The organism is Alkaliphilus peptidifermentans DSM 18978, assembly GCF_900101495.1.
GTDB lineage: Bacteria > Bacillota > Clostridia > Peptostreptococcales > Natronincolaceae > Alkaliphilus_C > Alkaliphilus_C peptidifermentans.
Window position 1 is genome coordinate 1 of sequence record NZ_FMUS01000033.1, and the last position, 52,321, is coordinate 52,321.

At 34.1% G+C, this 52,321-nt stretch carries 43 protein-coding genes and 1 riboswitch; of the genes, 37 read left to right on the forward strand and 6 right to left on the reverse strand.

Features of this window, described 5'->3' with window-relative positions:
• Together BLP68_RS18545 and fdhF are read left to right on the forward strand one after the other, a co-directional pair.
• A partial coding sequence (locus BLP68_RS18545; RefSeq protein WP_143003125.1) for an NADH-ubiquinone oxidoreductase-F iron-sulfur binding region domain-containing protein occupies positions 1–997 on the forward strand: 997 nt, incomplete at its 5' end.
• A gap of 43 nt (positions 998–1,040) precedes the next feature.
• Complete coding sequence (gene fdhF, locus BLP68_RS18550; protein ID WP_091546885.1) at positions 1,041–3,716, forward strand: formate dehydrogenase subunit alpha; 2,676 nt, start codon at positions 1,041–1,043, stop codon at positions 3,714–3,716.
• A 73-nt stretch (positions 3,717–3,789) separates the two neighbouring features.
• Here the strand turns inward: fdhF and BLP68_RS18555 are convergent, their stop codons facing one another.
• Positions 3,790–4,284, reverse strand: a complete 495-nt coding sequence (locus BLP68_RS18555) for a ferritin-like domain-containing protein (RefSeq protein WP_091546888.1) — start codon at positions 4,282–4,284, stop codon at positions 3,790–3,792.
• Between the two features lie 145 nt (positions 4,285–4,429).
• Between BLP68_RS18555 and fdhD the strand changes: the two genes are divergently transcribed.
• The 3 genes from fdhD to BLP68_RS18570 all read left to right on the forward strand — a co-directional run bounded on the left by fdhD (position 4,430) and on the right by BLP68_RS18570 (position 6,830).
• Entirely contained in the window at positions 4,430–5,221 is a 792-nt protein-coding gene (gene fdhD, locus BLP68_RS18560) for a formate dehydrogenase accessory sulfurtransferase FdhD (protein ID WP_091546890.1), read from the forward strand.
• A gap of 21 nt (positions 5,222–5,242) precedes the next feature.
• Positions 5,243–5,365, forward strand: a riboswitch (molybdenum cofactor riboswitch).
• A gap of 78 nt (positions 5,366–5,443) precedes the next feature.
• On the forward strand, positions 5,444–6,409 hold the full coding sequence (gene moaA / locus BLP68_RS18565) for a GTP 3',8-cyclase MoaA (protein ID WP_091546892.1): 966 nt from the start codon (positions 5,444–5,446) through the stop codon (positions 6,407–6,409).
• A 4-nt stretch (positions 6,410–6,413) separates the two neighbouring features.
• Positions 6,414–6,830, forward strand: coding sequence for a hypothetical protein (locus BLP68_RS18570; RefSeq protein WP_091546895.1), 417 nt, complete (start codon positions 6,414–6,416; stop codon positions 6,828–6,830).
• A 28-nt stretch (positions 6,831–6,858) separates the two neighbouring features.
• Here BLP68_RS18570 and BLP68_RS18575 read toward each other — a convergent pair whose 3' ends face one another.
• A complete protein-coding gene (locus BLP68_RS18575) occupies positions 6,859–7,800 on the reverse strand; it encodes a DUF5050 domain-containing protein (protein WP_176759106.1) in 942 nt (313 codons plus the stop codon).
• A 315-nt stretch (positions 7,801–8,115) separates the two neighbouring features.
• Between BLP68_RS18575 and BLP68_RS18580 the strand changes: the two genes are divergently transcribed.
• The 10 genes from BLP68_RS18580 (at position 8,116) to BLP68_RS18625 (ending at position 19,620) form a co-directional block, all read left to right on the forward strand.
• Positions 8,116–9,471 carry an extracellular solute-binding protein gene (locus BLP68_RS18580; RefSeq protein ID WP_091546899.1) on the forward strand — a complete coding sequence of 452 codons (1,356 nt, stop codon included), beginning with the start codon at positions 8,116–8,118 and terminating at the stop codon, positions 9,469–9,471.
• A 250-nt stretch (positions 9,472–9,721) separates the two neighbouring features.
• Complete coding sequence (murB, locus tag BLP68_RS18585; protein ID WP_091546900.1) at positions 9,722–10,636, forward strand: UDP-N-acetylmuramate dehydrogenase; 915 nt, start codon at positions 9,722–9,724, stop codon at positions 10,634–10,636.
• Between the two features lie 28 nt (positions 10,637–10,664).
• On the forward strand, positions 10,665–11,540 hold the full coding sequence (gene rapZ / locus BLP68_RS18590) for an RNase adapter RapZ (RefSeq protein ID WP_091546902.1): 876 nt from the start codon (positions 10,665–10,667) through the stop codon (positions 11,538–11,540).
• 19 nt (positions 11,541–11,559) lie between these two features.
• A complete protein-coding gene (locus BLP68_RS18595) occupies positions 11,560–12,873 on the forward strand; it encodes a gluconeogenesis factor YvcK family protein (protein ID WP_278278256.1) in 1,314 nt (437 codons plus the stop codon).
• A 239-nt stretch (positions 12,874–13,112) separates the two neighbouring features.
• Positions 13,113–13,559: an Lrp/AsnC family transcriptional regulator gene (locus BLP68_RS18600; RefSeq protein ID WP_091546907.1), complete on the forward strand. Its 447-nt coding sequence runs from the start codon at positions 13,113–13,115 to the stop codon at positions 13,557–13,559.
• Between the two features lie 100 nt (positions 13,560–13,659).
• Positions 13,660–14,874, forward strand: coding sequence for an ornithine--oxo-acid transaminase (gene rocD, locus BLP68_RS18605; protein WP_091546909.1), 1,215 nt, complete (start codon positions 13,660–13,662; stop codon positions 14,872–14,874).
• Between the two features lie 299 nt (positions 14,875–15,173).
• Complete coding sequence (locus tag BLP68_RS18610; protein WP_091546911.1) at positions 15,174–16,556, forward strand: tryptophanase; 1,383 nt, start codon at positions 15,174–15,176, stop codon at positions 16,554–16,556.
• A gap of 366 nt (positions 16,557–16,922) precedes the next feature.
• Positions 16,923–17,342, forward strand: coding sequence for an NUDIX hydrolase (locus BLP68_RS18615; protein ID WP_091546913.1), 420 nt, complete (start codon positions 16,923–16,925; stop codon positions 17,340–17,342).
• Between the two features lie 81 nt (positions 17,343–17,423).
• A complete protein-coding gene (whiA, locus tag BLP68_RS18620) occupies positions 17,424–18,386 on the forward strand; it encodes a DNA-binding protein WhiA (protein WP_091546915.1) in 963 nt (320 codons plus the stop codon).
• Positions 18,387–18,567: 181 nt separating this feature from the next.
• Entirely contained in the window at positions 18,568–19,620 is a 1,053-nt protein-coding gene (locus BLP68_RS18625; protein ID WP_091546917.1) for an HD-GYP domain-containing protein, read from the forward strand.
• A 222-nt stretch (positions 19,621–19,842) separates the two neighbouring features.
• Here the strand turns inward: BLP68_RS18625 and BLP68_RS18630 are convergent, their stop codons facing one another.
• Positions 19,843–20,343 (reverse strand): immunoglobulin-like domain-containing protein, encoded by a 501-nt coding sequence (locus BLP68_RS18630; protein ID WP_091546919.1) that lies wholly within the window; start codon positions 20,341–20,343, stop codon positions 19,843–19,845.
• A 102-nt stretch (positions 20,344–20,445) separates the two neighbouring features.
• Positions 20,446–21,759 carry a chymotrypsin family serine protease gene (locus BLP68_RS18635; RefSeq protein ID WP_091546921.1) on the reverse strand — a complete coding sequence of 438 codons (1,314 nt, stop codon included), beginning with the start codon at positions 21,757–21,759 and terminating at the stop codon, positions 20,446–20,448.
• Between the two features lie 1,156 nt (positions 21,760–22,915).
• Between BLP68_RS18635 and BLP68_RS18640 the strand changes: the two genes are divergently transcribed.
• The 17 genes from BLP68_RS18640 (at position 22,916) to BLP68_RS18720 (ending at position 44,169) form a co-directional block, all read left to right on the forward strand.
• Positions 22,916–24,595 (forward strand): formate--tetrahydrofolate ligase, encoded by a 1,680-nt coding sequence (locus tag BLP68_RS18640; protein ID WP_091546922.1) that lies wholly within the window; start codon positions 22,916–22,918, stop codon positions 24,593–24,595.
• Positions 24,596–24,620: 25 nt separating this feature from the next.
• Positions 24,621–26,651, forward strand: a complete 2,031-nt coding sequence (locus BLP68_RS18645; protein ID WP_091546924.1) for a urocanate hydratase — start codon at positions 24,621–24,623, stop codon at positions 26,649–26,651.
• Between the two features lie 55 nt (positions 26,652–26,706).
• The gene (gene ftcD, locus BLP68_RS18650; protein ID WP_091546926.1) at positions 26,707–27,603 is read left to right on the forward strand and encodes a glutamate formimidoyltransferase; all 897 of its coding nucleotides are present in this window, start codon (positions 26,707–26,709) and stop codon (positions 27,601–27,603) included.
• Positions 27,604–27,608: 5 nt separating this feature from the next.
• Positions 27,609–28,892 (forward strand): imidazolonepropionase, encoded by a 1,284-nt coding sequence (gene hutI / locus BLP68_RS18655; protein WP_091546928.1) that lies wholly within the window; start codon positions 27,609–27,611, stop codon positions 28,890–28,892.
• Positions 28,879–29,496 carry a cyclodeaminase/cyclohydrolase family protein gene (locus BLP68_RS18660; protein ID WP_091546929.1) on the forward strand — a complete coding sequence of 206 codons (618 nt, stop codon included), beginning with the start codon at positions 28,879–28,881 and terminating at the stop codon, positions 29,494–29,496. Before hutI ends, BLP68_RS18660 begins: the two co-directional genes overlap by 14 nt.
• 167 nt (positions 29,497–29,663) lie before the next feature.
• Positions 29,664–32,705, forward strand: a complete 3,042-nt coding sequence (locus BLP68_RS18665) for an ATP-binding protein (RefSeq protein ID WP_091546932.1) — start codon at positions 29,664–29,666, stop codon at positions 32,703–32,705.
• 136 nt (positions 32,706–32,841) lie between these two features.
• The gene (locus BLP68_RS18670; RefSeq protein ID WP_176759107.1) at positions 32,842–33,147 is read left to right on the forward strand and encodes a protease complex subunit PrcB family protein; all 306 of its coding nucleotides are present in this window, start codon (positions 32,842–32,844) and stop codon (positions 33,145–33,147) included.
• Positions 33,148–33,350: 203 nt separating this feature from the next.
• A complete protein-coding gene (locus BLP68_RS18675; protein WP_091546936.1) occupies positions 33,351–33,695 on the forward strand; it encodes a PilZ domain-containing protein in 345 nt (114 codons plus the stop codon).
• Positions 33,696–33,793: 98 nt separating this feature from the next.
• On the forward strand, positions 33,794–34,564 hold the full coding sequence (gene yqeC, locus BLP68_RS18680; RefSeq protein WP_176759108.1) for a selenium cofactor biosynthesis protein YqeC: 771 nt from the start codon (positions 33,794–33,796) through the stop codon (positions 34,562–34,564).
• A complete protein-coding gene (gene mocA / locus BLP68_RS18685; protein WP_091546941.1) occupies positions 34,561–35,199 on the forward strand; it encodes a molybdenum cofactor cytidylyltransferase in 639 nt (212 codons plus the stop codon). Before yqeC ends, mocA begins: the two co-directional genes overlap by 4 nt.
• Before the next feature lie 217 nt (positions 35,200–35,416).
• A complete protein-coding gene (locus BLP68_RS18690) occupies positions 35,417–38,875 on the forward strand; it encodes a DNA polymerase III subunit alpha (RefSeq protein ID WP_091546943.1) in 3,459 nt (1,152 codons plus the stop codon).
• A 209-nt stretch (positions 38,876–39,084) separates the two neighbouring features.
• The gene (locus BLP68_RS18695; RefSeq protein WP_091546946.1) at positions 39,085–39,276 is read left to right on the forward strand and encodes a hypothetical protein; all 192 of its coding nucleotides are present in this window, start codon (positions 39,085–39,087) and stop codon (positions 39,274–39,276) included.
• An 86-nt stretch (positions 39,277–39,362) separates the two neighbouring features.
• Positions 39,363–40,322, forward strand: coding sequence for a 6-phosphofructokinase (pfkA, locus tag BLP68_RS18700; RefSeq protein ID WP_091546949.1), 960 nt, complete (start codon positions 39,363–39,365; stop codon positions 40,320–40,322).
• Positions 40,323–40,337: 15 nt separating this feature from the next.
• A complete protein-coding gene (gene pyk, locus BLP68_RS18705; RefSeq protein ID WP_091546951.1) occupies positions 40,338–42,095 on the forward strand; it encodes a pyruvate kinase in 1,758 nt (585 codons plus the stop codon).
• A 216-nt stretch (positions 42,096–42,311) separates the two neighbouring features.
• A complete protein-coding gene (locus BLP68_RS18710) occupies positions 42,312–42,725 on the forward strand; it encodes an acyl-CoA thioesterase (protein WP_091546953.1) in 414 nt (137 codons plus the stop codon).
• Between the two features lie 10 nt (positions 42,726–42,735).
• Positions 42,736–43,131: an FxsA family protein gene (locus BLP68_RS18715; protein WP_091546956.1), complete on the forward strand. Its 396-nt coding sequence runs from the start codon at positions 42,736–42,738 to the stop codon at positions 43,129–43,131.
• Between the two features lie 21 nt (positions 43,132–43,152).
• The gene (locus BLP68_RS18720) at positions 43,153–44,169 is read left to right on the forward strand and encodes an aldo/keto reductase (protein ID WP_091546959.1); all 1,017 of its coding nucleotides are present in this window, start codon (positions 43,153–43,155) and stop codon (positions 44,167–44,169) included.
• A 140-nt stretch (positions 44,170–44,309) separates the two neighbouring features.
• On the opposite strand, the gene dapA is transcribed toward BLP68_RS18720, so the two are convergent.
• Positions 44,310–45,170 (reverse strand): 4-hydroxy-tetrahydrodipicolinate synthase, encoded by an 861-nt coding sequence (gene dapA / locus BLP68_RS18725; RefSeq protein ID WP_091546961.1) that lies wholly within the window; start codon positions 45,168–45,170, stop codon positions 44,310–44,312.
• A 146-nt stretch (positions 45,171–45,316) separates the two neighbouring features.
• Here dapA and BLP68_RS18730 point away from each other — a divergent pair, with 146 nt between their 5' ends.
• Positions 45,317–46,222 (forward strand): AraC family transcriptional regulator, encoded by a 906-nt coding sequence (locus tag BLP68_RS18730; RefSeq protein ID WP_207647948.1) that lies wholly within the window; start codon positions 45,317–45,319, stop codon positions 46,220–46,222.
• A gap of 68 nt (positions 46,223–46,290) precedes the next feature.
• Here the strand turns inward: BLP68_RS18730 and BLP68_RS18735 are convergent, their stop codons facing one another.
• Entirely contained in the window at positions 46,291–47,622 is a 1,332-nt protein-coding gene (locus BLP68_RS18735; RefSeq protein ID WP_091546964.1) for a GerMN domain-containing protein, read from the reverse strand.
• A gap of 171 nt (positions 47,623–47,793) precedes the next feature.
• Here BLP68_RS18735 and rlmD point away from each other — a divergent pair, with 171 nt between their 5' ends.
• From rlmD to BLP68_RS18755, 4 genes are all read left to right on the forward strand, one after another.
• Positions 47,794–49,146 carry a 23S rRNA (uracil(1939)-C(5))-methyltransferase RlmD gene (gene rlmD / locus BLP68_RS18740; protein WP_091546968.1) on the forward strand — a complete coding sequence of 451 codons (1,353 nt, stop codon included), beginning with the start codon at positions 47,794–47,796 and terminating at the stop codon, positions 49,144–49,146.
• A 390-nt stretch (positions 49,147–49,536) separates the two neighbouring features.
• Entirely contained in the window at positions 49,537–50,616 is a 1,080-nt protein-coding gene (locus tag BLP68_RS18745; RefSeq protein WP_091546977.1) for an acyltransferase family protein, read from the forward strand.
• Between the two features lie 728 nt (positions 50,617–51,344).
• Positions 51,345–51,620, forward strand: coding sequence for a hypothetical protein (locus BLP68_RS18750; RefSeq protein WP_330389235.1), 276 nt, complete (start codon positions 51,345–51,347; stop codon positions 51,618–51,620).
• Between the two features lie 444 nt (positions 51,621–52,064).
• On the forward strand, positions 52,065–52,321 hold a 257-nt coding region (locus tag BLP68_RS18755; protein WP_143003126.1), incomplete at its 3' end, for a transposase.

The window sequence follows — 52,321 nt, forward strand, 5'->3', positions numbered from 1 at the left end:
AGACTTTAATTTCGATTTAGAAATTAGATTAGGAGCAGGAGCCTTCGTATGTGGAGAAGAGACAGCACTAATCAATTCAATAGAAGGCAAGAGAGGAATGCCAAGACCAAGGCCTCCATTCCCAGCCCACAAAGGAATATGGGATAAGCCAACATTATTAAACAATGTAGAAACCTATGCCAACATACCACAAATCATACTAAATGGAGCCGATTGGTTTGCAGGAATAGGAACAGAAAAATCCAGAGGAACAAAGGTGTTTGCCCTAGGTGGAAAGATAAATAATACAGGACTATTGGAAATACCAATGGGAACAACCCTAAGAGAAGTAATCTACGAAGTAGGGGGCGGAATACCAAACGGTAAAGCCTTCAAAGCAGTACAAACAGGAGGACCATCAGGAGGATGTATTCCAGCTGCGCATCTAGATACACCAATAGACTATGACAATCTTATAGAACTTGGGTCGATGATGGGTTCAGGCGGAATGATTGTAATGGATGAGGATAACTGTATGGTAGACATTGCAAGATTCTTCTTAGACTTTACAGTAGATGAATCCTGTGGAAAGTGTACACCTTGTAGAGAAGGTACAAAAAGAATGCTGGAAATATTAGAAAAGATTGCAGATGGAAAAGGTCAGCCAGCTGACTTAGATAAGCTTGAAAGTCTAGCCAAGACTATTAAATCAGCTTCATTATGTGGTCTCGGACAAACAGCACCAAACCCAGTATTGTCAACACTTCATTACTTTAGACATGAATATGAAGCCCACGTAAATGACAAAAAATGTCCTGCAGGAGTGTGTCAAGCATTACTACAATATTTAGTTATACCAGAGCTATGTAAAAAATGTGGTATATGCGCCAACAAGTGTCCTGTAAACTGTATAGATGGTGTTAAGGGTAAGGAAGTATATGTTATCAGACAAGAAGATTGTATTAAGTGTGGAGCTTGTATGGAAGCATGTCCCTTCAAAGCCATCAAAAAGGGCTAAGGGTGAATAGTATTCATTAGAATTTTCAAAAGGAGGATGAAGTATGATCACCGTAAAAATAAATGGCTTTGAAGTACAAGTTGAAAACGGTTCAACAATACTTGAAGCTGCAAATAAAATTGGTATAAAAATTCCAACCTTTTGTCATGATCCAAGACTACGACCTCATGGGTCCTGTAGGATTTGTACAGTAGAGGTTAAAGGTGGTAGAAATCTACCAACGGCTTGTACAACACCAGTATATGAAGGTATGGAAGTAGAAACAGAAAGTGATTCGGTTGTAGAAGCAAGAAAAGAGATACTTGATTTACTGTTGGCAAACCATCCACTTGACTGTTTAACCTGTGAAAAGGCAGGAAGATGTACACTGCAAGATTTATGCTTTAAATACGACATCAAAGAAACCTCTTATGATGGAGCTAAAAAAGAATTTGAAATTGACAACTCAAATCCATTCTACTATAGCGATCAGAACAAGTGTATCCTATGTGGAAAGTGTGTTTATGTGTGTGGGCAACTACAGAGCACAGAGGCTATAGGCTTTGCTGAAAGGGGTTTCCCAACCCATATTGCAACACCATTTAATCAAGGACTAGAAGAGTCAACCTGTGTTTCCTGTGGAAACTGTGTTTCAGTTTGCCCAGTTGGAGCATTAATGCCTAAGAGCAAAGAAAAATTCAGATACTGGGAAACAAAGTCTGTTAGAACTACTTGCTCATACTGTGGAGTAGGCTGTCAAATGGATTTATTGGTTAAGGACAACAAGATTGTTGAAGTTGAGCCTGCTATGGGTCCATCTAACGAAGGATTACTATGTGTAAAGGGTAAGTTTGCCTATAATTTTGTAGGACATCCAGATAGATTAAAAACACCATTAATCCGTAAAAATGGTAAGCTGGAAGAAGCTACATGGGATGAAGCCTATGAGCTAATCGCTAGTAAAATTAAGGATGCTAAGGAAAACCATGGACCAAATTCCATTGCTGGACTTTCATCTGCCAGATGTGCAACAGAAGAAAACTATTTAATGCAAAAATTGATGAGGGCAGTAGTAGGTACCAATAGTGTAGACCACTGCGCACGCCTCTGACATTCCTCTACGGTTGCAGGTCTTGCAATCACATTAGGTAGTGGAGCTATGACTAACGGTATAACTGAAGTTAGAAAGGCAGATGCTATATTTTTAACTGGTTCCAATACAACTGAAAATCATCCAGTTATTGGTGCACAAATTAAACAGGCAATCAAGAATGGAACAAAATTAATTGTTGCTGACCCAAGAGAAATCGAATTGGCAAAGTATGCAGAAGTATTCTTAAAAATTAAGCCAGGAACCAGCATTGCCCTTTCTAATGCTATGATGAATGTAATCATTGGAGAAGGCCTTCATGATGAAGACTTCATAAAGGAAAGAACAGAGAACTTTGATGAAGTGGCTAATTTAGTTAAGGATTACACACCTGAAAAGGTTGCCGAAATATGCGGTGTTGATGCAGAAGATATACGAAAAGCTGCTAGAATTTATGCTGAAGCCGAAAGAGGAAGCATAGTATACTGTATGGGAATAACACAGCATCATAATGGAACAGAGAACGTAATGAGTTTATCTAACCTTGCATTAGCCACAGGTAACCTTGGAAAAGAAGGTACTGGAGTTAATCCATTAAGAGGACAAAATAACGTTCAAGGTGCTTGTGATATGGGAGCATTACCAAATGTATTCCCAGGATACCAACCAGTAAATAAGCCTGAGATAGTTGAAAAATTTGAAAAGGCTTGGGGTGTAACATTATCTAAAGAGGTAGGTTTAACAATTCCAGAAATCGTTCATGGTGCTGAACATGGAGATATCAAGGTGTTATATATTATGGGAGAAAACCCAATGGTATCTGATCCTGATACAGCCCACGTAGAAAAGGGATTGAAAAATACCTTCCTTGTTGTGCAGGATATTTTCCTAACAGAAACAGCTGAGCTGGCAGATGTAGTATTACCAGCAGCATCATTTGCTGAAAAGGATGGTACCTTTATAAATTCTGAAAGAAGAGTTCAGAGAATTAGAAAGGCTGTAGATGCTCCAGGTGTTGCTAAATCAGATTGGGAAATACTAATGGAGTTAATGAATAAGCTGGGCTATGATAAAAAGTACAATAGCGCAGAAGATATATTTGAAGAAATTAGAACAGTTACACCACAATATGCAGGTATAACCTATGGTAGAATTGAAGAGGTTGGAATCCAGTGGCCATGTCCAACTGAAGATCATCCAGGTACTCAATTCCTACACCAAGGAAAATGTGCCCGTGGAGCTGGGCTGTTCATGCCAGTAAGCTTCTCCCCATCAGGTGAGCTTAGCGACGAAGATTACCCACTTGTTATGACCACCGGTAGAGTATTATATCAATACCATACTAGAACAATGACAGGTAAGACAGAGGGTATTAATGAGAAGGCACCTGAGAGCTTCATAGAAATTCATCCAAGCCTTGCTGAAGAGTTAGGTATAGAAGATGGCGAAATGGTTAAGGTTTCTTCTAGACGTGGTGAAATCCAAACAAAAGCTAAATTAACAGATATAGTATCAGAAAAGGTTGTATTTATGCCATTCCACTGGGCAGAGGGTGCAGCTAACGTATTAACAAATGGTTCAGTATTAGATAAATATTCAAAGATACCTGAACTAAAGGTATGTGCAGTAAAAGTAAATAAAATTTCTTAAAGGATGTACAATTAGTATAACAACATAAAAATAGCCATTCATTTTAATGAATGGCTATTTTAAGTTATAAAATTTAACCCCATTGTCCGTTTATAAATTCCTCCATTCGCCGATCATACTCAGCTTTAAAAAGCTCCTCATGACCTTCTTCCCAGGTTGCTAAAACATAAAACAGCTTCTTAGCATTGGCCTCCGTAGCTCTATCGGACATACTTCTATAGAATTCTGCAAAATCCTTCTCTATCAAATAAGCCATTCTAAGTATAGTTAATTCAGGCGTTAAGGATTCCATCATTGTTTCGCCAAGCTGTTCTCTTTCGAAGCGGGTATTAAAAAGGTTATTCTCTTTATCTATATCTACTGTAACATCTTTAATCTCATTTTTTGACTCATAATAGGATAACTGCTCCTTTAAAAATTCATAATGCTCCATTTCAACAGCAGCAAGCTTTTCAAACAAATCTCTTGCAGTAGGCGAAGAGAATTTCACTGCATTTTCTTTATAAAATGTAAAGCCTTGTTTTTCCATCTCCATTGCATATTTCAGTATTCCTTTGTAATTTTCCATGCTACACCTCCAAGTTTGTTAATTCTATCACACTAATGATATCATAGATAAATAGGTAATAAAATGATAAACTGGAAAAATAGATATTAGATTTTAGTTAATGATATAATAAGAATAAGTAGAGATATTCATAGGAGGGACAATAATGACAAATGTAAAAAAGGTTGGCATACAGAAGGTTAGTGAAGGTTCTTGTGAAGAGGTAGAGGATCTACTAGTCGTTGAATATCCCTTTACTATTTTTGTTAATGATAGTGAATTTATAACTCTTTTATGCACTCCAGAGGGATTAGATTATTTGGCACTAGGATTTTTAGCTTCTGAAGGAGTTATTAAATCAATAGATCAAATTGATACCATCCGTATTGAGGAAGAAAAAGGGCAAGCATATATTAATACAAATGTCCCTTTAGGATTAAAAGAAAAGCTTTATGGAAAAAGGACAATAACCACAGGCTGTGGGAAAGGAACTGTCTTTTATAATGTACTCGACTCTCTTGGTACTCAACGGATAAATAGTACCACCAACATTACATCTGAAAGCATTTTTAACCTAGTTAACCAATTTAACAAAATGTCTAAACTATTCAAAGACACAGGGGGAGTTCACAGCTGTTGTCTATGTAATGATAAAGAAATCATATTGTTCCACGAAGATGTTGGAAGGCATAACGCGCTGGATAAAATCATAGGTGAGGCTATGATAAAGGACATAAGGCTAGATGATAAAATCTTAATTAGTAGTGGTAGAATTTCATCAGAAATGATAATTAAAACCAGTAAGAGAGGTATACCTATCATTATTTCTCGTTCTGCCCCCACCAATTTGTCCTATAATATAGCCAAGGATTTGGGTGTTACTTTAGTGGGATTTGTTAGAGGAAAGAGAATGAACATATATAATGATGAAAACAGAGTTTTAATTTCTACTAATTGATGTTATAATTGTTTTATAAATATTAATATTTATTTCCGAGCTATTTTCTTCTAAGGGTAATATAACCTATGAAGAATAGCCAACGGGTGCAGGAAGAAATTCTTGTGCCTCCCGATTTGGAAAGGAAATAAGGTAGTATTATAAATACTAGCCAGTCCTTTTTGGGGGACTGGCTTAATTTATTTCTAGTAATTTCAACTATGATAGAGACGGGGTGACCTTATGAAGGATAACTTTTCACGAAAAATAAACTATATGAGGATTTCTATAACTGACCTATGTAATTTAAGATGTCAATATTGTATGCCAGAAGTGGGAATTAGTAATAAGAAATTTCATAAAGATATGCTTTCCTTTGAAGAAATAATTACAGTAGTTAGAGAAGCTGCTACATTAGGTATAAATAAGATTCGTATTACCGGAGGAGAACCCCTAGTAAAAAAAGAGATTATTAAGCTTATTGAATCAATAGCTAAAATTGATGGAATAGATGATATAGCCATGACTACAAATGGACTTTTACTAAAGAAAATGGCACAGGATCTTAAAAATGCTGGATTGAAAAGAGTAAATATAAGTATTGATTCCTTGAAACCCAACAGATTTAAAGAAATTACTAGAGGGGGAAATTTAAGCGATGTACTAGATGGAATACAAGAAGCTATTAGACTAAATATGACACCCTTAAAGTTGAATACTGTTGTTATTGGTGGGTTTAATGAAGATGAAATTGAAGATTTTGCTCGTTTAACAATTGCCGACAACATTGATGTTAGATTTATAGAGCTGATGCCGGTAGGTGAAGCTAGTAAATGGGCAGAAGAAAGATTTTTATCAAATGAAGAGGTTAGAAATCGAATTGGCAACTTAACTGCAGTATCACATGAAACAAATGGACCTGCAAAATATTACTCTTTACCTGGAGCAAGGGGAAGAGTTGGCTTCATTAACCCTGTAAGTAGCCACTTCTGTGGAAGCTGTAATAGAATCCGTTTAACCAGTGATGGTAGGCTAAAACCTTGCCTTCATAGTAATGACGAGATTGATATAATTAGTGTAATTCGAAATAATCCAGAAAAGGTGAAAGAAACTTTACAATTTGCTATACATGCTAAGCCTGAAAAGCATTATCTATATACAAACATGCATGAAATTGGAGAAAGAAATATGTCCGAAATAGGGGGATAATAAAGTGGCAAATATTGTTGCAATATTCAGCAAAGGCCCAGATAAGAGTATAACTGAAGTGTCGGATATATATATTAGCTCTATGAATTATAAAGGTAAAAATAAAGAACGTCAAATTAGTATTATTACTAAGGATGGTTATGATCTACTGAAGTCTGCAAATATAAAAGGATTTTGTCACTTTAAGTTTTATGCTGATTTAATGGTTGATGTCAATTTCCCGGGGAATATCTTAAAATTTGACAAAGTAAGTATAGGAAATTCTATTATTGAAATCACTTCAATTGGCAAAGAATGTCATAAGGATTGCCCCCTTATGACTAAAATATTAGAATGCACATTAAGGCAGCATATAGCCTTTGCTTCAATTATAAAAGATGGTTTAATTAAAAAAGGAGATGATTTAAAGAGATGGCTATAAAAGAGATCAACTCTTTATCTTTTGCTTTTCACATTGAGTAATCAAATAATTTCACTATATTATTACCATCTAAATCCATACGATAGAAACTTAAATCAGCATAAAAATAAATTTGGTTATTAATAATGTGAATATTTTCTACTACTCCTTCATACAACAGAACTTCTTCCTTTGTTGACACATTAATTTTATATAATATCCAATCGGAATACCGACTTGTTTTAGTTCTTGTAGAAATATATAGCCAATCATCTTTAATATTCATGTATTCATTAAAATGATTATTATCTTCCTTTATTAATGACTCATTAGTACCATCATGTCTAATCCCTTTTATTCTTCTCATTCCATTAAAATAATAAATCCATTCATCATCCATAACCATGAATAAAGCTTCATCTGTTGATAAATTCTGTTTGTCACTACCATCGGTTTTAATTCTATATAAAAGTCTTGCCCCTGAAAGGTAATAAATCCACTCATCATAAATATAAAGATAATATATCATATAGTCATCAACCAGTTTCTCTTCTTCCGTTCCATCATTTCTTACTTTATATATACCTCCATTTTTCTCATGGGGATGAAAGTAATATAAATACTCATCTCCCTTTATTACTTGAAATGTTTTTTTATTACTTAATTGCGTCACTTCCCTTCCATCTATTTTCATTTTATAAAGTCCAAGTTCTTGGTCAGTACCTATTGTGGTGTAAATCCAGTCATCTTTGATTAACACTCTTCCAAATAAACCATCTGCTATTTTTATTGTTTTTTTAGGGTCTTTATTAAATTTATATATTCCTAATTCTGATATATTATTAAAATAAATATCTCCATTATAACCAAAGAAAATATTTCTGTTTGCTGAATTAGACACACTATTCCAATCTTTATTATTATTTTTTATCAAACTGCACCCCGGCATAAGTATTATAAATACAATAATAATTAAAATTAACTTTTTCAAAGTAGCAGCCCCTTTCATATTATAAAAGACTATATAAGTCTACAGGCTAAAACTGAAATACCTATCTCTATTTTACCATTTTTGTAAAATATGGGTACAATGTTTACTGCCATCTTTTCACCATTAATAATTACGTGCACTTTTCCAGAATAAAAATGTAAGGTGCTGAGACAGTTTTGCTGTCGTCTAAGGAAACTTAGGGTTTACTAGTGAAAGTGGCCATATGCTTTTGTTCTTAAGTATTATTCTTTTTATCCTTTGTAATGGGTGAATAATGAGGAATGTGTTGGAATAAACTTAGGTAGGAGGGGTTATATGGATAGAGTGAAGCGATATAAAATCCATTTTTTTTTGTTTGTTATTTTTATGGCTTTTGTTTTTATAGGTCCATACTATTTTCTAAGCTATAAACCGCAGGAAATGACCTACAATAGGTCGGAGAAATCTCAACAGTGGACTGGAGTTATAACATTTTGGGATTTTCCACGACTTGATAAGAAAACTGGTGGGCAATATAACTGGATAAATGAGAAAATTAGGAGCTTTGAAAGGGCAAATCCTGGAGTATATATAGATTTTCAGCCTTTAGATTGGGAGAAGGGAGCAATAAAGCTAGATGCAGCCCTAAAACTGGGGAATTTGCCAGATATTATACCAGTAGGTAGCAATTATACAATTATTTCCCAAGATGTACTGGAGCCCTTAGATAAATATTTTAGTTTAGATGAATTAAAAGACTTTAAAGAAGAAGCCCTTAGGGCAGTAACCTATAATGGTGAAATTCTTGCTATGCCATGGATGATGACCACCTATAGTCTAATATTAAATCTAGACTTATTTAGCAAAAGAGGAGTTGAGCCCCCACTTGATGGATACTGGACATATGAAGAGTTTATTGATAAGCTTCAACAGCTTACATTTGATAGTAGAGGAAGAGGAAAAATTGATCACTATGGATTTAATAGCTCTGTACAAGCTGGGTATTATAATATTTGGGGGATTATTTTAAGCGATGGAGGACGAGTTATTGATGATAAGCTAGATTTTGTATTCAATGATGAAGCAGCTTATTCTGGAGTTGAAAAAGTAATTGATATGAAGCAAAAATATGGAGTTACCCATCCTACTTTTGGAGAAAATACATCAAACGAGGCTTGGACAACTTTTTATAGAGATAAGAATGTAGCTGTTATACCAGCAGGAACATGGTCATTAAATGTACTGGAAAGGTTAAGAAATGAAGGCAAGGGCTTCAATTATGCAGTAGCACATTACCCTACAGGCACCCTAGGAAATCCAGTCTCCATGAGTAATACTGTAGGCTCCTATGGCATATCAAAGCAGGAGGACCCAGAAAAATTAGAAGTTTGTGTAGCATTTCTTAAGTACCTAATAAAGGATGAATACCAAAACCAGCTTAATCGATTAGGTGTCTTTCCTGTTAAAAAATCATTAGGTAATTTATATGTAGATGATCCCAACATGTCTCTTATATATGAATCCTTAGAAAATACAATCATAATACCGCCACATCCCTATTGGAATGATATTGATGAGATACTTCAAAAAGAAATACAGCAGGGAGTCCTTGGTAAGAAGGACATAAAAAGAGTTATGGAGGATGGAGAAGAAAAGGTTAATTCTTTAGTTAACCTAAAGGGTAGATATTGATGGTATTTGAGAATTGACCATATTAATAAAAAAGGATATACTTTAAGAGCAAATGGAAAAGAAGTTAAATTGAAAATGGAGAATGGAAAATTTAAAATTAGTGAAGAATTAAGAGCGAAAAACCTTAAAGAAGCGAAGAATTAAGAGTATAAAAGGATAAATAGAAATTTGCAGGCAAATTTCCACAATAATTACTCATTACTCATTTTACATATTATATATTACTTATTTACATCAAGGAGTGAATTTAATGGATAAATTAGTACTTCATCAGGAGCTCTTGAAGTTTATGAGCTCTGAAAGGGTTCTATTGGATGAACCTATGAAAAAGCATACTTCCTTTAAAATAGGCGGGCCAGCTGATCTTTTGTTAATACCAAATACAATAGAAGAGATTCAAAAAATAATAGATTTATGTAGAGAAAAAAATGCTCCATTTTTTGTTATGGGAAATGGATCAAATTTATTGGTTCGAGATAAGGGCCTTCGGTTGGTGGTTATTAAAATTGCAGAAAACTTTAATAGAGTTTGTATTGAAGGCTCTAAGATTACCGCTCAAGCAGGTGTTCTATTATCATCCCTTTCAAAAGCAGCTTTAAAGGAGAGCTTAAGTGGGTTGGAGTTTGCAAGTGGTATTCCAGGAACATTAGGTGGTGCAATTACTATGAATGCTGGAGCCTACGGAGGCGAAATGAAAGATGTAGTCACCGCCTGTAAAGTAATCGACAGAGAAGGTCAGATTAGGGAATTATCAATTGAAGCCATAGAAATGGGTTATAGAACAAGCATTATTCAAAAACTACAATATATAGTACTAGAGGTTGAAATGAAATTGGAAAAAGAAGACTATATGGTTATTAAGGATAAGGTTGATGAATTAAATCTTCAAAGGACAACAAAGCAGCCCCTACATCTTCCAAGTGCAGGAAGTGTGTTTAAAAGACCTGAAGGCTTCTTTGCAGGTAAGCTTATACAGGATAGCAATTTAAAAGGCTACAAAGTTGGTGGAGCACAGGTGTCAGAGCTCCATAGCGGCTTTATTGTAAATGTTGATAATGCAACAGCAGAAGATGTTATTAGTTTAATTAAGCATATACAACAGGAAGTGAAAAGAAGATTTGACGTAGAATTACATACAGAAGTAAAGATAATTGGTGAAGAATAGTGTAATCAAATGAAGAGGTGTATATAAGATGAGGGTAGTTATAATTACTGGATTGTCAGGTGCTGGCAAAAGTCAGGCTGTAAAATATATGGAGGATTTTGGGTATTATTGTATTGATAACTTGCCTCCTGTATTAATACCTAAATTTATGGAGCTATGTCATCAAACCCATGGGAAGATAGAAAAAGTTGCTCTAGTTATTGATATACGAGGAGGCCTATTTTTCGATGATTTATATGAAGGTCTTGATAATCTCGAGGAGTTAGGATATCAATATGAAATACTTTTCCTTGATGCCAGTGATGATATATTAGTAAAGCGTTTTAAAGAAACAAGAAGAAGTCATCCAATGTCTGTGGATGGATCAATAGGAGAAGGCATTTCAAAAGAAAGAGAAAAACTCAAGAAGTTCAAAAAAATGGCCAGTCATATCATTGATACAACAAAGCTTATTCCTGCCCAGCTTAAAGAAGAATTGAAAAATATTTACCTTGAGGGTAAGGAGTCAAGCAATCTTATGATTTCTATTGTTTCCTTTGGCTTTAAGCATGGGATTCCCCTTGATGCCGACTTAGTATTTGATGTTAGGTTCTTGCCAAACCCATACTATATTGATGAACTTCGAGATTATACAGGAAACGATGAATCTGTTAGAGATTATGTGATGAATTCACCAGTAAGTGTAGCCTTTGGGGAAAAATTACTAGATCTCATATCTTTTTTAATACCACAATATATTAAAGAAGGGAAAAATCAATTGGTAATAGCCATTGGGTGTACAGGTGGGAGACATCGTTCTGTTACCATTAGTCATCTTTTGTTTAATCAACTTAAAGAGAATGATAATCGTGTTATTTTGAACCATAGAGATGCTTTCTTAATAAAAGAAAGGAAAAAGGAATAATATGAGATGGATTGAATGGATGAAACCAGGTCTCCAAATTAAAAGATGGGCGTTAATTGTTTTTGTAGGTATCATCTTACTGGCTTTATCCTTTGCAAGCTTTGTTAGTAGTATGAATCTATCTTTAAATCCAATTATAGTTATGCTATCGGGCTTCATTGGGCTTATTCTTATTCTGTTTGCGGTAAATAAAGTTATATCATCAATAATAAATCTTTACTATATACAGCCACCAATGCAAAGTAAAACTCAATCACCAAAACTAAATCAGGTTTTCTATGATAAAAAAATACGATCTAGAGGGCCAAAGGTAGTAGTAATCGGCGGTGGAACTGGTCTATCTGTTTTACTAAGGGGCTTAAAGCAATTCACATCAAATATTACAGCTATAGTTACTGTTGCAGATGATGGAGGAGGATCTGGAAAGCTTAGAGAAGACTTAGGTATGCTTCCGCCTGGTGATATAAGAAATTGTATTTTGGCACTGGCAGAGATGGAACCCACAATGGAAAAGCTATTACAGTACAGATTTGAAGAGGGGACATTAAAAGGACAGAGCTTTGGGAATCTATTAATTGCCGCAATGAATGGTATAAGCGGTAATTTTGAAGATGCAATAAAAAGCATCAGTGAGGTATTAGCAGTAACTGGTAGTGTTCTACCTGTAACCTTAGAAAGCATTGTTTTATATGCAAAGCTGGAGAATGGACGAATAATTAAAGGTGAATCCAATATACCTTCAAAAAGCTTAGAGGAAAATAGCCCCATTGAAAAGGTATTTATTAAGCCAAAAGAATCAGAGGCAGTACAGGATGCAATTGAATCAATTCTCCAGGCTGATATTGTTGTGCTTGGACCAGGGAGCTTATACACCAGTATTATTCCAAATCTATTGATACAGAATATAAAGGATAGTCTTCTGAAAACAGATGCCCTTAAGGTTTATATACCTAATGTAATGACTCAGCCAGGAGAAACAGATGACTATTCTGTTACTAGGCATGTTGAAGCAATACTAGCCCATTGTCAGCAAATAGAAATAGACTGTGTAATTGCAAATATTGGCAGTATACCCGATAATATAAGTGAAAAATATAAACGAGAGGGTGCCAGTTTAATAAAACTTACAGATATAGACTGCAGAATACTAAAAGAAATGGGTATTGAGGTTATAGCAGATAATTTAATAGAGATAAAAAAAGATTATGTTCGACATGATGCAGTTAAGCTATCTAAAACAGTTGTAGACTTAGTATTAAAAGAAAAACTCTCTCAAGGAAAAGAAGGATTTATACAATATTTCATTATGAAAAGCGTGCTTAAGGGAAAATAATATGATTAGCGAATGCACTTTTTATTCTGCCGATTTGTTGGTGGATAAAGGGTGCTTTTTTTGACCCATTATGATTATTGAGGAGTATATAGCAATTATTTTCTAATCGTTATTATCTCCATCAATATAACTCATTTTACCAAACCATTATAACGATTAGTAATATTTTAAGTAATATACAAACTAATAATTGTTAACAGTCTAATTATCTTATACAATGGTAAAAAAGGAGGATTCTTATGGATGAATTAGATTTCAAAATTCTTAGACTTCTCGAGAAAAACGGCAGAATGTCCCATGAAGAAATCAGCAAAAGACTAAACATGTCAAGACCTGCAATACATCAACGAATATCCAAACTAGAACAGAGAGAAATAATTAAAGGATATAGTACTGTAATAGATTGGACTAAAGTGGGGCAGGGAATTAGAGGCATTGTATTCATTAATATAAGGACTACAGATTTTAATAAAATTATGGAGCAGGTGGCCAGTTTAAGAATAGAAGGACTTACTATAGAAAAGTGTTATAGAATTACCGGTCAATGGTGTATAATGCTTGAAATAAGAACAAGCAAAACAAGTCATATAACTAACCTGCATGATGACTTGCTTAAAATTGAAGGTATGTTGGAAACTTTTACAGTACTTATATTATCAGAAGTAAATAAGATTAAGTCTTTATAAGCAGGCTTAATGGTCAGCCAACAACTGAAACTTGGATGTATTAATTTGTAATCTATTTATAAAATAGACTAACACTACCAAAAAATAAGGGGGTTAAATCATGAAAAAAACTCTTGATTTTATTAATCAAGCAAACAAATGGGGCGCACATAACTATCATCCTATACCAGTGGTTATAGAAAGCGGAGAGGGCTGTTGGGTGTATGATGTAGAGGGTAAAAAATATCTAGATATGTTATCTGCGTATTCAGCAGTAAACCAAGGGCATAGACATCCCAAAATAGTAAATGCACTTATTGAACAAGTGAATCAAATACCTTTGACATCTAGAGCATTTCATAATAATAAAATGGGTAGTTTTTTAATGAAATTATGTCAATTAAGCGGATATGAAAAAGCTCTTCCTATGAATACTGGAGCAGAAGCTGTGGAGACAGCCCTGAAGGCGGCAAGAAAATGGGGTTATGTGAAGAAAAAAGTTGAAGCTGGCAAAGCAGAGATAATAGCCTGCAGTAATAATTTTCATGGCAGAACAATTAGTATTGTAAGCTTTTCATCGGAAGACCAGCATCAAAATGATTTTGGACCTGTTACTCCAGGATTTAAGGTTATTCCCTATGGTGATGCAGACGCGTTGGAGCACGCTATTAATGAAAATACAGTTGCTTTCATCATGGAGCCAATACAAGGAGAAGCTGGCATCATAATCCCGCCAGAAGGCTATCTGAAAAAGGTTCGTGAGATTACAAAGAAAAATAATGTACTTTTGATAATGGATGAAATTCAAACTGGATTTGGGAGAACCGGAAAACTTTTTGCACACCAACATGAGGATATTAGACCTGACATTATTACCCTTGGTAAGGCCCTTGGCGGAGGATTATATCCTATATCTGCAATTCTGGCTGACGATGAAGTTATGGAGGTATTTACACCGGGAGACCATGGATCTACCTTCGGAGGCAACCCACTTGCTGCAGCCATCGGAATGGCAGCCATTGATGTTATAGTAGAAGAAGGCCTTGCTGAAAGAGCGGATGAATTAGGAACATATTTTATAGATGGGTTAAAAAAAATAGACAGTCCATACATTAAAGAAATACGCGGCAAAGGATTAATGGTTGGCTTAGAAATAAAAGAGGAGTATGGAAGTGCTCGTCCATTATGTGAGAAGCTTATGAACTTAGGACTACTATGTAAGGAAACCCATGAGCTAACTATTCGATTCTGTCCATCATTGAAGATAAGCAAGGAAGAAATAGACTGGGCGATAGAAAACATAAAAACTGTTTTCGCTGAAGATATTACTCAATAATAGGGGAAATTTAATAAGAATTAGAGGAAAGTATGTTACCCTAGACGATTCTCGTCTAGGGATTTATTATGTAGAGGAGTTGTGAAATATGCTGCATTTTGATTTCTTATATTATTAAGTAAAATTTATTACTTAAAATAATCGATTTGTAGAATAATATATACATTCACTATATTTATTTTTTATGAAAGCATGTATAAAAAAAGGATTTTTAATTAAGTTTGTAGAAGCAAAGTATACGAAAAAATTTTAATGAGTCAAATTTTTTAATATCTACGTTATAAATAGGAGGAAAATGTATGAATACAAGGAAAGCGGAACCCTATAAAATTAAAATGGTTGAACCTATTAGACTTATACCTAGGGAAGAAAGAGAAAGAAAGATTAAGGAAGCTGGTTATAATCAATTTGCATTAAAAGCAGAGGATATTTATATCGATTTACTAACTGATAGCGGTACTGGTGCAATGAGTGACTGGCAATGGTCAGGGATCATGATGGGTGATGAGTCCTATGCAGGCAGCAGAAATTTTTACAATTTGGAAAAAAGTGTTCAAGATATAATTGGGTATAAGTATTTTGTTCCAACCCATCAAGGTAGAGGTGCAGAAAATGTACTGTTTCCACTATTGATTAAGCAAAAAGGACATTTTGTACTAGGAAATATGCATTTTGATACAACAAAGGCCCATATTGAGTTAAAGGGTGGTAGAGCTATAAACCTTGTAATAGAAGATGCATATGATACAGAAAAGGAACATCCCTTTAAAGGAAATTTTGATTTGCGAATGCTAGAGAGCTTTATAAAGGAAAACGGTGCTGAAAACTGCTCGTTTGTTTTAGTCACCGTAACTTGCAATAGCGCTGGAGGCCAACCAGTTTCTATGGAAAATATAAAAGGTGTAAAAAACATTGCAGATAAATATGGCTTAAGAGTTTTCTTTGATGCAGCAAGATTTGCTGAAAATGCTTACTTTATCAAGCAAAGGGAAGCAGGATATGAAAACAAAACCATAGCTGAAATCATTGTTGAAATGTTTAGCTATGGTGATGGTCTAACCATGAGTGCAAAAAAAGATGGAATTGTAAATATGGGTGGTATGGTGGCAATCAAAGATGATGAAGAATTATATACAAATGTCCGTTCTATGGTTGTGCCAATTGAAGGGTTCCCAACATATGGAGGATTATCTGGTAGAGATATGGAGGCTTTAGCGCGAGGTTTAAGGGAAGTTGTTGAAGAAGATTATTTAGAACATAGAATAGGACAAATAGAGTACCTGGGTCAAAGACTTATCGATGCTGGAATACCAATTCAAAGACCAGTTGGAGGTCATGCAGTATTTGTTGATGGTAAGAAGTTTTGCCCCCATATTCCATATTATCAATTCCCTGCTCAATCTGTTTGCGTTGAGCTTTACAAGGAGGCTGGTGTAAGGGCAGTAGAAATAGGTTCCTTCCTTCTAGGCAGAGATCCTGAAACAGGAGAGCACCTAGAGTCTCCAATGGAATTACTGAGATTAACTATTCCTAGACGAGTATATACAGACAGACATATGGATGTAGTTGCAGATGCATTAATTGAGATTTGGAAGCGAAGAGAAACATTAAAGGGCTTTGATTTCACCTATGAGCCAGAGGTTCTTAGACATTTTACTGCAAAGCTTAAACCAGTTGAATAATTTAAAGTTGTTATGTAAAGCCATGGACTACCATTCCATGGCTTTAGTATATTTTGGGGTATTTATTATTGTTCTTTCTTTTCATTACTCATTACTCATTACTCATTACTCATTGCTAATTACTCATTATTATTTGCAATTGATTTAGTTACACATTATTCATTTAGATTGAAATAAAAAGATTAATATGATAATTTATTAATATAGCAGATTAAATTTCATGATAACTGTTAAACTATAGTGTTTAATATTTCGGGTTAAAAAGACGTTATATGGGAAGAAGAAATATATATTTATAAATAATAATTAACTAAAGAAATGATTTATAAATGAACAGTTGAAGAGTAAGACGAAGGAGTTGAAGTTGTGCGACAAGAAATCAGTTCAGGTGGTGTTGTCATTTTTGGCAATGCAATTCTGATGCTTAAAAAATATAATGGAGATTGGGTCTTACCAAAGGGTAAGGTGGAAAAAGAAGAAGACTATGAACAAACTGCCATTAGAGAGGTGTATGAAGAGGCAGGAGTAAAGGTTGAAGTGTTAAAGTACTTAGGCAAGATACATTATACCTATAAAAATAATTGGGAAGATAACGATCAAATAAGCAAAACAGTACATTGGTTTTTAATGCAGTCGAAAAGCATTTATTGTAATCCTTTAAAGGAAGAGGGTTTTATTGAAGCGAAATTTGTTCATATAAACCGTGCTGTAGACTTAGCCAAATATGTTGACGAAAAGAAAATAATAAGGAAAGCTATTGACGAATTTAAAAACAATATAGAATAAGCTATTAAAAAAAATTGTACTTCAGTGATATATGGGGAAAATAAAGTAGTAAATAAAGATTCTAAAAGGTTGTGATGGAGCATGTCTTTTTCTCTAAAGGCAAAAGGAGAGCTTGCAAGAATATATGAAATGGATCGTTGCTGTCAGCTAGCAGAATTGGCAGCATTAATAAGGATGAGTGGAACACTACAACTGGCAGGCAGTCAAAAATTAAACCTTAATATCATTACAGAAAATCCTGCTATAGCCCGTAAGCTATTTAAAATGATTAAGGATACCTTCTCAATTCATACAGAGGTTATGGTAAGGAGAAATCCAAGGTTAAAAAAGAATAATCATTATTTAATTATTATTTCTCATCAAATGGGAAGTGATATAATCTTAAAAGATGTTGGGATTTTAAGGAAAGACAAAGAATCATTTGATATTACCTATGAAATACCTGATTCTATTGTAGAAAAACAATGCTGCAAAAGAGCGTATCTTAGAGGCGCTTTTTTAGGTGGGGGTTCTGTCAGCGACCCTGAAAAGACATATCATTTAGAATTTGTTACCAATAGTCGTGAACATAGTGTAGTTTTAAAAACACTTATGGAGGAATTTTCATTAAATGCAAAAATTATTTTAAGAAAAAACAGCTATGTGGTGTATCTAAAAGAAGGTGATCAGGTTGTGGATCTATTGAATATTGTAGGAGCCCATACTGCTCTGCTTAATTTAGAAAATGTAAGAATTATGAAGCAAATGAGGAATGATATAAATAGAATTGTAAACTGTGAAACTGCTAATTTAAGCAAAACAGTAAATGCATCAATGCGCCAAATAGAAAATATCAAATATATCAAAGAAACGGTAGGAATCAATAAGCTACCTAATAATTTAAGAGAAATAGCAGAACTAAGGGTAAAGCATTTAGATGCTACACTTAAGGAGCTGGGGCAAATGCTTAATCCTCCTATAGGCAAATCTGGAGTTAACCATAGACTTAGAAAAATTCAAGAGTTCGCAGAAAAGATTATAGATAGAAGTAAAAAACACCATTAATTGGTGTTTTTTTTTCTCCCATAGATTTATATAGTAATATATGACTATTTATTATAAATATAGAAAATTTACTATAAATAAACAGGAGTTTAGTATAAATTGTGGAAATATGTAATAAAGTGTTAAATGCTATTTCATCTATAATTTATTTATGCTTATTCGACAGCAAGGGGGTTAATTGATGATAAGAATGCATCTTTCTTCAGTAGACATTGGCATGTGCATAGCTAAACCAGTATACAATAACGATGGAAAGCTATTAATTGATAAAGGGAATATATTAAAGAAGACATATATATCAAAGCTTGAAAACTATGGCATTGAGTATATTTATATTGAATGGGATAAAAAGACAAATTATGCAGAAATCATATCAAAGGAAACAGCTAGAGAAGCATTAAGAGACATAGAGAAGATTATGAAGGACTTTAACTATTTTGAAAATGAAAAATTCAGTAAAATAAAAGACATAGTAAATCATATAGTAACACGACTTCTAAGTAAAAAAAATATACTTTTGTATATGACAGATATAAGAGGGATAGACGACTATACATTTCATCATAGCTTGTATGTGTGTGTGTATTCCCTGGTTATAGGTGTAGCCTTTGAGTATTCTAGAAAGCAACTGGAGGATCTTGGCATTGGAGCATTGCTTCATGATATTGGTAAGGTTGTGATACCTTCTAGCATACTAAAAAAGCCGTGGATATTAACAGGAAGTGAGTACGAAGAGATAAAAAAGCATTCAATTGAAGGCTACAATATTGTTAAAGAGATTGAAGGAATATCAGAGGAATCTTGTATTATTGTTAGAGATCATCATGAACGATTCGATGGAACGGGCTATCCCCATGGATTAAAGGGAAAGGAAATACATGAGTATGCACGTATTGTTGCTATATGTGATGTATTTGACGCATTGACATCTAATAGAATATACAGAGAAAGAATAACCTCCCACTATGCGCTGGAATATTTAATTGCATTGGGTAATCATCAGTTTGACTATGATATAATTAAGATTTTTCTTAAACATATCACTATATATCCAATTGGTACTAATGTTCAACTAGAATCCGGTGAGAGGGGAGTTGTTATTGAACGAAATGATGATTTACCAACTCGTCCTATAGTAAGAGTGAATAACAGCTTTATACATCAAATAAATAAACCTAATAAAATAATAGACTTAAAAAAACACCTCAATAATGGTATCAAGAAGGTTTTATAAAAACTTCAAGACTTTATCAATAGATCCAGAGATGGCGATTGCTATCTTTTTTTGCGTTATGGGATAAAAAAGTAAAAATTCATAAAATTAGACGAAATACAGACGGTAGGTTGATATAAATTGATTAACCTTTCGTCCCTTTATATAAGGGACGAAAGGTTTTTTTATTGCCTCTTTAGATTTAAATTTTTTTCGATTTGTTATAACCTGATTACCTTCACTCTATTGATCAATCGTAAAATATGCACTTATTGGGTACAGATTTTTGCTATGTTCTTGTGGTGATACTTCAAGAACAATTCGATACTTACCCGCAGAAACAGCTACCCATGTACTCATTGGTAGACTAACTTCTATCGAGTTGGAGGGCGATAGGTAATTCAGAATGCTGGTGAAGCCAACTTTTCCAGAATACGGTATTTCGTACCACTCATCATTATGATTTTTTTCAAGTATTATACCTTCTCCATAGTAAATAGTATATCTTGTATTGTTTTGTAGTGTCCATTTTATCGTATTAGCATCGTTATAGTATTCTACGTGTATAAAAGATACTCCCTCAAGGGTGTTCATTTGTTCTGGCAGAAATCTAGTTGGTTGCAAGCCATTTGTAGAATCATTGATATTATCCGTAACAGTTGCCTCCTTAATGTTTTTTATAATAACGATTCCCAATACAATCATTATCGCAAAAACAAGTGTTAAACTAATGACTTTTTTCATTGTTGCCTCCATTCCACCGCTCAGGCGATATAAGTACGTCACGAATACATAAGCTTCACAACATGATATTTCATCTTTCTTATACAGTAAAAGCTAATAAAATTAGTAACCAATTTCAACAGCAAAGTTGGTTGGCACATGACTCATTGGACTATAATATGTATAGCCACCACTCTCTCCTGTTGTGGTGCCTATAGCAGAATAATCATTCCCATTCGCTATAACAAAAGGTCCTCCACTATCACCAGGTTGTGATGCTGAACCAATTTGCAGTGTGCATCTCACAAGACCTCTTATGGTATAATTCGAGTCAGATGGAGTATCCTTCCAAGCCTTTGACACATTAACCGCATTTACTCTTAAAGTCGACCATACTTGAGTTTTATGTCCAAATCTATATACAATTGTGTTTACTGGCACAGAATTTACACGTCCCTTGATCTTACCTACAACAGTCCCTGAATGGTTCTGTTTGATCAGTCCAGATATTGTCTCACCACTATTTAAATTTACAATTCCCCAATCACCATTACCATTATGTGCCCACTGTTTGGCGGATACATTTCCGATTGCAGTATTACTATATCTAGCTGTATCACCTGTATTGAAAGCCGATGTGTGCCCACAAGTCAAATAGGCTCGCGTTCCATTATACCATCCAGTAAAGCCAAGAGTTGTACCTCCTCCTGAACCATGATAATAATATCCTTGACCTCCCAAATGATGATAACTTGGCTCATTTATTTCACCGGTTTCAAACACTAATGGTACTTCTTTACTATAATCAGATTTGATATCTTTGTAAATATCAATAGTATTAACCGCTATTTCATATGCGTCTTGCTCTAAAATTATGTTTACAGAGTTATTTAATGTGTCTACATAATATCCTGCTACCGAAATTAGCTTGTTTACTGAGTTTACTGAATCTATTAGCATGCCATTCAAATCATTTAGTGAATGAGCTACCTGCTCAAATACAACTACATCCTCAATACTCTCAGCTTTGAACTGGGTATCCTTCTCTTTAATTTTATTCAAGTCAACGCCAACAGAATAATCATGAAGAACCTGTGCATTGATAATATTTTGATCATCTGTGCTGGAAATTTGGATTACCAACTTTCCGTCATCGTTTACGTATGCACCTGCATAATTTTCAGGATAACGCGCAGGTTGTCCGTCTTTTTCTCCATATAGGTCAATAAAGGAACTTATAAGCTTATCATAAAAAATGACAGCATCATATTGTGCGATGGATTTCTCATAAAACTCTAACTCTTCTGTAGTCATTTTGTGTATATCTAAAACTATTGATGTATTATCTACTACATCTAAATCATTCTCATGTGCTACAACAAAAAATGAAAAAGCAAAACTCAAGCATAGTACCAGTAATAATAACCCTTTTTTCATAAAAACCACTCCTTTTCAATATTTATATTTAGGTGGCTGAGAGTTCCACAAATCCCACAAAACCAATTCTATATTCTTATGCCCTCCATTTTTTACGTGTAAAATTAGTTTTTTAGAGCAAAACAATCGCCCAACTCATAATGTATAAAATGTTTTTATTATACACCTTATGTTAAATATTATAAAACTAATAAAAAAGCTCAGCTTCGACGAGTAAAGGTTTGTCAGTATCTTCAATAACTATAACTTTATTCTTCAGTAACCTTCGAAACAATTTTTCCTCTTCAAAAGGTGTTGTTAAATAAGATTATGGACACCTATAAGAAAGTCATTATTTTAGCCTTTCTATTAATAAACATCAATTTGTCTTCCATCTTCTTTATATAACTTTTATTATTGTTTTTAAAACTCACTCTTTAATCTTTTCAATTACCTCCTTTCGTATTAAGTAATCATTAATATTTTATAATTATCCCTCCTTTTTTATATTATCTTTAATTTCCTATTTTATTTTCGAATACAATATAATTCCATTTATTACAGTTATATGTATTATATGTATTATTTTCCTAAATTGCAATACTGAATTGGAAATTAGCAATACGTAATATTGTGAATACATTGAGATTAATCAAAAGAGCAAAAGATTTTAATTCCTCTCTCGCATCTCGTATCTAGCATCTAGTTGGTATGCGTAAGGGTGCAGGGTTTTTGTAGCAACGAAGAAAATGAAGGATTTTCAACAGTCCGATGGCACTTGCCATCTGTTTTGTGTTGTAAAATAAATAAAAAAGTAAAAATTCATAAAATTAGACGAAATACAGACGGTAGGTTGATATAATTAAAATCGGATAAGATAATAGCATAAAAAAGTAATGAAGTATGAAGAATAAATTAAGAGTTAAGAGTTAAGAATTAAGAATTAAGAGTTAAGAGTTAAGAGTTAAGAGTTAAGAATTAAGAACTAAGAACTAAGAATTAAGAATTAAGAATTAAAAGAAAAAGAGAAATTGAAAATGGAAAATGGAAAATGGAAGAGTTAAGAATTAAGAATTAAGAGTGAAGATAATTAATAAAAAAGTGTTGGATTTATACCTATTGTCAGTCCATAAAAAAGAATAAAAAAAAATAAAAATAAACGAAAGGAATGATGAAAATGGCAAAATTTTTAAGCGACATCGAAATTGCACAACAGGCTAAGTTAAAGCCAATTACTGAAATTGCTAATGAATGGAATGTGGAGGAGGACGAGCTTGAACTATATGGAAAATACAAAGCAAAGATCAACTTAAGTATTTTTGATAGACTAAAGGATCGTCCTGATGGAAAGCTTATTTTAGTTACAGCAATTAATCCTACCCCTGCAGGTGAAGGAAAATCAACTACAACAGTAGGCCTAGGACAAGCCCTGAATAAAATCGGTAAAAAAGCATTTATAGCTTTAAGAGAGCCTTCCTTAGGGCCTGTATTTGGAGTAAAGGGTGGAGCTGCAGGTGGAGGTCATGCTCAAGTAGTTCCTATGGAAGATATTAACCTTCATTTTACAGGTGATATGCATGCAATAACAACAGCTAATAATCTGTTGTCAGCAGCCATTGACAATCATATCCATCAAGGAAATAGCCTTGATATAGATTCTAGACAAATTGTTTGGAAAAGAGTTCTTGATATGAATGACAGAGCCCTAAGAGAAGTGGTTGTAGCAATGGGAGGAAAGCCTAATGGATTTGTTAGACAGGATAATTTTATGATTACTGTTGCTTCAGAGGTTATGGCAGTATTATGCTTATCCAATGATTTAATGGATCTAAAGGAGAGGCTAGGAAGAATGCTTGTGGCCTACAGTAGAACAGGCAAAGCAATTACAGCATCTGACTTAAATGTTCATGGAGCAATGGCATTACTATTAAAAGATGCTATTAAGCCCAACATTGTACAAACTTTAGAAAATACACCTGCTTTAATCCACGGTGGTCCATTTGCTAATATTGCCCACGGTTGCAATAGTATTATAGCAACAAAGCTAGGGTTGAAGCTTGGAGATTATTTGGTTACAGAGGCGGGCTTCGGTGCAGACCTAGGAGCAGAGAAGTTTTTAGATATAAAATGTAGATATGGTAATTTAAAGCCGGCTGCTGTTGTAATTGTTGCTACTATTAGGGCATTAAAAATGCATGGTGGTGTTAGCAAGGCAGAGCTGGGAGAAGAAAATCTAGATGCACTAAAAAATGGATTTGTTAACCTTTCTAAGCAGGTTGAAAACATTGGTAAATTTGGCTTGCCAGTAATGGTGGCAGTAAACAAGTTTTTCAATGATACAGATGCAGAAATAGATTTATTGATAAACCTTTGTAAGGAAGCTGGAGTAAATGTAGCATTAAATGATGTATGGGCTAAAGGCGGCGAAGGTGGTAGTGATATGGCCAAGGTACTTGTGGACATGGTAGAAAATCAAGCCTCTAACTATAAGCCTTTATATAATATTGAAGACTCTATCCCAGATAAAGTTAATACAATTGTTACGGAGATATATGGTGGAGATGGAGTTATCTTTACTGGAAAAGCAAAGAAAGAGATTAAAAAGCTTGAAGAGCTGGGTTTAGATAAGCTTCCAATTTGCATGGCTAAAACTCAGTATTCCTTGTCGGATGATCCATCACTGCTGGGGGCTCCAAAGGGCTTTAAAATTACTGTTAAGGAAGTTAAGGTTTCAGCAGGAGCAGGGTTTATAGTGTGTTTAACAGGCGATATTATGACAATGCCTGGCTTACCGAAAGTGCCTGCTGCTGATAGAATGGACATTGATGAAAAAGGTGTAATAACAGGTTTATTTTAATTTGAGTGTAAAGGGGAGAAACATTATGGTAAGTAATAAAATGATTAATGAGGCTATGAAAATTAAGCTTGATAATGAGCTACCCAATAAGCCTGAATTCATTGCTGGTATTAGAAGGGCCCCCGACCGTGGATTTAAATTGACACCAGCTCAAACGGAAATAGCTTTGAAAAATGCTTTGAGATACGTTCCGGCGGAGCATCATGAAGTACTAGCTCAGGAATTTATGGAGGAGTTAATGACTATGGGACGGATTTATGGTTATCGATACCGTCCAGAGGGTAATATTAAAGCAAAGTCAATCGACCAATATAAAGGAAATTGTATAGAAGGTAAAGCATTTCAAGTTATGATAGATAATAACCTAGACTTTGATGTGGCCTTATATCCCTATGAATTAGTTACCTATGGAGAAACCGGTAGAGTGTGTCAAAACTGGATGCAATATCGATTAATAAAGAAATACTTAGAAGTGTTAACTAATAAGCAGACATTAGTCATCTCATCCGGACATCCAGTGGGACTATTCGAGTCATCCAGCCAAAGTCCAAGAGTTATTATTACCAATGCCTTAATGGTTGGTATGTTTGATAATATAAAGGATTGGGATATTGCAGAGCAAATGGGAGTTGCAAACTATGGTCAAATGACTGCAGGAGGGTGGATGTATATAGGTCCACAGGGAATAGTTCATGGTACCTTTAATACCTTACTTAATGCAGGGAGGTTGAAGCTTGGCTTAGGTCAGGAGGAGGATTTAAAGGGCAAATTATTTGTTTCCTCAGGCTTAGGAGGTATGAGTGGTGCTCAACCAAAGGCAGTAGAAATAGCAAATGGTATTGGTATCATTGCAGAGGTTGATCCTTCTCGTATTGAAACAAGACATAAGCAGGGATGGGTTAGTGTAACTTCAAATGATTTAAGTGAGATATTTAAAATTGTTGAAGAATACAGAAAAAAGAAGTCACCAATCTCTATAGCATATGAAGGTAATATAGTAGATTTACTAGAATATGCAGTAAATAACAATATCAAAATTGAATTATTATCAGACCAAACCTCTTGTCATGCGGTATACGATGGGGGCTATTGTCCACAGGGTGTATCTTTTGATGAAAGAACAAATATGTTAAAAACCAATCGAGAGAGATTTAAAGAATTGGTTGATGAATCCCTTAGAAAACATTTTGATCTAATTAAGAAGCTGGTTGAGAATGGTACCTATTTCTTTGACTATGGTAATGCCTTCATGAAGGCTGTGTATGATGCTGGAGTAAAGGAAATATCAAAGAATGGCATTGATGAAAAGGATGGATTTATCTTTCCTTCCTATGTAGAGGACATTATGGGGCCAGAATTGTTTGACTATGGATATGGTCCATTTAGATGGGTTTGTCTTAGCGGCAACCATGAAGACCTTATTAGAACAGATAAAGCGGCAATGGATTGCATTGATCCAGAAAGAAGAGGTCAGGATAGAGATAACTATGTTTGGATTAGAGATGCAGAAAAAAATAAATTGGTTGTAGGTACTCAGGCTAGAATTCTTTATCAGGATGCAGAGGGAAGAACAAAAATTGCTTTAAGATTTAATGAAATGGTAAGAAATGGTGAAGTTGGACCAATTATGTTGGGAAGAGACCACCATGATGTAAGTGGTACAGATTCACCCTTCCGCGAAACTGCCAATATAAAGGATGGAAGTAATGTTATGGCAGATATGGCTACCCAGTGCTTTGCTGGTAATGCTGCCAGAGGAATGAGTTTAATTGCCCTACATAATGGCGGGGGTGTCGGAATAGGAAAATCAATTAATGGTGGATTCGGCATGGTTTTAGATGGTAGTGAAAGAGTAGATACTATTTTAAAAACTGCAATGCCATGGGATGTAATGGGTGGAGTTGCAAGAAGAGCTTGGGCAAGGAATGAGAACTCAATCAGCACCAGCATAGAATTTAATCAAAATTCTAATAACGATAGCCACATTACATTACCATATATTCCAAATGATTCATTGATAAAAGATGTGATAGAAGAAGCATTAAAAAATAAATAAATTTCTTACAACAAAAACAACACCTCAGACAAAAAATAAAGGGAGGCTAATTGCGATGAAAAAAATAATTCAATGTGTTCCAAACTTTAGCGAGGGTAGAGATCTTGATAAAATAGAAAAAATAGTAAATCCCTTCAGAGGAAAAAATGGAGTTAAGCTGTTGGATTACAGCAGAGATGAAGACCATAATCGTGTTGTAGTTACAGTAGTAGGCGAGCCAGAAGCACTTAAAGTAGCTATAGTAGAGGCAATGGGTGTTGCAATTGAAGTAATTGATATGAGGAGTCATGAGGGTCAGCATCCACGTATGGGTGCAATAGATGTGGTTCCATTTATACCAGTAAAGAATGTTAGCATGACAGAGGCTGTTGAACTGGCTAAAGAAGTGGCTATGGAAGCTGCAGATAAGTATGATTTACCTATTTTCTTATATGAAAAGGCAGCATCTACTCCAGAAAGAGAGAACCTTGCAAAGGTTAGAAAAGGCGAATATGAAGGTATGAAGGATAAACTACAGCAACCAGAATGGAAGCCAGATTTCGGTCCTGATATGCCCCATGAAACAGCTGGAGTTACAGCTATTGGTGCCAGAATGCCACTGGTAGCCTTTAATGTGAATTTAGCCACTGATGATCTTGAGATAGCCAATAAGATATCTAAGAATGTGCGATATTTAAGTGGAGGGCTTAGATATTGTAAGGCCATAGGAATAGAGCTTAAGGAACGTGGAATTGTTCAAGTTTCTATGAATATGACTGATTACACAAAAACTGCTCTATATAGGGTTTTTGAACTGATTAGAATTGAGGCAAAACGGTATGGTGTTAATATTGTTGGAAGTGAAATCATTGGTTTACTGCCAATGGAGGCATTAATAGACACAGCTGTGTATTATCTAGGGGTAGAGGACTTTTCAATGGAACAAGTCTTAGAAACTAGGATAATGGAGTGATAAAGATGCAAAAAGGCAACATTTTAATTAAAGGAGCCAGCGAAGTGGTCACCTGCAGTGGCTCTCATGCTAAATTTGGAAAAGAAATGGCAGACTTAAATGTCATACATGATGGATCAGTAGTTATAAGAGATGGAGTTATAGAGGCTGTTGGTAAAACAGAAGACATAATAAAGAAATATAATGAAAAGGATTTCCAAGTTATTGATGCAACCGGAAAGGCAGTTTTACCAGGCTTTGTAGATTCACACACCCACTTAGTTTTTGGTGGTTATCGAGCTGAAGAATTTTCATGGCGTCTTAGAGGGGACAATTACATGGAAATTATGGAGCGTGGTGGAGGTATACTTAGCTCTGTAAAGGCAACTAAAGCAGCAACTAAAGCAGAGTTATATTATGCTGCAATGAGACGTTTAGACTCTATGCTCTCCTTTGGAGTAACAACCGTTGAAGGGAAGAGTGGCTATGGACTTGACCTTGATACTGAGATAAAGCAGCTAGAAGTTATGACGGAGGTAGATGACAACCATCCAATAGACGTGGTTAAAACCTTCCTAGGAGCTCATGCAGTTCCACCAGAATATAAGGGTAAAGAAGATGAATTTATTGATTTTATGATTGAAGATGTACTACCGATAGTGGCAGAAGGTCAACTGGCAACTTTTTGTGATATATTTTGTGAAAAAAAAGTATTCTCTGTAGATCAGTCTAGACGCCTATTAAGAAAAGCTCAAGAGCTTGGAATGAAGGTTAAGCTACATGCAGATGAAATAATACAACTTGGAGGCGCAGAGCTGGCAGCAGAACTAGGTGCAGTTTCTGCGGATCATTTACTACAGGCATCAGACGAAGGATTAAAACAAATGAGGGATAAAGGAGTAGTTGCAACCCTTCTACCGGGAACAGCCTTTAGCTTAAAGGAAAATTATGCCCGGGCTAGATATATGATTGATAACGGTAATGCAGTTGCCCTTGCTACAGATTTAAACCCAGGAAGTTGCTTTACAGAGTCAATACCTTTAATTTTTGCTTTAGCAACACTATATATGAAAATGACAACAGAGGAAGCAATAACTGCCTTTACCATCAATGGTGCAGCTGCACTAGATATGGCAGATACTATTGGAAGCTTGGATGTAGGTAAAAAAGGAGATGTAATTATACTAGAGTTTCCTTCCTATCATTTCATTCCATATCATATCGGTGTCAGCACGGTGGAGAAGGTTGTGAAAAATGGTATACTTGTTTTTGATAAAGAAAAGGAGTGTTATATAAATGTTAGCAAATAAGAGCCTTAAAGAGTTTCTAGAGGAGACGGCGTCAAATAAACCAGTTCCTGGAGGAGGAAGTATAGCTGCTATGTGTGGTGCTACGGCTGCGGCCCTTACTGGGATGGTTGCTAATCTTACTATAGGAAAGAAAAAGTATGCAGAGGTTGAAGAGTTGATGAAGGAAATAGAAGAGAAGACTTCTGACCTTAGAAATAAGTTTATAGATGATATCGACCGAGATGCAGACTCTTTTAATGAAGTAATGGATGCCTTTAAGCTACCAAAGGAAACAGATGAAGAAATAGTATCAAGAAAGAAAGCCATTCAAGAGGCTACTAAAAAAGCAGCACTGGTACCTTTAGAGGTTGCAGAGGAAGCTTTGAAAATAATGTCAATAATAGAAACTGTTGTAGAAAGTGGAAATCAAAATGCTGTTACTGATGGCGCTGTAGCTGCTATGATGGCAAGAACAGCAGTGCTGTCTGCCCTATATAATGTAAAAATAAATGTTCTATCAATAAAGGATGAAGTCTTTGTTATGGATGTTAATCAAAAGGTTAACGAGCTGGAAAAGAAGGCTGTTGAATTAGAAAAGCAAATATTAGATAAAGTAGTTTTATAGATTTAAATAAAAAGTAGCGAAGGTGACACTTCGCTATTTTTTTTATATAATTAGAATGTTATATAAAAAATGGGGTTTTTGTGTACCAGTACATATTGAGATGAAGGATTCCAAAAAGGTTTACAGAATATATAATATAGCTAAGATTGTAAAGGGGGGTTGGATAAATGAGTTTAATTCAAGTAAAACTCTTTAATACTCCAACTGTTACAAAGGATCAAGTGAAAATTTTATTTCCTTTTAGAAAGGCAGAGGCCCTCTTCTATTATTTGCTATGTAAAAAAGAAGCAACTCGAGATGAAATGGTAAATCTATTATGGGGAGAAACTCCAGAAGAGACTGCCAAGAAAAATCTAAGAAATGCTATGTATCAAATTAGAAAAATTTTCGATATGGATATAATAATTTCACCTCGAAAATCTATTATAATGTTAAATCCTGATATACAAATTAATATAGATATAGAAGCTTTTTTGAAGCAAAATAAAGAAGCAATAGACCTTTATACCGGTGAGTTTTTGCAGGGATTCTCCTTAAAGGATGGAGAAAGCTTTGAAGAGTGGATGATAAACACCAGAGAAGCCTATAAAGATATGTACATTTCACTGTTATATAATTTGTTAGATAACAAATCAAACCTAAGCCTTGAAAAAATTGAATATTATACTAAACTCCTTATTAATGCTGATCCCTTCGATGAAAGGGCATATCAAATACTACTTAATCAATATTTAGTTGAGGGAGTCTATAATAAGGGAATTGATATTTATAATAGGCTGGCGAAAACTTTAGATAAAGAAATGGGAATAGTACCAGATATCGAGAGTCAGAAATTGTTTGAAGACCTGCTTAAGGCTAGAAAGTTAAAAGAATCAAAAATTAATCATACTTCCAATGATTTTTTTTATGGTCGAGAATTAGAGCTTAATAGGCTAATTGAAAATCATAATAGCTTTATTATGGGAAGCTTTAACAAGTCTATAATGCTAATTGGAGAAGCAGGAATAGGTAAGACAGTTCTAAAGGATAAATTCTTTGATAACATAGATAAAAACGAGGTTTTTATTTTTAGCGCAAATTGTTATCAAGCTGAAGAAAGTTATTTCTTAAAGCCTTGGAATTCTGTTTTTATGGAGTTTGCCAATATTATTAAGGAAGAAGCCATTGATATCCCAAATGTGTGGAAAAACATAATAGCTTATTTGTTTCCCATATTTGATGTAGATGTCTTGTATAATAAGATGACCACCATTGAAGAGTTAGATAATATGCAGTTTAAGCTGGTTGAGGATGCAGTACAGGGTTTATTTGGTAAATTAGCCAATAAGAAAAAAATAATTCTTATATTTGAAGATATGCAGTGGATGGATAATATGAGTCTACTATTATTGAAGCACCTTTTACTAAATAATAAAAATAAACGGTTAATAGTCCTTGGGACATGTAGAAATGAATATGCTGCACGAATTGATGATTTTATTACTTTAATGAGTAGGTACAATCTGATGGAAACCCTTATGTTACAACGTTTTTCAGAGAATCAGGTGGAGGAGTTTATTAATTCAGTAATGCCTAATCAACTATCACAAGAACTCAAACATAAAATATATGAGGAAACCGAAGGAAATACTTTTTTTCTAGTGGAATACTTAAACGCATTAAAGGAAAACCGTAACTTAGATGAAATGTCAGTTAAAATGCAAGATGTTATAAAGAGTAGATTTATAAATTTATCGGTTAATGGAAAAAAACTAATTGACATTATTTCGGTGTTTTTTGATAATGTGTCACTTGAAATATTAGCGAAGGCATTAGGAAAAGATGAATTAGAAGTTATTGAAACAATTGAGGAGCTTCAGGACAGGTATCTTATTAAGGAAACAGTAGTTCATGATGAGATTATTTATCAATTCACCCATCAAAAGCTGAGAGATTATATTTATATAAATCAATCGCCAGCTAAAAAGAGGCTTTTACATAATATTATAGGAGAAATTCTTGAAGACGGTTTAATAAACGGAAAAAGGGATATAACTGTATACTCTAAACTTATTTATCATTTTACTAATAGTAGTAATTTAATAAAGGCATTGAAATATAAAATTTTAAACACTGATATTTATTTGGATTTCAGTCATGAGTTATTTCCCATTATAAACGAAAGCTATTATATTAAAGAGTCTAGTCTATACCTGTCTAGTCAACAGGCAATAGAGGTAATCAATGAAATAGAGACATCTATAAAAGAAGCTAAATACCTAAGACCATCAGAAGAATTTGTTAAGCTAGAAATTGCATTTTTTCATATGAAGGGTAGATATTTGATCAGAGAGGGAGACTATGAATCAGGATTGAGATTTATTTTGAGGATGATAGAAACAGCTAATGAAAATCTCCATCATGAATTCCTTTTAAAGGGATATAGACAGATGGTCTATTATGGAATACAAACCCATAACAATGAATTGATGGAACGATACCTTAAAATGGCATTGGATTTAGCAGAGGAAAATGATAACAGACTGGAGAAGGCAATTCTCCTTAGGCTCAAGGGCTTAAACAAAATAATGACAATTGACTATGAGGCAGCAGAGGAAGTTTTACAGAAGGCCATTCACCTTTTTAATGATATAAGCAAGTATGATGATAAGTATGCTCTAAATATTGCGGGTGTTTATAATTATTTAGGTGAAATAAGAAGATATAATATGAATTTTTCTAGTGCCTTAAAATACTACGATAAAGCTATGACTATGTGTAAGAAAATGAAGCTTTCTAGAGGGTTAACAATTTTCAATACCAATGCAGGGCAGGCGGCCTTTGACATGGGTGACTACGAAAGAGCCAAGAACTATTTTAAAAATGGTCTTATCCTATACAATCAATTCGATGTACCGTGGGGAAGGGCTATAGCAGAGGGTTATATGGCTTTGTTATATATTAGGGAAGGTAATTACAAAACTGCATTAGAGAATCTCATCCGTGCAGAATCTTATAGTCAGCAGCTTAAGAGTCCATACGAAATTGGGCTAGTCTACAGAGTTAAGGCAGAAATTAAAACTAACATGAGTAATAACATAAAACTCCAAAGGGTGTTTAAAAACCATCTTGCAAAGTCCCTTCAGGAATATTGTGATAAAGGGATATACTATCTAGAACAGGTAAACGAATGCTATGAAATCGAAATTTTAAAGATATTGAAAAAATAAGAATAATAGTCATATTAACTTTGAATTAGGAATATAGATAAACTGATTCACTAGTAAAACATAAAAATATTACTATTAATTGAAATCCCTTATAATAAAAATTAAATTAATTAAATAATTAATGGGAGGGGAAAAAATGGTATTTACAGAACCTCGAAGTACAAGTACAGATAAAAATGATGATGTAACCTACAAAGTTATAAAAACTGCACCTGATAAAATCAAAGTTGAGCTTTATTGGGGAGAAAAGCCTAGCCGGGGTTATAAAATTAAAATAAAAGAAGTTAAGCTAGAAGAAAATAATGTTAACGTAGTATATAGTCAAGTTTACCCTGATCCAGATTCCATATATAGCCAAGTGATATCATATCCCTCTGACATCTGGGAAGGAAAAGTAGAAAAACTACAAGATAATTATCAAGTAAAACTAAGTAAGCAATAGAGTAGAGCTAACCTATATTATTATGGGTTGGCTCTTAAATTTTAGAATAATGTTGATGTATATATATAGTTGTATTATATATAACTGGGAGTAACATTAATAATTAAATATCACACATGATTATCTAAATGCTTAGCAAAAGCTGTTTAATTATATTATAATAAAGAAAAAGGAATAAATATAGAATTAGGCAGGTGAAGGATATGCTAGAAAAAAGAAGAAGTGAAAGGCTTCCATTGAATCTGGAGCTTAATATAACCTCTTTGTTTAAACAGGATAATATTGTAATAGATGACATTAATGAAGGTATAGAGGTTGTAAACATATCTAAAACAGGTATTGGTTTTAAGTGTAAAAAAGCTCTTCCTATAGACTACTATTTTGATGCTAAAATTGAGCTTACAGAAAAAAAGTATTTTTACTGTGTACTTAAAATAGTAAGAATTGAAGCCGTTGATAAAGTTTTTTTTGTAGGCTGTGAATTTATTGGACTAGCAGATATTCTAAGTAAATCGGTTGATGAATACAGTGAAGAAATAAAAAAATAGTGCCTAAATAATATAATCAGTTAAAAAAAGCCACACAGTTCTTTTGAAAAATTCTGTGTGGTTTTATTAAATTTAATTATTAGATAAGGATGAGGATTATGGATATTTTAATGGGATTTGAGTTGGTTAATCCCCTTAGTGAAATGATTTCCTTTGTTGGAGGCGGAGGGAAAACAACTACAATGTTCTCTCTTGCCACTAAACTTAAGGAAATAGATAAAAAGATACTGGTAACTACAACCACAGCTATTTATTACCCAAGCAATAATGAATTATTTGATGAAATATTTTTAACTGATCAAAATGATTTAAAACAATTATATTCTATTAAGGAAGGGCAAATTTATCTTTTAGGAAGCTCAGTATCCAAGGAGGGAAAGCTGTTGGGGGTTAACCCTATACTGCTGGAGGAAATATATAATATGAAAATCTTTGACGTTATTCTTGTAGAGGCGGATGGCTCTAAAGGAAGGCCTATCAAAGCACCAGCCAAACACGAACCTGTTGTACCCCCAAGTACCACTAAATATATAGGAGTTATCGGATTAGATGCTTTATTTATGGAAATTAACAGTGATATTGTACATCGCATCGAAGAGTTCACCAGAATTGTCGAAGCTAATATAGGTGATATTATTATGCCAAGTACTGCTGCTAGATTAATAACACACCCAGAAGGGTTATTTAAGAACATTCCCAGTAGTAACTGTCAAGGATATGTGCTCCTTAATAAGGGTGAAGGAGAAGGATTTGAAGCTGGAAGGGAAATAATAAGACTCCTTGAGGATAATGCCCCTTTATTCAAAAGAATTATTATAGGTAGCATGAAGTATGAGAAGGACATTAAATTTTGGAGGGATTTTAATTGATTAGTGGTATTATAATGGCTTCTGGTTTTTCAAGAAGATTTAATCAAAACAAATTACTTATTAATATTAAGGGTATACCTCTAATTGAAAGGGTAATTCAGGCAGCTAATAATTCTGATTTAGATGAGGTCATTATAATTTATAGGAGTCCTGAAATTAAAAAAATAGCAGATAAATATCAAATAAAATCTGTCTTTAATACCATGGCCCATGCTGGACAAAGCGCTGCTGTGAAGCTTGGAGTAAATACAACCAAGGCCAATTCACTGGGGTATCTTTTTATGGTTGGAGATCAACCCTTTATTACTTCAGACCTGATAAATAGAGTTATAAATGAATACAAATATAGCCAAGCTTCTATTATTATACCAACCTATGGAGGAAAACAAGGGAATCCAGTGTTGTTTTCTTCAAAGCTGAAGGCGCAGCTGATGAAAGTCGAAGGAGATAAGGGTGGTAGAAGTCTTTTTAAGGATTTACAACATGAGGTTAAATTTTTAGAAGTAGAGGATGAAAAGATAGGAATAGACATTGATACGGAAAAAGACTATGAGGAAGTGAAGAGTGAGGAAGTGAAGAGTGAAGAGTTAAGAATGAAGAGTGAGGAAGTGAAGAGTGAAGAGTGTAGAATGTAGAATTAAAGAACGGCTCCACAGGGTCGTCGGCCCTTACATTTTTTAAAGCAATGTTTATAAATAAAGAAATTTGCATGCAAATTTTTACAACAATTCAACATTCAACATTCAACATTTATCATTTTTTGTATTTGGTTTTTGTCTGAATATCCCAAATTGAAATGATGTCATTAAATTGATATAGTTATATATATACCCCAAAGAATGAGGTGAAATTATGAATCGATTTGTACACCTTCATGTACATACTGAATATAGCTTACTGGATGGATTTACTACCATTGATAAAATGATGGATCGTGTAAAAGAAATGGGAATGGATGCTGTTGCTATTACAGATCATGGTTCTATGTTTGGGGTAGTAGATTTTTATAAAAAGGCAATCAAAAAAGGTATCAAGCCTATTATAGGATGCGAGGTTTATACAGCAGCAAGAAGCCTTACCGATAGAGATCCCAGTATGGATAAAAATCAAGGACATCTAGTGCTGCTGGCAGAAAATAATGAAGGATATCAGAACTTAATAAAATTAGTTTCTATTGGATATACCAAGGGCTTTTATTATAAGCCGAGAATTGATTATAAGACATTAAGGGACCATAGTAGTGGTATTATTGCCCTAAGTGCCTGTTTAGCTGGAGATATTCAACAATATTTATTAAGGGGTTTATATGACAAAGCGAAGGAATTAGCTTTGTCTTTACAGAGTATTTTTGGAGAATCTAATTTTTATCTTGAGCTTCAGGATCATGGTATTAAAGAGCAAAAGCAGGTAAATACACAGCTTGTGAAATTAAGTAGAGAAACCAACATTCCGTTAGTAGCCAGCAACGATAGTCATTATGTGTATCAAGAGGATGCAGAAGCCCACGACATTCTTCTTTGTATACAAACTGGTAAAACACAGCAGGATGAGGAGCGACTAAAGTTTCCTAATGATCAGTTTTACTTAAAAACACCAGATGAAATGGCTCAATTATTTCCCTATGCACCTGAAGCATTGGAGAACAGCGTGAAAATTGCAGACAGATGTAAGGTGGATTTCGATTTCAATACTATACATTTACCAGAGTATGGAATACCTCAAGATTTTACTGTTGATCAATACCTAAGGAATCTTTGTAGTGAAGGATTAATCAATAGATATGGAAAAGTAACCGTGGAGTTACAGGAGCGTTTAGACTATGAGCTTAAGGTTATTGAGAGTATGGGATATACAGAGTACTTCCTAATTGTATGGGATTTTATAAAATATGCCAGAGATAATGATATTCCTGTGGGACCAGGTAGAGGAAGTGCTGCTGGAAGTATAGTGGCATATGCTTTAGGAATAACAGATATTGATCCCGTTAAATACAATTTGATTTTTGAAAGATTTTTAAACCCAGAGCGGGTATCTATGCCGGATATAGATATTGATTTTTGTTACGAGAGAAGAGAAGAAGTAATAGACTATGTAAAGAAAAAATATGGGGAAGAAAAGGTAGCTCAAATTATTACATTTGGTACAATGGCTGCAAGGGCAGCAATACGAGATGTTGGTAGAGTTATTAATATGCCCTATAATGAGGTTGATCAAATTGCAAAGCAAATACCCTTTGCAATAGGTATGACAATAGATAAAGCCTTAGAGGTTAACCCTATTCTTAAGCAAATGGTTAATGATGACGAAGGAGCCAGCTACTTAATTAATATGGCAAAAAAATTAGAGGGGCTTCCAAGACATGCATCAACCCATGCTGCTGGTGTGGTTATTTCCAAGGATGTATTAGATAAATATGTACCATTATATATGCATGATAATAGTGTTACTACACAATTCACAATGGGTACCCTTGAAGAATTAGGGCTATTGAAAATGGACTTTCTAGGCTTAAGGACACTAACTGTAATAAGTGATGCAATAGACCTAATTGAAAAAAATCAAAACATCAGAGTAGACTTCTCCAACTGTAATTATGAGGATGCTAAAGTGTATGAATTAATAAGTAGAGGAGATACACTAGGCTTGTTTCAACTGGAGAGTACAGGTATGATTCAGTTTATGAAGGAGCTTAAGCCAAACTGCTTTGAGGACATTGTTGCAGGAATTTCCTTATATCGACCAGGACCAATGGACTCAATACCTAAATATATTCGAAATAAAAATGACATGAGAAGAATAACCTACAAGCATAAAAAGCTTGAGCCTATCCTTAATGTCACCTACGGCTGTATGGTTTATCAAGAGCAGGTTATGCAGGTGGTTAGGGACTTAGCTGGCTATAGCTATGGTAGAAGTGACCTGGTTCGAAGAGCAATGGGTAAAAAGAAGATGGATGTTATGGAGGAGGAGAGAAAACACTTCATATATGGTAAGACTGACGAAACAGGAAATGTCGAACTACCTGGTTGTATACGTAATGGAGTACCAGAAAAAATTGCCAACGAAATATATGATGAAATGATTGAATTCGCCAACTACGCCTTCAATAAATCCCATGCAGCTGCCTATGCAGTGCTTGCTTATCAAACAGGCTACTTAAAAAGCTATTATCCTGTAGAGTTTATGGCTGCTTTAATCACAAGTGTAATGGGTAATTCAACAAAGGTGGCACAATACATACAGGATTGTAAAAAAATGGGCATTGAAATTCTAAAGCCAGACATTAATCAAAGCTTTAGCAAATTTACTGTTGAAAATGGAAAAATACGATTTGGGTTAACCGCTGTAAAGAATGTAGGAATAAATATGATAAGCTCTATTGTAAATGCTAGAGTTGAAAAGGGATACTTTAGTAGCTTTACAGACTTTTGTCAAAAAGTAGAATCAAAGGACTTAAATAAAAGAGCAGTGGAAAGCTTAATTAAATGTGGAGCCTTTGATTGTATTGGTGCCTACCGTTCGCAGCTATTGGCAATATTTGAAAAGGTATTAGAGGGAGTAAATCAAGATAGAAAAAGAAACATTCAAGGTCAAATAGGACTTTTTGAAGCCTCAGAAAACATGTCGGTTACTATAGATGATTTATTACCTGATATGAAAGAGTTTATCGATAAAATAAAACTGAGTATGGAAAAGGAAGTAATCGGATTATATGTAAGTGGACACCCTCTAGCAGAGCTGGAGAGGGAGCTTAAAACATATACTACAGTGTCCAGTAACGATTTAGTGGAAATGGTGGAGCATCCGGAGGAGTGCAAGTATAAAGATGGAGATATTGTAAAAGTTGGAGGCATCGTTATAGAAAAGAGTACTAAAACAACAAGAAATAATCAGATGATGGCCTTTGTTACCCTTGAGGACCTTTTTGGTACCATTGAATGCATTGTATTTCCAAAGGTATATACAAGATCTATAAAATATCTTGAGGAGGATGAGGCCCTTATAATGGAGGGGACCTTAAACTTTAAAGAGGAGGAGACTCCCAAAATACTAGTAAATATTATTAGGCCTTTAATAAAGCAACAAGCAAATAAATTAAGAATAATTATAAATAACGAAGAAAAATTGAAACTACTGGAGGAAGTAAAACCAGTTCTACAAAAATATCAAGGAAATGTACCAATATATATAGTCCTTAAAAATAAGAATAAAACTCTTCGTGCCCAAAGAAACTTATGGGTTAAATTAGATGATGAGTTGTTGGAAAAACTAAGAGAAGTCTTTGGTGGAGATTGCATCATAGTTGATTGATGCATTTCTCCCGCCAACAGCATTTTGAAGTTATTATTACTTATATTCTTATTTATATAGATAAAAAATTAAGGTATATGTTATAATATGAATTATACTTTTAATAATATAATTATTTACCAGTAATCTAGGCAATGATATACTAGAATAAATAAACTAAACTTCAGGTTATCCGTAAATGAGCTACAGTATAAAGGAGGCAATTAGAAATGTGGACAGTTGTATATATGGCAAACACAAAACAGGACGCGGAAAATCTACAAAATATATTAGTTGAAGAGGGCTTTTTAGTAAAAGTTAAACCCATAAGTAAAAGCAATGAAGAGGGAATTTGTGAAGTACTTGTGCCAAGATCAGAGGTTGAAGAGGCACACAATATTCTAATGCAAAGAGGCTACTAAGGGCTTTTTGCTTTAAATTCTAAGTGGGACATCAACACCACTAATGGGACAAAAAATGTCCATACAGGACAATAGGAGGTTATTGGATGAAAACTATAGGAGTTTTAACAAGTGGGGGAGATTCACCGGGAATGAATGCTGCCATACGTGCTGTTGTAAGAAGTGGTATTTATAATGGCTGCAAAATAGTAGGGGTTAAACAGGGCTATCATGGATTAATAAAGGGCTATATGGAGGAAATGAACCTTTCATCTGTTGCTGACATTATTCATCGTGGTGGAACTATGCTTCAAACTGCTAGAAGTGAAGAGTTTTTAACAGAAGAAGGAAGACAAAAAGCCATGTATGCTATAAATATATTCGGTATAGATGGACTAGTTGTAATTGGTGGCGATGGCTCCTTTAAAGGTGCACAGAAGCTGAATGAACTAGGAATTCCAACTATTGGTTTGCCAGGTACAATCGATAATGATCTAAGATATACAGAATATACGATAGGCTTTGATACAGCTGTAAATACAGTGTTGGATGCAATTGGTAGGATAAGGGATACTTCCGCCTCCCATGGTAGAGCCAATATTATTGAAGTTATGGGACGACATTGTGGTGATATAGCTCTATATGCTGGACTTGCAGGAGGTGCTGAAAGCATTATTGTTCCAGAAGTGGAGTTTAAAATAGATCAAGTTTGCAGTAAGCTGATAAAAGGAAGAAATCGTGGAAAACTACATAGTATAATTTTATTGGCTGAAGGTGTAGGCGGTGCCATGGAAATAAGTAAGGAAATAGAAGAAAAGACAGGTATTGAAACACGCGTTACTATTCTAGGCCATATACAGCGTGGAGGAAGTCCAACTGCCTTTGATAGAATTCTAGCAAGTAAGATGGGGGCACGGGCAGTTGAATTATTGTTGGAAGGTAAGAAAAATCGAGCATTGGGGATAAACGGATTAGAGATAATTGATGTAGACTTTGTAGATGTGTTTAAGCAAACAGATGGGTTTCATCAAAAAACCTATGATTTAGCTAATATACTTTCAATTTAAAGGGGAGGATTAGAAATGAGAAAAACTAAGATTGTATGTACAATTGGTCCCGCCAGCGAAAATAAAGATGTTTTTAAGGAACTAGTAAAGAGTGGTTTAAATGTTGCACGATTAAACTTTTCACATGGAGACCATGAAGAGCACCTTGTAAGGATTAAAAACATTAAGGCAGTAAGAGAAGAACTAAAGGTACCAGTTGCTATACTATTAGATACTAAGGGGCCAGAAATTCGAACAGGAAAGTTTTCAGAGCCAGAGGTGACATTGCAGGAAGGTCAAAAATTCATTATAACAACAAGAGATATTATGGGTAATCAAGATATATGTAATGTTAGCTATACCGGACTTCCAAAGGATGTAACAGAAGGCAATTCAATTTTAATTGATGATGGACTTGTTGAGCTAGAAGTTACAAAAGTGATAAATGACACCGATATAGAATGTCTAGTAAAGAATTCAGGTATTGTAAAGAATCATAAGGGTGTAAATGTACCTGGGGTTAAAATTAATTTGCCGGCTATTACAGAAAAGGATAAGAAGGATATAGAATTTGGTATAGAAAATGATATTGATTTTATAGCTGCTTCCTTTGTAAGAAAAGCCAGTGATGTGTTAGCTATTAGAAAAATTCTTGAAGATAATAGAGCAGAGCACATACATATTATCTCTAAAATTGAAAACCAAGAAGGCATGGATAACCTAGAGGAAATCATTGAAGTGTCTGATGGTATTATGGTTGCACGTGGAGATTTAGGTGTTGAAATACCTACAGAAGAGGTTCCTTTAGCACAGAAGAGAATGATTCAGCTTTGTAATAAGGCGGGTAAGCCTGTTATTACTGCTACCCAGATGCTGGATTCAATGATAAGAAACCCTAGACCTACTAGAGCAGAGGTTACTGATGTTGCCAATGCAATCTTTGATGGAACAGATGCAATTATGCTTTCAGGTGAAACTGCAGCAGGTAAGTACCCTATTGAAGCAGTAAAGATGATGGCAAATATCGCAACCCGTACAGAAGCAGCTATTAATTATCGCGAACTGCTAAGACGCAAATCTATAGAGAAAGAAATTACTGTTACCGATGCAATTAGTCACGCAACCTGCAATACTGCAAGTGATCTAGAGGCCTCAGCCATTATAACCGCCACATCCTCAGGATATACTGCAAAAATGGTTTCGAAATTCAAGCCGAAGGCACCAATAATTGCTGCCACAACAACAGAAAGAGTTAGAAGAAGACTAACTCTTACATGGGGTGTTGAAACAGTTCTTATTGAAGTAATGCAATCAACAGATGATGTTATTGAGGGTGCTGTTGCTGGAGCTTTAGATAAGGGACTAATAAAAAGAGGCGACCTGGTAGTTATAACTGCTGGAGTTCCCGTTGGCTTTACTGGAACGACAAATTTAATCAAGGTCCATATAGTAGGAGACGTATTAGTATCAGGAATGGGAGTAGGCAAGAGAGCTGCTACAGGAAGAGTAGTTATTGTCAATGATAATAATTATGCTACTGTTCAGTTTAACGAGGGAGATATTCTTGTATCAAGGGCCACAGATAAAGAGATTGTTCCTCTAATGGAATTAGCAGGTGCAGTTATAACAGAAGAAGGAGGTCTAACAAGCCACGCTGCCATTGTTGGACTAAATCTTTCAAAGCCTACTGTGGTAGGTGCCGAAGGTGCCACATATAAGCTTAAGGATGGAGATATTGTTACAGTTGATTCTGCTACAGGATTAATTTATAGTGGAAAAACAAGAGTTCTTTAATATAATAAAATATTATTTTTAAAAATTTAATCACAATTGAAGAGGGGGAAGCATAAAATAGCATCATAAATAGTCTTCCCCCTTATTTCCTCTTAAAGAGCTTACAATTTAGTAAGTTCTTTTTATTTTGTTTTAATAATAACAGGGAAAAACATATTATAAGTCGAATTATTTTATAGGTACTACGTATATAATAAACCATAGGAGGAAAATAGTATGAAAAGTCGTAGTGAAATAACTGTAAGGTATGCAGAAACAGATCAAATGGGTGTAGTATATCACGGTAATTACTTTACTTGGTTTGAAATTGGACGAACAACTTTGCTTAAAGAAATTGGGTATTCATACAAGGAACTGGAAAAAAGCAATATAATGTTGCCTGTAATAGATGTTTCCTGTAAATATATAGATGCAGCAAAATATGATGATGTAATTACTATAGAAAGCACTGTAGAAGAGATTAAGGGAGTGCGGATTACATTTTCCTATAACCTTTATAGAAAGGATGATAATAAGCTTTTAGCCAAAGGTACAACAACCCATGCCTTTGTAACTACAGACTTTAAGCCTATAAACTTCAAAAAATATTACTCGGAATGCTACGAAAAATTAGTGGAATATTGTCAGTGAGGTGATGTAAATGCTGTTTAAGTTAATTTTATTGTTTACTGTCATACCCATTGTTGAATTGGCACTGTTATTAAGACTAAATACATATATTGGACTAGGATATACTCTGCTTATAGTTATTTTTACTGGTATTGCAGGTGCTTATTTAGCTAAAAAGGAAGGCAAAGGTATATTAAATAATATTCGACTGGAGATGAGCCAAGGGAGGATGCCGGGAGACGAGCTTGTTAATGGGTTATGTGTCTTAATTGGTGGTGCATTACTACTTACACCAGGCTTATTAACAGATATAACTGGTTTTATTCTTGTAATACCCGTCTCTAGAGAAGCTTTAAAGAAGGTAATAAAAGCAAAGCTTAGAAGAATGTTAGAGGAAGGTACCTTTCTTTTTTACTATAGAAAATAAATCAACAAAGGAGGAATAGCTGTGGAGCTTAGAAAGCTAGGAAGAACCAATTATAGGGTTGGAGTAATTGGCTTTGGGGGGATACCCCTTCAGCGGTTGAAGGATGAAGAGGCAATAGGAATTGTACAACTGGCTGCTGAAGAAGATATTAATTTTATTGATACAGCTAGAGGTTATGGAAGAAGTGAAGAATTAATAGGTAAGAGTATACAAGGTATAAGAGATAAGTTTATAATTGCAACAAAATCAACTTCAAGAGACTATGAATCCATGAAAAAAGATATAGAAATAAGCTTAAATAATTTAAAATGTGAATGGATAGATTTATATCAACTGCATCTTGTTAAAACCCAAGAGCAATATCAACAAATTATGTCTAAAGATGGAGCCTATGGAGCATTGAAGGAAGCACAGGAAAAAGGAATTATAAAAGAAATTGGTATAACCAGCCACAGCAAAGAAATGTTAGAGTTTGCTATTGAAACAGATAACTTTTCTACTATACAGTTTCCCTATAATGTGGTAGAACAACAGGGAAAACAGCTATTTAAAAGGGCATACGAAAAAAATATAGGGGTTATTGTTATGAAACCCTTGGCAGGCGGAGCACTACATAAGGGGGATTTGGCACTGCGCTTTATTTTAGAGAATCCCCATGTCAGTGTAGTAATACCAGGAGTTGATAAAAAGGAGCAGATAATAGAAAACAGTAGTGTAGGTAAAAGCTTCAAGCCCCTAAACCAGGAAGAAAGAAAAATATTAAAAGAAATAAAGGAAGAACTAGGGCTAACCTTTTGTAGGCGATGCGGATACTGTCAGCCCTGTCCACAAGGGATTGATATCTCCACCCAATTCCTTATAGAAGGTTATTACTCAAGATATGAGCTACAGGATTGGGCATTAGAAAGATATAGTGGACTACCTAAGATTGCATCTGACTGTATTAAATGTGGGGCGTGCGAGCCTAGATGTCCCTATGATTTACCCATCAGAAAGATGATGGAGAATGTTGCGAAAAAATTGGAAGGAAAAAATTAAAATAATTTGTATAAAAAATAAAAACAAGGTATATACTCTCTAATAGTTTAATGAAGGCAATGGGTTAACTGATTCTATTTTGGGAGCACCGAAGGTGCTCCTGCTTTTTTTTGTAAAAGTAAGAATACCTTTTTTGTTATCTATATTAATATATCTAGCTTAGCTTGTAAGGCTTCAGTTATGGGTAATAGAGGTAATCGTACCTCATTAGCTTCGATAAGACCTAGCTTATATAAACAGTATTTAATTGGAGTAGGATTAGGCTCTTCAAAGAGATGTGGAATTACTTTAATAAGCTTTTTCCAATTCTCAAAGGCTGCTTGATAATTATTTTCCTTAACCTGATTATATATTTCTATAAATAGCTCCGTTTCTAAGTGACAAGAGGCTAAAATACCACCATGACCGCCATGTAAAAGGGTAGTATAATAGAATGCATCCTCACCCGTTAGAATGGAGAAATCCTTTGGAGGGTTAAGAAGCAACTCAAGGGTCTGTTTAATGTCTCCACTGGCATCTTTAAGGGCAACAATATTTTTAATTTCTGCCAGCTTATGAATTGTAGAGTTTTCAATATTTCTACCAGTACGATAGGGAATATTATATACTATTATATCTAAATCTGTTGATGCCGCAATGGAAGAAAAATGCTGAAGAATTCCCCTTTGATCGGGCCTGTTATAATAAGGTGAAACTGATAGTATGCCCTTAACATTATACTTTTCCAGTAGCTTTAGCTTTTGTATAACCTTTTTTGTATCGTTTCCACCTACTCCTACAAAAATAGGTACTCTATTGTTGCAGAATTCAACTGTCTTCTCAACAATTTCTTCAAATTCAATATCAGAAACTGTAGGACTTTCGCCTGTGGTTCCTAATGGAATCAAACCACTTATTCCCTTTGGTATATAATGATTAATCATACCCTCTAGGCTTTTAAAATCAACCTTGTCGTCCTTAAAAGGTGTTACAATAGGTAGCCATATACCACTAATACTCATTTATAATCCTCCAATCCAAATTTTTTTGCTTTATATCATTATATTAAAAATTTTGGCAAAGTAACTGCTATATAATGCTAAAAATATTGCAAAAAGTGCTCATTGTATAATAATATAGACTTAAGAAAAAGGGTGGTGAATGTGGAATGAAAATGGAAAATGAGAGTAGTAAAAGAGGATATTTAGAGAAGGATTTTGCCTTTTTTTATATTAAAGATAATATTAATTTAGAACTTGAATTTCACTACCATGATTTTGCAAAGATTATAGTATTTATTTCAGGTAAAGTTACTTACTTAATTGAAGGAAGATCTTATCGATTAAAGCCTTGGGATTTACTATTGGTTAGTAAAAACCAGTTACATAAGCCCATTATCGATAATAGTGAAAGCTATGAAAGGATAGTGATTTGGATAAATCCAAGTTTTTTAAGACAACACAACACTATAAATTGCAATCTTGAAACCTGCTTTAATCTTGCCAGTGAGGAAAACCTGAATCTATTAAGATTAAATACATCACAGCTACCTTACATTAAAAATATTTTAAAGGAGCTTGAAGAGTCAGGTAACAGTCATGAGTTTGGAAGTAAATTATTAAGCAATGCGTTGTTTTTACAGCTTATTATTTATATTAATCGTAAGTATTTAGGTATAGACAAAGCAAGTATTCAAGAGGACTTAACCTATGATGAGATTATTAGTGATATTATAAGTTATATTAATAGGAATATTACTGGTGATTTATCAATAGAAAATATAGCTTCACAATTTTTCTTGAACAAACACTATCTAATGCATAAATTTAAAAGGCAAACCGGGTATACACTACATAATTACATTCATCAAAAACGGTTGATCAAGGCAAAAACCTTAATAAGTGAAGGCAATTCGACAGGAGAAGCCTGCTTGAAAAGTGGATTCAAGGATTACTCAAATTTTATAAGAGCTTTTAAGAAAATGTATGGAGCAGCACCTAAAGCATACATGAAGCACATAATGAGCTTTGAAAACTCTGTCAAAAAAGAGCAAAATGAGCCAGATTTATTCTGACTCATTGATTAAAAAATGAAAGATTATTGTTGATTGTAGAGCTCCAGTTGAACTATATATAACATGATTTAGGATTGAGTTTCTGGGTTAATAAATAGTCTATTTGTATTCGATGGGAGAGCAACTCCATTTAAGGTAGTTATAACCCTTTCGTTTACTTTAAACTCAACAGAATCAATTGCTTCTAAAGAGGTAAAACTATAAAGTAAAGAGTCTACCATAAAGGACTGTAGCTGAATATTATCCTTATATATATCTATAAAAACGTCATTTAACATTAACGAAAGCTTACCATCTTCTATAATGTAATCCTCCAGAATAAGTTCATCTGGTACAGGTGGCTGTAGATAATAGCTATATAAGTCACTATAACCAGAATACTTCAGCTGATTGAAAATAGAGGTTACAGAAGCATCAGTACCCTTTAAAGCTATAGGTGTTAATAATAAGCGATCTGTCTCAGTAACAAAGCCTACATATAGACTTGGACCTAAGGATGGTTTATGGGGTTCACTCATTACACGTCCATGAAACCCATCTGCTTGAATCCTATTATTAAAGTAAAACTGTACTTGGTTAACCTCATTAATTGAGGTTAAAGAGTTAACGAAGCTTTCATAGGCTATAGCAGCATTACTTGGATTAGATTCATATTCATTTAGGTCACCAGTAATATAAACATTTGCTGTACCACCATTTAAGCCTAAACCGACGCCCTTAGGAATAGGAGATAAAGTAGATAAACCGAGAGCTGGGTCTGCACCCATTTCTAAATGATCAATAGTTGATCTCAGCGGTGTTGAGGTGTAAGGTATAATTCTTGTTATAGGAATCAAATGAAAATAATCATTATCAGTAAAATATAGCTTCAATGCTGACTGGTTGTTTTGTATTGAAGCAACAGCAGGAATGTATTTAAATTCACTAGAAAAGGAAATAGGAGTACTATAGTATATTGCTTCAGGCTCAAAATTTTTAATATTTGGAGTAATTTTCAAATGATATTCTCCATTGGGAATATTGATTTCCACTTGGTTTATATCAAGTGATATATTTAGCGGAGCATCTTTTGAAATTGTTGTTTCTGATGGTGGTAGTTCCTCAGTAAGCTCCTTTAAGGGAATGCTTTTAAGCCTCTGTGAAGCTGAGTAAATCTCAACCATCACTGGTTCAGTAGCATCAAATGATAGCGGTACCGAATTACCGTCTGTGGAAATAGAAAACATAACCTTTACATGAGATGGAGAAACAACTGTAACCTCTGAAGCAAATGAAAGCTCCTCCTCAGAAGAAAAATTGAAGCTAAAGGATTCAATATTTAGAGAATCGGCATACAGGGGTAATCCTGTAGCAGTTACACATAAAATAAGTAACAATATAATATTTCTTACAGATCGCATTTTTTTTACTCCCTTCCTAGCTTGTCCTACCCTATATGTTTATTATAGAATAATGAGTAGTTAAGGTAAACTAAAATCGCGCAACAAAATTCGATAAATATATAATATCTATAAAATAATGCATTTGTTTAGAATAAAATGATATATGATTCCTCGAGAGGAGACTGGTTAATGTTAGAAAAAAATAAAATGTATCAGATAGAGATTTTAGACTTAGGGCATAATGGTGAGGGAATAGGTAAAATAGATGGCTTTACCATATTTGTTGAGGGCGGGCTTCCGGGAGATGTGGTTAAAGTAAAAACTACAATTGTTAAAAAAAGCTACGCTATAGGAAAGCTGATAAAAATAATAAAACCCTCTGGAAATAGAATCGATGCAGTCTGTCCCATTGCCCATGAATGTGGTGGTTGTCAGATTATGAATATGGACTATAAAGCTCAGCTCGATATAAAGAAAAAAAGAGTTGAAGAAACCATCAAAAGAATAGGTAAGATTGAAGTACCTGTTCACGATACATTAGGTATGGATAAACCTTTCGAATATAGAAATAAAGCTCAATTTCCAGTAGGAATGTTAGATGGAAAAGCTATTATGGGCTTTTACCAGAAGGGAAGCCACCAAATTGTAGATACAGCCTATTGTCATATTCAACATCCGATAAACGAAACTGTAGTTAAATTGATGAAGGAATATATACATAAATATAATATTACCGTATATGACGAAAAAACCAGAAAAGGTTTAATAAGACACGTGGTAACAAAGGTAGGATATCAAACTGGCGAGGTAATGGTTATTATTATTACCAACGGTAGAAATTTGCCCCAGCAACAGGAGCTAGTTAAACTGCTGATGGATAACATTAAAGGACTAAAAAGTGTAGTTCAAAATATAAATGATAAAAATACCAATATAATATTTGGACAAGAAACAATTACCCTACATGGAGAAAACACTATTGAAGATTACATAGGACCATTAAAGTTTAAAATATCAGCCCAATCCTTCTTTCAAGTCAACCCACAACAAACAAAGGTTTTGTATGAAAAGGCATTGGAGTATGCTGACCTAAAGGGAGAAGAAACAGTTTTCGACATATATTGTGGAATTGGAACCATTTCACTATTCCTAGCTGAAAAAGCAAAGAAGGTATACGGCGTTGAAGTGGTGGAGGCAGCAATAGAGGATGCAAAAACAAATGCTACATTAAATAATATAACCAATGCAGAGTTTTATGTGGGAGAGGCAGAAAAAATTGTACCAAAGCTGTATGAGAAAGGTATCAAGGCAGATGTAGTGGTGGTGGACCCACCGAGAAAGGGCTGTGAAGAAACAGTGCTAGACACCATAGCCAATATGGAGCCAGAAAGAATAGTCTATGTATCCTGCAACCCAGCAACCTTAGCCAGGGACTTAGCATATTTAAGTGAAAAAGGATATAAGGCAGTAGAAGTGCAACCAGTGGATATGTTTCCCCATACGGCTCATGTCGAGTGTGTGGCACTGATAGAGCGGGTTTAGAAGGTTTTTTATGTTCCCTCAGACTGATTAGTTTGGGGGAATTTTGCTTTAGGGGGTCTAACTTTTACGCAGAAATAGGGATATTTGCGTTAAGGTTAGTGTTTTGCGTATTTGTTTCTGTTGAGAGATGAAAGGGGCCCACCATCTCTACCTGAAATTCTTTAAGCTATGTCTAAGGTTAAAGAAAGTAAAACAAAATTTAATATAGTAAGATTTATATGTTCCCTGCAGGATGCATATGGAGTGTTGTGTAGCGATGGAGCACAATTATTAATAATAAAATTTTATTTAAATAATAAGTAAGAATAGGCACTGAAAAGGTGTTTTGTGATATAATGACAAGCAAATATCTAATTTAATAGACTATGTAGTTAAAAGGGGGAATTTGACTTGAGAAAATATTATATAGATAACCTTAGAAGTTTAGGTATCCTTTTATTGATACCTTATCATACCTTTATGATCTATAATGGATTTGAATTGTTTTATATTCATGGTGGTAAAACTGTGAGATTAGCGAATGATTTTATTTTTCTTACAGCTATTTGGTTTATGCCTTTGCTATTTCTCATTTCAGGCATGAGTACATATTACTCTATACAAAAACGTAATAGTAAAATGTATATAATGGAACGATTTTATAAGATATTCATTCCACTGATTTTTGGCATATTATTTATTGTTCCTATTCAAACATTCTATGCTGAAAAGTACCATAATAATTATCAAGGTAGTTACATTCATCAATATCGTTTATTTTTTACTAAAGAAACTGATTTAACTGGTTATCTAGGTGGATTTACACCAGCACATTTATGGTTTCTATTGTATCTATTTATTATTTCTATACTTGCATTACCTGTTATAAAAAAATTAATGAAAGTTGATTTCAGAGAAATTAATTGGTTTAATCGCAAGGATCGAATAATACTGTTATTTATTGTACCTTTTCTTTTTAGTGCAATATTAGATATCAGTGGTAAGAGCCTAGGACAATTTTTCACCATTTTTATGCTTGGATTTATTCTTGCTAAGGATGAAGAAATGCTTGTAACGATTGAGAAAAATAGACTAATGTATTTCATTATTACCATAACTACTTCATTATGTTTATATCTTTTCTATTATAGATTTGGAGGACTCTATGGCTTTAGTTTAAAAGCTATTAGCTATTCAGCTTTTCGGCATTTAATTATGTGGGTGAGTTTGCTAACTATTTTAGGATATGGTATTAAGTTTTTAAATAATGCTAATCGCTTTTCAAATTATTTCACCAAATCTGCATTTTCATTTTACATCTTTCACCAATCATGGCTTATTCTAATTGCATATTATGTATTCAAGTGGACCAATATAATATTGTTACGAATGGTATTAATCATATTAGTTACATTTATTTTAAGTCTTTTAACTTATGAATTATTTCGTAGAATTGCTGTTACACGTTATATGTTCGGGATAAAGAGATAATACAATTGCATGAAGCCTTACTTCATTGTGGAGACAGTTGTGTTGATTGAGAAGAAATAGCCTGGTATCAAAGGCCTTGAAGGTTTTTAAGTAAAAATTAAAATGTGTTTTATCTACAGGATAAGGAGCGCTAAGTGCTGAAGTACTAAGCGCTCTTTTAATGTTCCCCAGACTAATTGTTTGAGAGAATTTTGCTTTAAAGGGTCTAATAAATACTCAAATATATAAACCAGAGAAAAATAAAAGAAGTTATGGTCAAATAGATGGGTATAGAAATAGTATTCTGAGTAGTCATTTATATGCAAGTGTACAGTTAGACAAGATTCAAAGAAACAATTCACATAAAATCCTTCTCGATAGAGTTGAAGACTTTAGATTAAATAATGTTTATAAGTTATAAAGAATGAACAAAGTATTTAGTATTGCAGCTTCAACATGGGCTGTAATCGATTCAGTAAGGCCATTTACAGATACGCTTCAAAATGCCTGGGGACGGTTTATTCTAAATGGTTTCCATCTTCAAATTATGAAATTGCAATTTTATCAAACCTACTTTAAACCTCTCTATGAAAGTACCCCCTGAATCTAAAGGGGGATCGTAGGGGGTCTAAATCAATATTAATGCATATTAGTATCATCTTAGTGCCAAAACCCATGTCGAGACGGTTGAACTTCTTTCCCACAAAAAGCAGACACACATATCAACGTAAATGTGGAGTTTGGCTAAGGTGAAGGGAAAATTCCTGTGGGCAAGATTCTTGAAAAAGCATAGGATCAAAGACCAAGCGAAAGAGGTTACCTATAAAATGATACAAGAGTATATAGAAAGTAAATATGGATTGAAAGTGCATACAGCTTATATCGCAGAAGTAAAAAGAGGTTTGGGGTTGCTAATGTTTGATGCTCCAAATGCAGTAGAGGAATTGAAAAATCCAAGGAAACACCCAACACCAGAGAAGGTAGAAGCAATTAAGGATGCGTTGAATCATTTTGGTATAATATAATTGATTGGATCAAATCACATAAATAATGGGTTTTAATAAAATATCATATTATTAGAGGCTAAGTCTGAGTCAATAAAATGGCACGTAAACTTAGCCTCTTTTTTGTATAATACTGGGAATATTTTGATGAAACGTGTATAATAAAAGAAAAGTGTGCAAGAAGTATGAATATGAACTCTGAAATTATAATGTAGGAGTGTGCATTATGGCAATAATGGGAAGTTAATTTTTATGTACATAGAGATTATTGTATAGGAAGATACTTTTTGGAACTGATAGTGAGATTTTTTCTTAAGAGCTAATTGAGATTGAAGAATTTGAAAAAGAAATTTTGAAGTTTTTGATGATTATAATAATTAAATTTGGATGGGCTACAATTAACTAGACAATAAAAATAAGGTCATGTAAACTTTAACTAATATAAATTAAAGGAGATATGTTTATATGACTAAAAGAGATAGAAGAACCTATACTGATGAATTTAAAGCCCAAATGGTAAAACTCTATGAAAGCGGCAAACCTAAGCATGAAATTATGAAAGAATACGATTTAACGCCAACTGCCTTTAATACCTGGATTAAAAGAAGTCAATCATCAGGCTCCTTCAAGGAAAAGGATAATCTTTCTCCTGAAGAACTTGAACTGATAAAGCTCAGAAAAGAGAATCAAAAGCTAAAGATGGAAAACGATATTTTAAAGCA

What these genes read in the sequence shown, in the direction of transcription:
- BLP68_RS18555 (WP_091546888.1), bottom strand. Translation starts at nt 4,284, where the DNA reads ATGGAAAATTACAAAGGAATACTGAAATATGCAATGGAGATGGAAAAA.
- fdhD (WP_091546890.1), top strand. Translation starts at nt 4,430, where the DNA reads ATGACAAATGTAAAAAAGGTTGGCATACAGAAGGTTAGTGAAGGTTCT.
- moaA (WP_091546892.1), top strand. Translation starts at nt 5,444, where the DNA reads ATGAAGGATAACTTTTCACGAAAAATAAACTATATGAGGATTTCTATA.
- BLP68_RS18580 (WP_091546899.1), top strand. Translation starts at nt 8,116, where the DNA reads ATGGATAGAGTGAAGCGATATAAAATCCATTTTTTTTTGTTTGTTATT.
- murB (WP_091546900.1), top strand. Translation starts at nt 9,722, where the DNA reads ATGGATAAATTAGTACTTCATCAGGAGCTCTTGAAGTTTATGAGCTCT.
- rapZ (WP_091546902.1), top strand. Translation starts at nt 10,665, where the DNA reads ATGAGGGTAGTTATAATTACTGGATTGTCAGGTGCTGGCAAAAGTCAG.
- BLP68_RS18595 (WP_278278256.1), top strand. Translation starts at nt 11,560, where the DNA reads ATGAAACCAGGTCTCCAAATTAAAAGATGGGCGTTAATTGTTTTTGTA.
- BLP68_RS18600 (WP_091546907.1), top strand. Translation starts at nt 13,113, where the DNA reads ATGGATGAATTAGATTTCAAAATTCTTAGACTTCTCGAGAAAAACGGC.
- rocD (WP_091546909.1), top strand. Translation starts at nt 13,660, where the DNA reads ATGAAAAAAACTCTTGATTTTATTAATCAAGCAAACAAATGGGGCGCA.
- BLP68_RS18610 (WP_091546911.1), top strand. Translation starts at nt 15,174, where the DNA reads ATGAATACAAGGAAAGCGGAACCCTATAAAATTAAAATGGTTGAACCT.
- whiA (WP_091546915.1), top strand. Translation starts at nt 17,424, where the DNA reads ATGTCTTTTTCTCTAAAGGCAAAAGGAGAGCTTGCAAGAATATATGAA.
- BLP68_RS18625 (WP_091546917.1), top strand. Translation starts at nt 18,568, where the DNA reads ATGATAAGAATGCATCTTTCTTCAGTAGACATTGGCATGTGCATAGCT.
- BLP68_RS18630 (WP_091546919.1), bottom strand. Translation starts at nt 20,343, where the DNA reads ATGAAAAAAGTCATTAGTTTAACACTTGTTTTTGCGATAATGATTGTA.
- BLP68_RS18635 (WP_091546921.1), bottom strand. Translation starts at nt 21,759, where the DNA reads ATGAAAAAAGGGTTATTATTACTGGTACTATGCTTGAGTTTTGCTTTT.
- BLP68_RS18640 (WP_091546922.1), top strand. Translation starts at nt 22,916, where the DNA reads ATGGCAAAATTTTTAAGCGACATCGAAATTGCACAACAGGCTAAGTTA.
- BLP68_RS18645 (WP_091546924.1), top strand. Translation starts at nt 24,621, where the DNA reads ATGGTAAGTAATAAAATGATTAATGAGGCTATGAAAATTAAGCTTGAT.
- ftcD (WP_091546926.1), top strand. Translation starts at nt 26,707, where the DNA reads ATGAAAAAAATAATTCAATGTGTTCCAAACTTTAGCGAGGGTAGAGAT.
- hutI (WP_091546928.1), top strand. Translation starts at nt 27,609, where the DNA reads ATGCAAAAAGGCAACATTTTAATTAAAGGAGCCAGCGAAGTGGTCACC.
- BLP68_RS18660 (WP_091546929.1), top strand. Translation starts at nt 28,879, where the DNA reads ATGTTAGCAAATAAGAGCCTTAAAGAGTTTCTAGAGGAGACGGCGTCA.
- BLP68_RS18665 (WP_091546932.1), top strand. Translation starts at nt 29,664, where the DNA reads ATGAGTTTAATTCAAGTAAAACTCTTTAATACTCCAACTGTTACAAAG.
- BLP68_RS18670 (WP_176759107.1), top strand. Translation starts at nt 32,842, where the DNA reads ATGGTATTTACAGAACCTCGAAGTACAAGTACAGATAAAAATGATGAT.
- BLP68_RS18675 (WP_091546936.1), top strand. Translation starts at nt 33,351, where the DNA reads ATGCTAGAAAAAAGAAGAAGTGAAAGGCTTCCATTGAATCTGGAGCTT.
- yqeC (WP_176759108.1), top strand. Translation starts at nt 33,794, where the DNA reads ATGGATATTTTAATGGGATTTGAGTTGGTTAATCCCCTTAGTGAAATG.
- BLP68_RS18690 (WP_091546943.1), top strand. Translation starts at nt 35,417, where the DNA reads ATGAATCGATTTGTACACCTTCATGTACATACTGAATATAGCTTACTG.
- BLP68_RS18695 (WP_091546946.1), top strand. Translation starts at nt 39,085, where the DNA reads ATGTGGACAGTTGTATATATGGCAAACACAAAACAGGACGCGGAAAAT.
- pfkA (WP_091546949.1), top strand. Translation starts at nt 39,363, where the DNA reads ATGAAAACTATAGGAGTTTTAACAAGTGGGGGAGATTCACCGGGAATG.
- pyk (WP_091546951.1), top strand. Translation starts at nt 40,338, where the DNA reads ATGAGAAAAACTAAGATTGTATGTACAATTGGTCCCGCCAGCGAAAAT.
- BLP68_RS18710 (WP_091546953.1), top strand. Translation starts at nt 42,312, where the DNA reads ATGAAAAGTCGTAGTGAAATAACTGTAAGGTATGCAGAAACAGATCAA.
- BLP68_RS18715 (WP_091546956.1), top strand. Translation starts at nt 42,736, where the DNA reads ATGCTGTTTAAGTTAATTTTATTGTTTACTGTCATACCCATTGTTGAA.
- dapA (WP_091546961.1), bottom strand. Translation starts at nt 45,170, where the DNA reads ATGAGTATTAGTGGTATATGGCTACCTATTGTAACACCTTTTAAGGAC.
- BLP68_RS18730 (WP_207647948.1), top strand. Translation starts at nt 45,317, where the DNA reads ATGAAAATGGAAAATGAGAGTAGTAAAAGAGGATATTTAGAGAAGGAT.
- BLP68_RS18735 (WP_091546964.1), bottom strand. Translation starts at nt 47,622, where the DNA reads ATGCGATCTGTAAGAAATATTATATTGTTACTTATTTTATGTGTAACT.
- rlmD (WP_091546968.1), top strand. Translation starts at nt 47,794, where the DNA reads ATGTTAGAAAAAAATAAAATGTATCAGATAGAGATTTTAGACTTAGGG.